General features: G+C 59.8%; 32 protein-coding genes and 1 tRNA gene. 22 read left to right on the forward strand and 11 right to left on the reverse strand.

Features of this window, described 5'->3' with window-relative positions; translation table 11 throughout:
- The 4 genes from VMN77_03585 to VMN77_03600 all read left to right on the forward strand — a co-directional run.
- A partial coding sequence (locus VMN77_03585; protein HTN42859.1) for a DNA topoisomerase VI subunit B occupies positions 1 to 1,859 on the forward strand: 1,859 nt, incomplete at its 5' end.
- On the forward strand, positions 1,822 to 2,928 hold the full coding sequence (locus VMN77_03590) for a DNA topoisomerase IV subunit A (GenBank protein HTN42860.1): 1,107 nt from the start codon (positions 1,822 to 1,824) through the stop codon (positions 2,926 to 2,928). The genes VMN77_03585 and VMN77_03590, both read left to right, overlap by 38 nt.
- A gap of 241 nt (positions 2,929 to 3,169) precedes the next feature.
- Entirely contained in the window at positions 3,170 to 3,586 is a 417-nt protein-coding gene (locus tag VMN77_03595; GenBank protein HTN42861.1) for a choice-of-anchor X domain-containing protein, read from the forward strand.
- A gap of 169 nt (positions 3,587 to 3,755) precedes the next feature.
- Positions 3,756 to 4,091: a hypothetical protein gene (locus VMN77_03600; GenBank protein HTN42862.1), complete on the forward strand. Its 336-nt coding sequence runs from the start codon at positions 3,756 to 3,758 to the stop codon at positions 4,089 to 4,091.
- Positions 4,092 to 4,104: 13 nt separating this feature from the next.
- Here the strand turns inward: VMN77_03600 and rlmD are convergent, their stop codons facing one another.
- The 7 genes from rlmD to VMN77_03635 all read right to left on the reverse strand — a co-directional run bounded on the left by rlmD (position 4,105) and on the right by VMN77_03635 (position 18,616).
- Entirely contained in the window at positions 4,105 to 5,412 is a 1,308-nt protein-coding gene (rlmD, locus tag VMN77_03605; GenBank protein ID HTN42863.1) for a 23S rRNA (uracil(1939)-C(5))-methyltransferase RlmD, read from the reverse strand.
- 135 nt (positions 5,413 to 5,547) lie between these two features.
- The gene (locus tag VMN77_03610) at positions 5,548 to 6,921 is read right to left on the reverse strand and encodes a sigma-54 dependent transcriptional regulator (GenBank protein HTN42864.1); all 1,374 of its coding nucleotides are present in this window, start codon (positions 6,919 to 6,921) and stop codon (positions 5,548 to 5,550) included.
- 30 nt (positions 6,922 to 6,951) lie between these two features.
- On the reverse strand, positions 6,952 to 9,210 hold the full coding sequence (locus tag VMN77_03615) for an ATP-binding protein (GenBank protein HTN42865.1): 2,259 nt from the start codon (positions 9,208 to 9,210) through the stop codon (positions 6,952 to 6,954).
- A gap of 292 nt (positions 9,211 to 9,502) precedes the next feature.
- Positions 9,503 to 10,117, reverse strand: a complete 615-nt coding sequence (locus VMN77_03620; protein ID HTN42866.1) for a DUF4390 domain-containing protein — start codon at positions 10,115 to 10,117, stop codon at positions 9,503 to 9,505.
- Entirely contained in the window at positions 10,114 to 11,538 is a 1,425-nt protein-coding gene (locus VMN77_03625) for a tetratricopeptide repeat protein (protein HTN42867.1), read from the reverse strand. Before VMN77_03625 ends, VMN77_03620 begins: the two co-directional genes overlap by 4 nt.
- A gap of 9 nt (positions 11,539 to 11,547) precedes the next feature.
- Complete coding sequence (gene bamA, locus VMN77_03630; GenBank protein ID HTN42868.1) at positions 11,548 to 14,385, reverse strand: outer membrane protein assembly factor BamA; 2,838 nt, start codon at positions 14,383 to 14,385, stop codon at positions 11,548 to 11,550.
- 184 nt (positions 14,386 to 14,569) lie between these two features.
- Complete coding sequence (locus tag VMN77_03635; protein ID HTN42869.1) at positions 14,570 to 18,616, reverse strand: translocation/assembly module TamB domain-containing protein; 4,047 nt, start codon at positions 18,614 to 18,616, stop codon at positions 14,570 to 14,572.
- Positions 18,617 to 18,778: 162 nt separating this feature from the next.
- On the opposite strand from VMN77_03635, the gene mazG reads away from it, so the two are divergent.
- The 8 genes from mazG to VMN77_03675 all read left to right on the forward strand — a co-directional run bounded on the left by mazG (position 18,779) and on the right by VMN77_03675 (position 28,638).
- Positions 18,779 to 19,621: a nucleoside triphosphate pyrophosphohydrolase gene (mazG, locus tag VMN77_03640; protein HTN42870.1), complete on the forward strand. Its 843-nt coding sequence runs from the start codon at positions 18,779 to 18,781 to the stop codon at positions 19,619 to 19,621.
- Entirely contained in the window at positions 19,612 to 20,115 is a 504-nt protein-coding gene (gene moaC, locus VMN77_03645; protein HTN42871.1) for a cyclic pyranopterin monophosphate synthase MoaC, read from the forward strand. Before mazG ends, moaC begins: the two co-directional genes overlap by 10 nt.
- Positions 20,116 to 20,125: 10 nt before the next feature.
- Entirely contained in the window at positions 20,126 to 20,872 is a 747-nt protein-coding gene (locus tag VMN77_03650) for a molybdenum cofactor biosynthesis protein MoaE (protein HTN42872.1), read from the forward strand.
- 104 nt (positions 20,873 to 20,976) lie between these two features.
- Positions 20,977 to 23,274: a S8 family serine peptidase gene (locus VMN77_03655; GenBank protein ID HTN42873.1), complete on the forward strand. Its 2,298-nt coding sequence runs from the start codon at positions 20,977 to 20,979 to the stop codon at positions 23,272 to 23,274.
- Between the two features lie 110 nt (positions 23,275 to 23,384).
- Entirely contained in the window at positions 23,385 to 24,218 is an 834-nt protein-coding gene (accD, locus tag VMN77_03660) for an acetyl-CoA carboxylase, carboxyltransferase subunit beta (protein HTN42874.1), read from the forward strand.
- Between the two features lie 27 nt (positions 24,219 to 24,245).
- Positions 24,246 to 25,553 carry a folylpolyglutamate synthase/dihydrofolate synthase family protein gene (locus VMN77_03665; protein HTN42875.1) on the forward strand — a complete coding sequence of 436 codons (1,308 nt, stop codon included), beginning with the start codon at positions 24,246 to 24,248 and terminating at the stop codon, positions 25,551 to 25,553.
- A 4-nt stretch (positions 25,554 to 25,557) separates the two neighbouring features.
- Positions 25,558 to 27,768: an LPS assembly protein LptD gene (gene lptD, locus VMN77_03670; GenBank protein HTN42876.1), complete on the forward strand. Its 2,211-nt coding sequence runs from the start codon at positions 25,558 to 25,560 to the stop codon at positions 27,766 to 27,768.
- A 132-nt stretch (positions 27,769 to 27,900) separates the two neighbouring features.
- Positions 27,901 to 28,638, forward strand: coding sequence for an SDR family oxidoreductase (locus VMN77_03675; GenBank protein ID HTN42877.1), 738 nt, complete (start codon positions 27,901 to 27,903; stop codon positions 28,636 to 28,638).
- Between the two features lie 144 nt (positions 28,639 to 28,782).
- On the opposite strand, the gene VMN77_03680 is transcribed toward VMN77_03675, so the two are convergent.
- Together VMN77_03680 and VMN77_03685 are read right to left on the reverse strand one after the other, a co-directional pair.
- Entirely contained in the window at positions 28,783 to 29,301 is a 519-nt protein-coding gene (locus tag VMN77_03680) for a DUF4416 family protein (protein ID HTN42878.1), read from the reverse strand.
- Positions 29,289 to 30,107, reverse strand: coding sequence for a M14 family metallocarboxypeptidase (locus tag VMN77_03685; GenBank protein HTN42879.1), 819 nt, complete (start codon positions 30,105 to 30,107; stop codon positions 29,289 to 29,291). Before VMN77_03685 ends, VMN77_03680 begins: the two co-directional genes overlap by 13 nt.
- Positions 30,108 to 30,249: 142 nt before the next feature.
- On the opposite strand from VMN77_03685, the gene ndk reads away from it, so the two are divergent.
- The 9 genes from ndk (at position 30,250) to VMN77_03730 (ending at position 38,985) form a co-directional block, all read left to right on the forward strand.
- Positions 30,250 to 30,669: a nucleoside-diphosphate kinase gene (gene ndk, locus VMN77_03690; protein ID HTN42880.1), complete on the forward strand. Its 420-nt coding sequence runs from the start codon at positions 30,250 to 30,252 to the stop codon at positions 30,667 to 30,669.
- 159 nt (positions 30,670 to 30,828) lie between these two features.
- Entirely contained in the window at positions 30,829 to 32,274 is a 1,446-nt protein-coding gene (locus tag VMN77_03695) for an FAD-dependent oxidoreductase (protein ID HTN42881.1), read from the forward strand.
- Between the two features lie 15 nt (positions 32,275 to 32,289).
- Complete coding sequence (gene bamD, locus VMN77_03700) at positions 32,290 to 33,681, forward strand: outer membrane protein assembly factor BamD (GenBank protein HTN42882.1); 1,392 nt, start codon at positions 32,290 to 32,292, stop codon at positions 33,679 to 33,681.
- A gap of 265 nt (positions 33,682 to 33,946) precedes the next feature.
- A complete protein-coding gene (gene gcvH / locus VMN77_03705; GenBank protein ID HTN42883.1) occupies positions 33,947 to 34,333 on the forward strand; it encodes a glycine cleavage system protein GcvH in 387 nt (128 codons plus the stop codon).
- A gap of 6 nt (positions 34,334 to 34,339) precedes the next feature.
- On the forward strand, positions 34,340 to 35,776 hold the full coding sequence (gene lpdA / locus VMN77_03710; GenBank protein ID HTN42884.1) for a dihydrolipoyl dehydrogenase: 1,437 nt from the start codon (positions 34,340 to 34,342) through the stop codon (positions 35,774 to 35,776).
- On the forward strand, positions 35,773 to 36,945 hold the full coding sequence (tyrS, locus tag VMN77_03715) for a tyrosine--tRNA ligase (protein ID HTN42885.1): 1,173 nt from the start codon (positions 35,773 to 35,775) through the stop codon (positions 36,943 to 36,945). The genes lpdA and tyrS overlap by 4 nt, the downstream gene beginning before the upstream one ends.
- Before the next feature lie 34 nt (positions 36,946 to 36,979).
- Positions 36,980 to 37,054: transfer RNA gene (locus VMN77_03720), tRNA-Gly, on the forward strand.
- 193 nt (positions 37,055 to 37,247) lie between these two features.
- Entirely contained in the window at positions 37,248 to 38,051 is an 804-nt protein-coding gene (locus VMN77_03725) for a hypothetical protein (GenBank protein HTN42886.1), read from the forward strand.
- A 106-nt stretch (positions 38,052 to 38,157) separates the two neighbouring features.
- Entirely contained in the window at positions 38,158 to 38,985 is an 828-nt protein-coding gene (locus VMN77_03730; protein HTN42887.1) for a transporter, read from the forward strand.
- Positions 38,986 to 39,041: 56 nt separating this feature from the next.
- Here the strand turns inward: VMN77_03730 and corA are convergent, their stop codons facing one another.
- Together corA and rpmB are read right to left on the reverse strand one after the other, a co-directional pair.
- Positions 39,042 to 40,010: a magnesium/cobalt transporter CorA gene (corA, locus tag VMN77_03735; GenBank protein ID HTN42888.1), complete on the reverse strand. Its 969-nt coding sequence runs from the start codon at positions 40,008 to 40,010 to the stop codon at positions 39,042 to 39,044.
- A gap of 145 nt (positions 40,011 to 40,155) precedes the next feature.
- Positions 40,156 to 40,347, reverse strand: a complete 192-nt coding sequence (rpmB, locus tag VMN77_03740; GenBank protein ID HTN42889.1) for a 50S ribosomal protein L28 — start codon at positions 40,345 to 40,347, stop codon at positions 40,156 to 40,158.
- 159 nt (positions 40,348 to 40,506) lie between these two features.
- On the opposite strand from rpmB, the gene VMN77_03745 reads away from it, so the two are divergent.
- Positions 40,507 to 40,748, forward strand: a 242-nt coding sequence (locus VMN77_03745; GenBank protein HTN42890.1) for a hypothetical protein, incomplete at its 3' end; no start/stop codon positions are given.

Consider the following 40,748-nt stretch of genomic DNA (forward strand, 5'->3'; position numbering starts at 1 on the left):
CGACCCCGAAGTCGAAATCGAACGCCGCCGTCCCCAAGACCGCGCCCCCGCCGGCCGTGAAAGTCCCGAAGCCGGCCCCGACCGTCTCCGCGGTCGAGATGGGCGCCCGCCAGCGGGAAATCTCCGTCTCGGAATTTTTCACAAAGAACCGCCATCTGCTGGGTTTCGACAGTCCGAGGAAGTCCCTCCTCACCTGCGTGAAGGAGGCGGTGGACAATTCGCTCGACGCCTCCGAGGAGGCCGGAATCCTTCCGGAGGTGACCGTGAAACTGGAGACGGTTCCCGTCAACGGGGAGACCCCCGCCCCGAGCCAGGCCACGCGCTTCCGCGTTACAGTGGTGGATTACGGCCCCGGGATCGTCCGCGAGCAGATCCCGCCGATCTTTGCGAAGCTGTTGTACGGCTCCAAATTCCACCGGCTCCGGATGAGCCGCGGGCAACAGGGGATCGGCATTTCCGCGGCCGGCATGTACGCGCAACTGACAACGGGCAAGCCCGTGCGGATCATCTCCAGGACGGGACCGAAGAAGCCGGCCCATTACTTCGAAGTTCAAATCGATACGAAGAAGAACGAGCCGCGCATTCTGGAGAAAAAACAGGTCGAGTGGGAACCCCACCGCGGTACGCAGGTGACGCTCGAGATCGAGGGGCGCTACCAAAAAGGGCGCGCCTCGGTGGACGAATATCTCGAGCTGACCTCGATCGCCAACCCGCACGTTCATCTGGTCTACCAGACGCCGGAAGGGGAGACGAAGGACTATCCGAGGACCTATCCCCAGCTTCCCACGCCTCCGCGCGAAATCAAACCGCATCCCTACGGCATTGAATTCGGCATGTTCCTCAAGATGCTCCACGACACACGGAGCCACTGGATGTCGGGCTTTCTGGCGGGGGATTTCAGCCGGATTTCTTCGACGCTGGCCGAGGAGATCTGCCGGAACGCGAAGATCCCCCCGCACACGCGGCCACGGGATCTGCGCGGGGATCGGGCCGAGGCCTTGTACAAGGTGCTGCAATCCACCAAGATCATGGCGCCGCCGAGCAACTGCCTTTCGCCCATCGGGGAGAAAGCGATACTGACCGGGCTCTACAGACAGATCAAGGGCGAATTCTACACCGCCGTCAGCCGTCCCACGGCGGTCTATCGCGGCAATCCCTTCGCGATCGAGGCCGGGCTGGCCTACGGCCGCGGGCCGGAAGAGGCCGCGAAGAAAACCGAGGAGGCGGAGGCCCCGCGGGCCCCCCTGGCGGAAGGCGAGGAGCGGGAAGGGGATGAGGAACTGGCCCGCGTGATCCGCTACGCCAACCGCGTCCCGCTGCTCTATCAGCAATCGGCCTGCGCGACGTTCAAGGCCGTCCTGGACACCAACTGGCGAAACTACGGCGTCGCCCAGTCCAAGGGCGCGCTGCCGGCCGGGCCGATGGCGATCTTCGTCCACATGGCCTCCGTATGGGTGCCGTTTACGAGCGAATCGAAGGAGGCCATCGCCGATTACGACGAAATCCGGAAGGAGATCCGCCTGGCCCTTCAGGAATGCGGCCGGCGGCTGGGGGTTTTTCTCCGGAGGCGGGAGCGCGCGAAGAGCGAGTTCCGCCGGCGGAATATCTTCGAACTGTATATCGAAGAGGTCGCGGAGGCCTGCGGCCGCCTCAAGGGAGGCAAGCTCCAGGTGAACAAATTAAAAGACCAGCTCCAGAACATCGCGACGAAGCGAACGGGAGGCGAGCGGACCGATCAGGCGCTGGGCAGGACGGAGAGCGGCCCGGAAGGGCTGCCCCACTCGATCATCGTGACTCCCGAGGGGGTTGAAGGAGTACCCTATGGCGAAGACCAAGCCGAAAAATCAGAGCCCGGTTGAAAAGAAATTGATCGGGGTGGCGGATGCGGTGATCACCGCCGCCGGGCGGCGACAGGACCCGACGCTGTCGATCCCCATCCGTTCCCTGTCGAACGTGAAGTTCAATCCCCGGAAGGGGATGATCGAGATGGGCCGGAAAAGGCAGGCCCGCACGTTCTTCAACGTCGGCATGGCGAAGAAATTCATGCAGACGGTCCTGGTGGCCGACGCGCTCGCGGAGCTGCAGCGCGCGAACCTCACCACCTCGTTGAGGGAGGTCTATTACCGGACCAAGCACACGATCAAGGATTCGAACGAGAATACCTTCGACGCCCAGACCGAGTCGGATCCCCTGATCGAGGATTTGGAGGTGGCGCTGGAGGCCCTTCGCGAGGAGCTTCACGTGCGCGCCGAAAACGCCGGGAGCATCGTGGGGCCGGTCGTCTTCGGGGACGACGGCGACCGGGTCGACTGCACCCGGCTGGGGAAGGGCGGTTACTCGGTGCCCTCGATCGTCGAGCCGGAATATCTTGAAATCAAAAAATGCACGGCCGATTTCGTGTTGCTGGTTGAAAAGGGGACGCAGTGGAACCGCCTGTCGGAGGACAAGTTCTGGCGGCGTTACAACTGCGTGCTTCTGACCGGCAACGGCCAGCCGCCCCGGGGGGTGAGGCGCCTGACCCGCCGGCTCCACGAAGAGAGGCGGCTGCCGGTCTACGTGCTGGTGGACAACGATCCCTGGGGCTATTACATCTACTCGGTGATCAAGCAGGGATCGATCAACCTCGCTTTCGAAAGCAACCGCATGGCGATTCCGAAGGCGAAGTTTATTGGATTGTCCAGCTCGGACCCGGATCGCTACGGACTGCCGCGAAACGTCGGGATCAAGCTCAATGATAAGGATATCGGTCGGGCCAAGGAACTCCTCGCCTATCCGTGGTTCCAGAAGGAGCCGTGGCAAAAAGAGATCAAGCGGATGCTCTCGATCGGCCTCAAGTACGAACTGGACGCGCTCGCCAACAAGGATTTTCAATTCCTGACGAAGCGGTATCTGCCACGGAAGTTGAAGGAACGGGACTGGCTGGATTAAGGGCTGGCAGGCTGCTGAAAAAGTCCATCTGCGTCGTTCTCGGTCCCTCGGAGTCCTCACGTACCTACCTTAGTACGCTCCGGGCTCCTCGGTCCCTGCGGCCCCGCGACCCACTTCCAGTCATAAAAATGCTGGAAGTCCCCGGAGGGGGCATCTGGAACTTTTTGAGCAGCCTGGATAGATTGGAGTTTTTCAACAACTTGTTAGATGGAAAATGTCGGGTTAGGGAGGAGATGAACCCTTGGGAAATTCGATCGCCCTTGCGGCATTTTCCCTGGTGATGCTTTCATTCTCTTCGGCGGCCGGGCAGGGTACCGGGCCGCTGATTTCGGACCTCCGGGTCGAACCCTCCTCCGGCGCTCCCGGTTCGTCGTACACCGTCTCGCTTCGCATCGATCGCCCGCGCGACCCGAAAGAGATCGTTCCGACCCTGAATGAGATCCGGGAAAACATGGAGAAGATCGAGGTGGCGATTCATGACGACGGTCTGGACGGCGACGCGGTGAAAGGAGACGGCCGTTATACGGGTCGAATCACCGTCCCCCAGACGGCCTCGCAGCAAACCCATCGCTTCAGGGTCTACATCCACGATGCGGCCGGTCGAACCAGCAACGTCCTGGAATACGAGTTCACCGTCCTGAAGGATGCGTCCGCTTGAACAAGGAGGCCGGGTCGGCAGGGGGGTTGACTTGGGAGGGGCATAAAAGGTAAAAAAGAGCCAATGGAGTCGGGGAAAAAACGGCATTCGAGGAGGGGCGATGGACAATCGTCGTTCCTTGGAACAGGATTCTACATTCCAAAACCGTTTCAACCATAGGAGGTTGAGAATGAAGAGAGGCGTGATGATCGCAGTGTTGTTCGCGGCATTCGTGTCGTTGTCGGGCGTGGGGCTGGCCGATATGACCGTAAAGGGGAAGGTGATCCTGATCAGCGGAATCAGCAGCGACATGTACACGGTCAAGACCGAAAACAACCAGGGGTTCGGGGGCAGCGAGGAGACGTTCTACGTCGATCCCAAGATGACCCAGAAGACCGGCGAGATCAAGGTGGGGACGGAGGTCGAGGCCGAGGTGAACCCCAACGGCACGGCGTACTGGATCAAGGCGGTCGGCGAGACGAAGAATGAATCGAAAACCGAGGCGAAGAAGCCCGGGGGGAAATGATCGCGTTAAGATCCTACCGGGGCCTGATCAGCTCCGCGACCGTTTCGAGATGCGCGGTCTGCGGGAAAAGGTCGATCGGCTGGATGCGGCCGGGGCGGTAGCCGCCGTCGGTCAGGATTTTCAAGTCACGGGCCAGGGTCGCCGGATCGCACGAGACGTAGACGATCCGCGACGGATTGAGGCGGGTCAGCGACTCCAGCGTTTCCCGGCCGACGCCCTCGCGCGGGGGATCGAGGATAATCCGCTCGAACATTTTCCCTTCCCCGATCAGATCCAGCACGGCCTGTTCAATCGGCTTGGCGATGAATAGGGCGTTCGGCAATCCCTGTTGCCGCGCGTTGTAGTTGGCGTCCTCGACCGCGATCACGTTCTCGTCAAACCCGGCCAGGGCCGAGGCCTCCCGCGCCAGAAAAATTCCAAAGGTGCCGATCCCGCAGTACAGCTCCAGGACCGATTCCCTTCCGGTCAGTGCGGCGAAGGTCTCGACCGTCTCGATCAAGGCGGGGATCTGCTCCCAATGGACCTGCGAAAAGGAACGATCGCTGATCCGAAACGGGACATCCTTAAACCGATCGATTAAGTAATCCCGGCCGCGGACCCGGCGGCGGCCCGTGCGGCTGTAATACACCTGGCTGACCACGTTCGGGGCGCCCTCTTCGAACGCCGTGAACAGCCTTTCCAGACGATCCGGAAGCTCGTCTTCCGCGAAATAACAGGCCTGCAATTCCCCGGTCCCGCCCGCGAAATGGAGATGGACGTCGGACAAAGACGAGAGACGGCCGGCCGGATCGGAGAAGACGGAACTCAAGACGGCCAGGGCCCGGTTCAGGGGCGGGGCCGCGATGCGACAGGATTCGATCGGCACGATCCGGTGCGAACGCTCTTCGTAGAACCCCAGGACGGACCGGCTTCGCGAGAAATCCGTCTTGAGCTGGATACGCGTCCGGTATTCAAACGGGCCGGGCGCGGGCCGGGGCGGGAGGATATCCGGGTCCGGGAGTTTTCCGATCCGTCGCAGATCTTCACGGAGGATCTCGACCTTGGCCCCCGCTTGGGCCGGGTAGGCGAGGTGCTGCCACTGACAGCCGCCGCATTTTCCGAACACCGGGCAGGGCGGCGGGACGCGGTCGGGGGAGGGCTTGAGGATCGTTTCCAGGCGGGCCTCGGCGTAGCCTTTCTTCACCGAGGCGATCCGGACCCGGACCGTTTCGCCGGGACAGACCCCCGGCACGAAGACCGCGCGCCCTTCCCAGCGGCCCAGTCCGGCGCCTCCGTCCACCAGCTTTTCGATCGTGAGCGTGATGAAATTGCCGGAGTTCAAGACGGATTCCTTATGGGCGGGTCCTGTCCTTCGGCAGCCCCGCCGTGCTCGCCACCCCGCCCGGTGTAAGGACCCCGGCTGCGCTCGGTGGGGCGCCCCGCCTGCGGTCACCCGCTCGGATTCCATGGAAGGCGATCAATCCCGGCCGTCTTCCTGAATGCCCAGAAGCTTGATCTTTCGATGGAGGTGGGTCCGCTCGATCTTGAGATCCTCGGCTGTCTTGGAGATGTTCCACTGGTTCTCCCGGAGCCGTTGCAGGATCAATCGCTTTTCGAAATCGGCCCGGGCCTCGCGCAGCGAACGGGGGCCGGAGTCGCCCGGCGTTTTGAGGGCGTCGACCGGAATGTGATCGGCGAGCGCATTGGCCGCCTCGTCTTCCGTAATCCGGGAATCGGGCGACAGAATCACCAGCCGTTCCACTAGATTCTTCAGCTCGCGGACGTTTCCGGGCCAGTCGTATCGCGTGAGCAGGGTCATCGCCTCGTCCGTCATGGCCTTGGGCCTCAGTCCCTGCTCGGCGGAAAGCTCCCGGAGGAAATGGTCCACCAGCAGGGGGATGTCCTCCTTCCGCTCGCGAAGCGGGGGCACGTGCAACGGGATGACGTTCAGTCGGTAATAGAGATCGTCCCGGAACGCGCCTTTTTTAATTTCCTCCTGGAGGTTTTTGTTCGAGGCCGCGATCACGCGGACGTCCACCTCGATGACCCGCGTGCCGCCCACGCGGGTGAACCGTTGCTCCTGAAGCACGCGAAGCAGCTTGGCCTGCGTGGGCAGGCCCATGTCCCCGATCTCGTCCAGGAACAGCGTGGCGCCGTGGGCCAGCTCGAAGCGGCCCTGTTTCATCGCCAAAGCCCCGGTGAAGGCGCCCTTCTCGTGGCCGAAAAGCTCGGATTCGATCAGCGGTTCGGGGATGGCGGCGCAATTAATCTCGACGAACGGCTGGTTGGCCCGGCTGCTGTGGAAATGGATCGCACGGGCCACCAGCTCCTTTCCGGTGCCGTTCTCCCCGGAGATCAGGACGCGGCTGTTCGAGGCGCCGGCCACTTTGATCGTCTCCCGGAGCTTCCGGATCGACGGGCTCTCGCCCACCATCACAAAGCGCCGTTCGACGGTCCGTTTGAGATTGAGGTTCTCGGCCTCCAGGTGCTGCTGGTAGAGGGCGTGATGAACCAGCAGGGTGACCTTGTCCAGCGAAAGGGGCTTTTCGATAAAGTCGTAGGCCCCCAGCTTGGTGGCCTTCACCGCCGTCTCGATCGAGCCGTGGCCGGACATGATCACGACCAGGATAAGGGGGGAAACCTTTTTAATCTGGGTGAGCGTCTCGATCCCGTCCATGTCCGGCATCCAGATGTCCAAAAGGACCAGCGACGGGGGATCGTCCTTGATCAGCCTCAGGGCCTCCGTTCCGCTCTGCGCCGTCAGGACCCGATAGCCCTCGTCCTTCAAGACCCCCGCGAGGGTGGTCAGGATGCTCGTTTCATCGTCGACGATCAGGATGGTTTTGGCCATGGGGTTGTTTTCGCGAGGCGCGCTCGACATCTAAGCCGCCGCCGGTTCGCCGGTGGGAAGTTCGATGACAACGCTGGTCCCCTTCGGCTCGCGGGGGGCGACCCGGATCTGGCCGTTGTGGTCGTTGATGATCCGGTGAACGATGGCCAGTCCCAGTCCGCTTCCGGTTTTCTTCCGCGAGAAGTGAGGGAGAAACAGTTTGTCGATGTCCTCCGCCTGGATGCCGACCCCCTCGTCCTCGATGATCACGGAGGCCTTGCGGCGGGGACGGTCGAAGTGGGTCGTGATCCAGATCCGTCCGCGGTTGGACATCGCCTCCACCGCGTTTTCGAAAAGGTTGACGAAGACCCGTTTGAGCTGTTCCCGGTCGATGTTCAAGACGGGCAGCGCGGAGTCGTAGGAAACCACGAATTCCAGATCCCGGTGCGCGGAACGGTATAGGAGGATCACCTCCTGGAGAATCGAATGGAGGTCGTTCGGCGAGGGCATCGGGGCCGGCAGCCTCGCGAAGTTGGAGAATTCATCGACCAGATGTTTGAGACCGGCCACCTCGTTGATGATCGTGGCGGTCGATTCGTCCACGATGGCCTTGAAATCGGGGGACTGCTCGAAATATTTTTTGCGCAGCCGCTGGGCCGAAAGCTGGATCGGGGTGAGGGGGTTCTTGATCTCGTGGGCGATTCGCTGGGCCACCTCTTGCCAGGCCGCCGCTTTCTGCCCCTTGATCAGCTCGGAAAGATCTTCCGTCACGATCACAAGACCGACGTTCAGGTCCTGATCGTCTTTCATTCGGGCCATGCTCACGCCGAGCGTGAGCGGTTTTCCCGCCACCACGATGTGCAGTTCCCGTTCGATCCCGTCCATCTGTCGGTTTTCCAACTCCTCCAACAGGTGAAGGAGCGGGGTCAGATTCAGGGCCTGGAAGGCATCGCGCGCCAGTTTCCCGGTGATCTCTTGTCCGCCGGTTAGGAAGATCTTTTGGGCGGCAGGGTTGATCGTGGTGATCCGACCGTTCCGGTCGAGAGAGATCACGCCCGTCGAGATGTTTTCGAGGACGGTTTCGATGTAGGCCCGGCGCCGGTCCAGCTCGGTGTTGGATTGACGCAGGGATTGATTGGCCTCCTCCAACTGTGTCTTGCTGATCCGGAGGTCTTTCGTCATCTTGTTGAACGATTGAACGACGAGGCCCAGCTCGTCCCGCGCGCGGACGTTGATTTTGAAATCGAGGTTCCCCTTGGCGATGGCCTCGGTTCCCTCGGCCAGCTTTTGCAGGGGGACGGTAATGCTTTTGGCCAGGTAGAACCCGAACCAGGTGGCCGAGAACAGGATGACAAGGGCGATCACGGCGAAGGAAAGGATGTAACTCTCCTTGATCGGGTTCTTGAAGGCCTTGAGCTGTTTATAGTCCTCGAATGATTTTGTGATCTCGTCCATCTTGGTGGCCATACCCCGCGGGATCAGGGTGTCGACCACCAGAACGCCGGCGATCTCGTCCGGGTCCGGGGAGTTCGGGGAGGCCCGGAGGGGAACCATCGCCCGGATCAGGTTGCCGAGGTCGGTGGTCGGTTTTTCGATCGTCTCCTCGCCTCCCATCGCTTTCCTGAGCACGTCTTTCGAGGGCGGAAGGAAAATCCTCTCCGGTATCGTGGAATCAAAGATCCGTAGGGGTCGGACGTCGGACCGGGCGGGGTAGAACTCCACGCCCTGAAGCCGATATTCCGACCGGCGGGTCTTGAGCATCTCCATGAGTGCGGAATGCCTTTCCGGATCCAGAAACGATCCCTCTTCGATCTGCCGGCCGATGATTCGGGAATAGTATCGTGCCGTTTCCTCCTGCTCCTGGTAATAAAGCCGCGCGGTTTGAAGGGCGCTGTCCAGGGGCCGCTCGACCTGGATCGAAAACCAGTTCTCGACGGTGCTGAACACCTGTCCGATGGAGACGATCAGAAAAAGTATCGTCGGAATCAGCGCAAATCCGACGAAGGCGGCGATGAGCTTCCCCCGAAAGCCCGCACCGAGAGTTTTCCGACGGCGTTCAAAATAATGTTTGATCAGGTTCCGCGACGACAACAGTCCCAGCAGGACGAGGAGGATCAGGTTCAGCTCGAGCAGGGTCAGGACCAGCACGTTGCCCGGAAAGAAGGACGGTGTCTCGATCTCGCGGAAGTAGAGCACCGTCAGGGTCACGGTCAGACTCAAAAACCCGAGAGTGATCCAAACCGGTCGCGCATGACTGCGCTTTCGCTGTTCGTCCGAGGACGTGTCTGAAGCCTGTGATTCGGGTGTCACAAAGTTTTCCTTTGACTATTGCGAGGGGCTTGCGTCGCCCCCTCCCCCGGCCAAGCCGGATGGAGCCTCCCCCTCTCTCTCGCCTTGCTCGCTAAGAAAACATCTAAATGCGAGGGGCTTGCGTCGCCGCCATTATCAGTGGGGGCCCGTGCGGGCTTTGCTCCTCCGATGCCCCCACACCCCGCGCTCGGACAGGCGAAGCCTGATCCTCGCTTTCGCCGGCCGAGCCGGATAAAGCCCCCCTTCTCGCTCGCCGTGCTCGCCGGAAATCTTCCCCATAGATCCGGTACGGCTACGGCGTTCTCCCCAGCGAGTAGAAGGGCGCCGAGTCCGCCCACGGAGTATCCAGTTCCAACGCTGGGATGAAAAAGAGGATGTATTCGAGGTAGAACGGGACATTCGTCGCGCGCATCTCGGCTTTGACGCTGACGTAGTAGGTATGTCGCGTTTTCAGTTGTCCGGGCGTTATAATTTTAACATGATCGATCCGGGAGATCAATGGGGCCATTTCCTCAAAGGATTGGACGGTTTTCTGGGTGATTTCCCCGTCCGTCCGGGTCGTGATCGAATACTGCTTTTTTAGAACATCGTATTTGATGGTGTGCTTGATCGTCTTGGAGAAGACTTCCTCGTCAAACCAGCCAGGCTGGCGCTTTTTCAGGAGGATGTAGTAATACAGATCCTTCGGAATTCCGTTGTTGAGGTCCTCCTGAAGGTTTCGGTTGTACCAACGGATCAGATCGGCCGTCACGGTCAAGGTTCCGTTGTCGATCACGGAGGCGGTCAACCCGGCGATGCGCTCCTCGCCGGCGACGGCAGGGCGGGGGGTCCCGGCCAGGGTAATAAGGACGACGGCCAGGACGCCGGCGCAATAATGAAGCGCCTTTCGATTCCGACCGCCGGTCATGGGGTCGCTCCCGCGACGGTTTCCTGCCAGTCCGACTGAAACGCTTCATAGGAAATCATGAACCGGTCCGAAAAGGCCTCCGCGAAATTTTTCTGCCGTCCGAGGTCTTCCAAAAGCTGTCCGACACGGAACAGGCCGTATCGGTCCACCAGCGCCTTGACGGCCGCGTAGCTTTCGGCGTAGGCAAGCGAGGCCTGGGCGTCGGTCAGCCTCTGGAAGCTCCCGTGCAGGGCCGAGAGCGGAACGAGCGGCGTTCCGGACCGGACTTGCCGGGCCAGGAGCTGCTCGCGGGGGGAAGCGCCCCCGCTCTCGAAATAAACCGCCAGGCCCTCGTTGAGCCATGTCGGAATGTCCAGGCCGCGGCTGATTCCGTGGACGACGGCATGCGTATACTCATGATACAGGACCTTCCTGAGCAAATCCGGATTTTGCTCGGCGCCGTCCATCGGGACGCGGATCTTTCCATCGTAGATCCCTTTGGTCCAGGAAGCGCTGCGGGTCACATCCTGAAACTGCTGGTCGGTATAGAGGATCACCGTGATGGGCTCCTCGGGATAATACGACAAGGCCTGTCCGAGATCGCGATAGGCTCCTTCCAGATCGCTGAGAACCTGCCGGGCCGCCTCCTCCCTCTCCCGTCCCTCGAATTTGACCGTAAAGGCCAGGGAGGCCTGTTGTTGGAAACTGCCCTGAACCCTGGCTTCCCGGCGGACCTGGGACAGGTGCTGACGGAGGGCCTGATCGGACGGGTCCAGATCGAGCCCCTTTTCATAATAGCCGATCGCCATTTCGATTTCATCCCGTTGATCGTAGATGTCACCGATGATCTTATACGCATTGGGCACCTTCGGATCCAAGCGGATCGCTTGTTTCAAGGTTTCCACGGCCCGATCGGGATCGTTCAGTCGGTAATAGGCCAGCCCCTCGCCCACGAAGAAGTCCGGCTCATCGGCGTCGAGCCGGATGGCGGCCTGGAAATTCTGCAGGGCGTCCGGATACCGCCGGCCGTCGAGCTGCTTCCAGGCCATGTTCCCTTTGGCTAGGGCGAGATTCCGCTGGATCGCCCGGTTTTCGGGCGCCCGTTCGTAAGCCTTGGCGAAAAGGTCGGCGGCCTCGGAATATTCCTCGCGGTTGTAATGGGCCAGACCTTCGTTGTTGAGCTGGACGGTCAGGATATCGGGATCCGAGATCGCCCCCGCTTTCGGGGATTCCGGTTTGGTCGAGGCGTAAAGCGGCGGTTCGTCCCCCGGGGGAAGGGGCCCGGGGTTCGAAAGAGCCCCCTTTCGAAGGGATCCGGTTGATCGGGCCTCCGGAGTCGGGAAGAGGAGCGACCAGGCAATCATCCCCGTAAAAAGGACGACGGCCAGCCCGAGTGCCGCGATCAGAAGGAGGCCGGTCCTGTTGGCTGCAGGTTCGCTCATGCGCGCAGACTAAAATGCGAATCCCAGTGTAAAGTGAAACTCACCCGGGCTCTCCTTGACCACGACGGGGCAGGCCGGGCAGAGGTTTTTTTCACGGTTCAGTTTATATCCGTAATCGAGCCGCAAGGGCCCCGCCGGGGTCCCGTACCATAGGCCCGCCCCGATGGTCGACTTGATCAGGTTGATGTCGACCTGGCTCGACAGACGGAAGACATTCCCCCGGTCGTTGAAGATCACGAGGCCCAAGTTGCCCGGCAAAAAAATCCGGATTTCGCCGTTGAACAGCAGCATGGCGTTTCCGCCGCTGAAGTCGACCCCGGAATTGGTGTCGTTGGGAATGATCGTCGCGCAGTTTTCTCCGTTGTGACACCGTGTCGGAATGATGCCCAGCTCGTCTTGTTGATAGCCGCGAACGCTGGTCCGTCCGCCGAGGAAAAACCGTTCGTTGGGGGGCAGCAGACCGGTGGACTGGGAATCCCCCGATGTGGACTCCGTTTTTGTCACCCCGAAACGATTCGAGACCCCCGCGCGGGCCGAAACCGCGACCACCATCCAACGCATGAGGGGATAGTACCAGCTGGACTGGACGGTCGCTTTGATAAACTGGACCTCGGACCCCAGACTCGTGGCGGCGTCCTGAAAAGCCACCCCGTTGATGAATCCCGTGGTCGGACTGAAGGGGTTGTCGCGGGTATCCCAGTACAAGGCCGGGGTCAGACTGCCGATGGTGGTATGCTGATCCTCCGGTAGTAATTCAACGCCATTCGTGTAAGTATCGACATCAAATTGGTATTGAAGGCTGCCTTTGACCGTGGGAGTCAGATTTTTTCCCAGCCCTGCGGTCGCTCCGGTCGTCGTCAGGGTGTAAGAGAGGCGTTCCTGGGTCTGTTCATAGCCGACCAGACGACCCTCCAGCTGATATCCGAGAAGCCAGGGCTCCAGATAGGTGGCGGAAGCCGAGCGAGAGATGGAACTGCCCTCGGCCCGTAGACTGAGTGATTGGCCCGTGCCCCAAAGGTTCCGGTGGGTCCACTGGGCAAACCCTCGAAGATGTTCCACATCGGCATAGCCCACTCCAAGATCCAGCGTCCTCGTGGGATTTTCCCGGACGGTCAGCCGCATGTCCTTCACCGTATCCTTGGTTTCGGGATTGAGGGGCGTGACGGGTTCGAAACGAACGTTGCCGAGGTAGCCCAGTTGTATAATCCGCCGGCGAGTAATCTGGATGCGGCTTTCGTCATACGGGTCGCCCGGTTTCACATCGAGTTCCCGGAGGATAACCTTGTCTTTGGTATAGGTGTTTCCGCTCAAAAATATCCGCCCGATCCGAACCTGCGGATTTTCCGAAATCCGGAACCGGATCCCGACCTGCGTGCGATCCTTGGAAAAATCCAGTTCGGGATCCACACGGGCATAGACGTAGCCGCTTTTGTGATAGAGCGCCAGAATTTCTTCCAGATCTTTCCGGACCGGAATCTCATTGTAGGGCTGCCCCGGACGAAGGTGGATCGTTTTCCGCAGTTGGGCCGGGGCCAAGGCTTGTTGGCCCTCGAATTGGATGTCGGTGATGAGCGTTCGCGGACCCTCGGCGATGGCGAAAATGAGATAGGCGACTGTCCTGGCCTCGTTATATTCCACCCGGGGTTCGACCTTAATTTCCTGGAAACCCTGTTCGTGATACCCCGCCAGGAGGATTTTGGCGTCGGAGTCCAGGCGGTCGGGAACCACGGTTCCGCAAAAGAGGGTGTTGCCGGGGCGTGTCTGGATGAGGTTCTGGAGCTGAAGGGGCGTAAAAAAGGTGTTTCCGAAGAAAAGGACGGTTCGGAGGCAGGCGAAATTTCCCGGGTCGATTTCAAAGACCGCCTCGATCGTTCCTTCGTTCGGAAGCTCCCGTTGCGTGTAGTCCACCTTGACAAAGGGAAAACCCTTGGATCGATAAAAATCCTCCAGGCGGTCCGCGCTCGCGCGAAAGACCTGATCGTCGTAACTGTGTTCCTCTTCGAAAAGCAGCAGGGGCGTCAGCTGGTTATCCGGGAAGGGACCGTTTCCCTCGAACCGCACCCTCAGTCTTGTTCCGGCTTCGATAGGGACCGTGATGGTCACCTCGTCGGTGGCCTCCTTGTATTGGATTTCGGGGGGACCGACGGAGGATTTTAAATAGCCGTTGGCATGATAGAAGCTCTGCAAACGCGCCAAATCTTCTTCCAGAATATCGGCCTGGTAAAATTCACCGCCGGTGGATCGGATGGTCTTTAACCAGAGTTGGAAATTGGAATACGCGGTGTCGCCGACGAATTTTGTCTCGCGAATTTTCGCGCGGGTTCCCTCGTTGACCCGCACCGTCACCTGGGCCTTGTTCGTTCCCGGTGTCTGAGAAACGTCGCTGTCGATTTTGGCCCGAAAATATCCCTTGCGCTGGAGAAAATTCAGGAGATTGGCGATGGCGGCCCGCCATCGTTCTTGCGTGAATTCCTCGCCGATTTGAAGGCCCATCGCCTCCTTGAGGGTTCGGGTCCAAAAGACACGATTTCCCTTGATTTGAAGATCGGACAGGAAGGTCTTCTCCGTGAACTGATATACGACGGCCACGCCCCCCTCGATGGGGTTGACTTCCACCGCGACATCGGTGAACAGCCCGGTTGAGTACAGGGAATTCAAACTCTGTCGGATCATCCGGCTGGAGTAGGGAATCCCGGTATGGATTCCCGTCAGCCGGCTGAGGGCCTCAAGCGTCATGCCCACTCTGGAATTGACCTCCAGGGATAGAATCGTCTGGCCCTCGAAGGATTGGGCGGTGGCGGGCGCGGGGCGGACGACCGAAAGCCATGCTCCGACGGCCCCGATCAAAAGACACCAATGCCAAAATCTAAAGCCATCTCGTTGTCCCCGCCCGGTTTGTCCCGTCCGTGTCCGCAATCGTCCTCGAATCATAGGGGCTCAGGTCGCCCCCTCCACCCGTCAAGCGGCTCGATCGAAGTCGCCGAAGTCCGGATGGACCCTCCCCCTCTTTCGAGCATTTCTTGTTGAGGATTTACCGGAACTCGAAATGTAATTTTAAATCTCCTCCCGTATGGCCGAGTTCGTCCCGTTGACCGAGAATCGAGACCGTCTTACTCAGGGTATATTCCAACTGAATGATCTGTCCCTGGGAGGGGTCCATCGGGATGGCGTACGTCATAATCAGTTTGTCCTCCAGCAATTGTTGGGAGACCGAGACCATGGGCACGCTTCCCGATTTATTCGAAGAGTAATACGGGTTTACCACGATGCGATCGATTCCCGTCAACGATTCGACCTGCTCCGAGATGATACTTTCGATCGCGGCCGTGGCTGCGATCGAGGATGCCTCGGAAGGGCCCTTCCCTTTTGAAGCGGCCTCGACGTCCCTGCAAAGCCGACGGTAAGATAACAAACAGAGGATGTCGTTTTGATCCGATACCGATGGGTTGGAGGTTAGCGTGAGGTCGAGTTTGTCGGCCGGCCCGACCAGGCTCAGCTCGATGTCGTAGGTCGTCACCCGTGTGGTGGCCCGCACGTCCACAACGGGTCGGATCTGTTCCGGGTTGATGAAATCGACCGTGCCTGAAACGATCTTGAATTCATTTTGTTGGAACGAAAACGATCCGCCCTTGGCCTCCACTCGACCCAGAAGGCTCGGGCGGTCGACGGTACCCTTGAGCACCAGATCGATCTCCAGCGGCAGGTTGGCCAGATTGTTCTTGACCCAAATATTGTTCTTCCCCTGGATTTGAATGTTCAGGGCCGTCTCTTTGAGCCACCACGGCAGCGGCGTGGATTCCTTCGTATTGGGCCTGACCAGGGCCAGGACCCAGGTCTGCCAGTCCAAGCGCCTTTCGTAATTGGCCCGGCGGATTTCAACCTCTCCGGAAAGCGACTGGACCCTTGTGTCGCTTTGGAAGAACACGGATGCGTCGACCACCGACGAGAATCCCTTGAAGGGACTGATCTGGCTGCCCGTCATCTCCAGGTTCAGGGAGTAGCGCGAGGGAACGAAACGGACCAGATCAATCCGGCCGGCTGCCTGAAGTTTTCCGCCGCCAAACTCCGCATCAAATGATTCGAGGAGCACCTGGCGCTCGTTGAATGCAAAATTCACGGAGGTCATGTCGAGGGCCTGCCCCAGCGAGGCGCTCTTCACCACCCCGTCATGGATGGTCAACCCGCCCCGGATTTTGGGATCCTCCCACTGATCGGTGATCTGAAGCGCCAGATAGGCGAATCCTTTCGCATAGGTGATTTCCTTCGTGAAAATCCGGAACAGATCCAGGTCGGCTTCCCCGTTGATAAAAAAGTTGTAGCTTTTGAACAGCGCCAGATCGCCGGATACCGCCAAGGAGGTCCCGGGGCCTTTGAGCTTGAACGATTGGATCGATACGTTCCCCTGGCGGAGTTCGAGCTGGATGTCGCCCTCGTTTGTGACGACGTAATTCGACACATCGACCGTCAGCGCGGTCAAATGGATTGTAGCCTCCGCCGCGTTCAACGTTTCCGGTCCCGCGCCTCCGGGCGGATCGATCTGGCCGCTGGCCATCAGGGTTCCGCTGGTCGTGAAACGGTTCAAGGCCGTCAGATTGGGAACGTCGGATCCGAACCACGGCTTCAGGTCCGCATCGTCGAGGGAAATATTGATCCGGTAGGGATGGCCGGGCGCCCATTCCATTTCCGCGGAACCCTTGACCCCCCTGGACAATTGAAAGTCGGCCGATAACCGATGGTCCTTTATTTCGGCCGAAAGATTTCCGGGGCCCAGGGACTGATTCTGATAGACGACGTCCAAAAAAGAAATTTGGGTTTCAATCCGGGGATTGAGGAAGGGACCGGAGCCGGCGATCCGGCCGGTCAGCGGCCCCCGGAAAACCGCGAGGGTTTTCACCTCCGGCTGGAAATCCTCCAGTCGGGCGTGCGCGGTTTCGGCCGAAAATTCAAATTCGCCATTAAATCCGATCGAACCGTTTCCGGTCAGCTCGGTTTCGCCCCGACGGGCGCGGACCTCCTTGAAGACGATCCGGTCGCGGTTGAGAATCAGCGTGACGGTTCCATTGTCAATCGGCCGACCGTAGATCGAGCCGGAACCGGCCTGAAACCGGGCCTCGAGCCGGAATTGCGACGGGGTCCCCTTGACGGTGAGATCGCCCGTCGCGGGAACATCGATCGGCATTTCCTTTGTAAAAAGGGAGACGACTTCGCGAGGATTGCCTTGACGAATTTTAGCCGACAGGTCGAAGAAGGGGTGCGACGGGCCCTCCGCCGGCCGGTCCAATGAAACGAGCCCCTTGATCTCGTAGCGGGCCTGATTCTCTTGAACGACGGCGCGTTTGAATCGGATCGTCCGGTTCCGATAGATCAGATCCGAATCGGCCGCTTCAAAATGCCGTCCTCGTAAGCGCACGTTGCGCAGGTGGCCGTCCCCTTTGAAGACAGGATCTTTCAGTGTTCCCGTCAAACTTCCGGAAAGTTTGAGGCTTCCTTCTATCATAGGGGCTTGCGTCGCCCCCTCCGCCGGCAAAGCCGGATGGGGTCCTTCCCTTTCCCTCGCCTGGCCCGCGGCGACGGTGGTAGGGGAGGCGGCCAGGATGGCCAGCTCGGACAGGTCGGCGCTTTCCAACGTCGCCTCAAGCGCGATCGACCCATCGGCGCGAATCGATCCTTCGACCGTCAGGGAGGACCGACCCGTGCGAAGGGTCGTTTTATCGAGAGACAGGTCCCCGGAACCGATCCGAAATTCGGTCGAAGCTTCGCGGAGCTGGGCCAGCAGTCCCATCATTCCGGTCTCCCGGCCGGACGGGGTTGTTCCCGGAGGCGGGACGGACGGGCCTTCTTCCGATTTGGTCAGGCGGAGCCGGCCCTTTCCGGAAATGTCTTTCGGATCGAAATGCATCTCTTTGATCCGTCCCTCCAGATCGACGGCCCCTTCAAGCCGTTGCGCGGCCGGATAGGATTCGAGGCCCAGAATGGGAAGAAATCCGGATGGAGTTAACCCGGTGAATTGAAGCGACACCCTGTACGGGAGGGGACCGCCGTCCCCCGAGAGCCCGGCCACGGACAAGCGGGCCTCCCCGGATATATTTCCGCCGAAGACGTCGGCCGAGAGATCGGACAATGTGAAGACGCGATCCTGATAAAGGATGACGGTTTTCGCGTTGCCAACGGATCTTGAAGAAACGGCCCAGTTTGAGATCGAGATGTTGCCCCGGACCGCGGGATCGGATCCGGGCCCGACCAGATGCCCGGTGAATCGAGCCGCGCCGGTCATCGGGAAGCGCCCGGGAAGAAGGGGATTGAGGTCGCTCAACGGGAAGGCGGCATCCACGGAGAGCGCGAGCCGCGGTTGGGCCGGATTTTGGACCGTTCCGCTGACGGTGTAGTGGGACGTGGGGTCGGCCAGCTCCAGGGTTTGGATATCCAAAGAATTCGACCGGATGTTGAGTCGGGCCGACATGGAATCCAGTTTCTTATGGAAGGTGTTGCGGTCCACCGACACGCCCTTTGCGGAAAGGATCACCTGAAAGTTTTCCATCAGGAGGTCCGGGGTGACGGTCCCTTCCCATTGTGCCAGTTTCAGAAACGGTTCGCCGGAGGGCCCTTGCAATTCAAGGCGGCCGTCCTGAACTTCAATCTGGCGGATGACGAGGGTTAATTTTTGGGACCCGCCTCCGGGAGAATCCGGGGATCCCTTCGGAAGATTGGGATGGATCGGAAGGACGGAATCGCGTCCGACTCGGAGGACGATTTCCGGGCCGATCAGGCGGATTTTTTTAATAAAGGTCACTTGAGTCAAAAGAGACCAGGGAGAAATCCAAACCCGGATTCGCTGGACGGCGATGGGGGGACGGCCCGTTTCAGGAGCGGGCAGCACGACCCCGTCTAAAACCACGGCGACGGGGAGGAGGCCCAGTGTGACGCGGCGCACCGTGACGGGCGTTCCGGTCAGACGCTGAATCTGCGACTCCGCAAAACGCGTCAGCGGCTCCGAGAATAATCCGCCGCGCAAAAGAAGATGGAGCGACAGGACCAGCAGGATGACGACCACCAGGGCGGCGATGGACTTTTTATACAATCCACTACTCCTTTACGGCCAGAAAAAGCGTAAATTCCGACGAGAATACCGTAACATAAAGCCGGTTTGTTTGCAAGGCGCGGACGCGAAAACAACGGGTTTGCATCTGTACGAAAAGCCGGTATAATGAACCCTGGATTCGGTGGGGGGGAAGGGTTTAAAGTGTCGAAGCGGTTCTACGAGTTGGTCGCCGTGATGGAAAGGCTCCGGGGGAAGAAAGGCTGCCCGTGGGACCGGGAGCAGACGAGGGACAGCCTAAAGCCCTTTCTTCTCGAGGAGGCCTACGAAGTCCTGGAGGCGATCGACGAAGAGAATCCTGAATTGTTGAAGGAGGAATTGGGGGATCTCCTGTTTCAGATCCTGTTTCATTCCGAGATCGCCAGGGAACGGGGCGAGTTTGGGATCGAGGATGTCCTCTCTTACACGATCGACAAGATGACCCGGCGTCATCCGCACGTCTTCGGCTCGGCCCCTTCCGACCGTCGAGGAAGTCGGCGGGTGACCGCCAAGGATGTGCTGGCCCGATGGGAGGAGCTCAAACAGAAGGAAAAGCGGCACCGCAAAAGAAAGTCGGTATTGGACGGGGTTCCAAAGCCCCTGCCGGCGCTGATGAGGGCCTATCAGCTTCAGACACGCGCCTCCCGGGTCGGGTTTGATTGGAAGGAGTTGAGACCGGTCTGGAATAAAGTGCGCGAGGAGTTGAAGGAACTGGAACAGGCCGTTGAAGAGGGACAGGTCCGGCCGATTCGACACGAATTCGGAGACCTCTTCTTTGCCCTGGTGAATCTGGCCCGTTTTTTAAAGCTCGACCCGGAAGAATCGTTGCGCAAGGCCAACCGTCGGTTTATGAATCGATTCCGTTATATCGAAAGGAAGGCCGGGATATCCCGGACGCCGTTATCCGAAATGCCGTTGGCCGAGATGGACCGGCTCTGGGAGGAGGCCAAGGCGGCCGAGAAAAAATCCGGGAAGAAAACCGCGAAAGGAAGGGCCGGATGGCTTTGAGTCATTTGGACGAGAGCGGCCGCGCCCGGATGGTGGACGTCGGGGGCAAGCCCCGGACCGCGCGGACCGCCACGGCGGTCGGCAAGGTTTATTTAAAACCGGAAACCTTGAGACTGGTTCGGAAGGGAGGCATCGCCAAGGGCGACGTCCTGGCCGTTGCCCAGGTGGCCGGCGTGATGGCGGCCAAGCAGGTTCCGAGCCTTATCCCGCTTTGTCATCCCTTGCTTCTTTCCGGCGTGGAGATGCGTTTCAAGGAAGAACCGAATCCGGATTCCGAAAATCGCTGCAGCATCGGAATCGAGGCCGTCGTGAAGGCCTTCGGTCCCACCGGGGTGGAGATGGAAGCGATGACGGCGGTGTGCGCGGCGGCCCTGACGATCTACGACATGTGCAAGGCGGTCGACCGGGAAATGAGTTTCGGACAGATCATGCTGGTTGAAAAAGCCGGGGGGAAATCGGGAACCTACCGACGGCCATCGCAGGGCGGAAAGTAGGGGGTCGGGGATGGTGAGGATCCGTTTGTTTGCGAAACTCAAAGACCTGGCGGGTCGTCCGGAAATCGAATTGACGCTGAGCCGCCCGGTGTCCTTGAAGGGGCTGCGGAGTCTTTTGGAGTCCGAAATTCCCGGATTGAAGGAATGGATCGGGCGGGAAAAGGTGCTCGTGGCCGTGAACCGGGAGATGGCGACCGAGGAAACCGTGATCCGGGACGGAGACGAGGTCGGCCTGATGCCGCCCTTCTCCGGCGGAAGCCCGGTCAAGGCGGGTCATCGGGGTCTCGTTAAAAAAAAAGCGCCGGCGATCGTCAAGGCCGCGGACACCGACGAAAATCGTTGGACGCGGATCCAGCCGGGGGATTTTTCCTTGGACGAGGAACTGCGCCGACTCAAGGCCGTCTCGACAAGAATCGGGGGGGTTGCGGTATTCGTCGGCACGGCCCGTGATTTTTCCAAGGGCCGCCCGGTCACCCGCTTGAGCTATGAGCATTATGCCGGTCTGGCCGAGAAAACGTTGGCCGAGATCCGGGGGCGGGCCTTGAAAAAATTTGCGATCATCGAGGTCTGCATGATCCACCGGACCGGGGAAATTCCCATCGGCGGAAATATCGTTTTAATCATGACGGCCGCTGAGCACCGGGCCGAGGCCTTCCGGGCCTGCCGGTGGTGCATCGATGAGTTGAAGGCGATCGTCCCCCTCTGGAAAAAAGAGACCACTCCCCGGGGGGAGATCTGGGTCGAACCCCGGCCCTGAAGGGAAGCGGCTTGCGATCGCGTCCATCTTGTCGCGCCGCAGGGTGGACGTTTTTTTTCGCAAGGAAGGCGGATGTCCATCGGCGGGAGGAGGAGCGCAATACCTTGCGAGCGTTGATTGTGTGGGTCGTTTTGATTTTCTCGGCCGCTTCCGCGGCCGCTTCGCCCGCGTATACCCCGGGCGAGATCCTTGTGAAATTCAAACCCGGAACCCCGCCGGAGACGATCGAGAGCGTCGGCGCCCGGTTGAAGACCTTTGTGAAAAGAAAATCGGAGCTCACGGGGGTCCGGCTCCTTTCCCTCCCGTCCGGCCTCTCGGTGGAAGAGGCCCTCAAGGCCTACCGCGGCCAGCCGGACGTGCTCTACGCCGAACCGAACTACATCCGGCGGGCCTCGGACACCCTTCCCAACGATGTCCAGTTGGATGAGCAGTGGGGTCTTCATAACACCGGCCAGGCCATCCATGCCACCCCCAATTTCCACGGCAGCCCGGGCGCCGACATCGATGCGCCGTTGGCCTGGGACATCACCACCGGCTCCCCTTCGATGGTGATCGCGGTGATCGACAGCGGGGTGGATTATACCCATACGGATTTCAGGACCAGTACCGCGTCCAATATCTGGGCCAATGCCGGGGATACCTGGACAAACCCCATCACCCCATCCACCGGAAACGGAAAGGACGACGACGGGAACGGCTATACGGATGATTTCCACGGTTGGAATTTCGTCGGAAATCAGACCTGTACAGTGGATGCGAGCGGCGCCTGCAACTGCACGCAGGACGACCCGGTCGGGAACAACGATCCGATGGATGATTTCGGACACGGTACCCATGTGGCCGGGATTATTGCAGCCCGGGGGAACAATGGCACGGGAATTACGGGTGTTCTGTGGAACGCGCAGATCATGCCGTTGAAGATTCTCGATGCGAACGGCTGCGGTTCGGTGGGGGATGAAATTCAGGCCATCGATTACGCGATCAACAACGGCGCGAGCATCATCAATGCCAGTTTCGGAGGTCCCGGTTTGTCCTCGACCGAAGAGGACGCGATCCGCGCCGCCGGCACCGCCGGGATCCTTTTCGTGGCCGCGGCCGGGAACGACGGAACGAACAACGACGACTTTCCGATCTACCCGGCCAGCTTCAATCTCCCCAACGTGATCTCGGTGGCGGCCACCGACGCCAATGATCGCCTGTCCCCCATTTCCAATTACGGCAAAAACCGTGTCGATATCGGCGCGCCCGGGGAATGCGTATATTCCACCACGCCGGTGACCGTCGTTAAACTGACGAACGTCATCAGCTGTTTAAATACGCCGATCACGACGGTCCACGCCTACATGACCGGAACCTCCATGGCCGCGCCGCACGTCGCGGGCGCGGCCGGGCTGCTCCTGTCCCAGGATCCATCGCTCACGCCGGAGGAGGTTCGGGCCGCGATCCTCCTGACCGCCGATCCCCTCGACGGCCTGAAGGGCCGCGTGGCCTCGTCCGGAAGGCTGAACGCCTCCAGCGCGTTGCGCCGGGTGAAGGGATCGGGTCTCATCGGGGGACACGGAGGATGCGGCTCTCCGATCGGTGCCATCCGCGCATCCGATTCCGATACGGTATCGCCCGTTCAGGGTCTCCTGTTTCTTCTTGTCCTGTTCTGGCCGCTCGTCCTTCCGATTCTGAGGAGGAAACTCGGAAAACATCCGGCCTTGGGCCGGACGATCATCGGACGCGGTTCCGGAATGACCTCTGCGACGGGACTGCTGGCCCTGATCGTTCTGTGGCCCCAAACGGCGGCGGCCGCCGGGGTGGACGCCCCGTTCCAGCCGGTGCATTCCTTGGCCTTAAAGGTGGGTTACCATCGGTATAATTCAAGCGACTATTTCGACAGCAATTCCGGCCTTGTCTCCCCCGGCGACCTGGCCGGCTTGAGCGGGGAATTGGAATACGATTGGCGATGGGAAAGAGAAAAAAGTCTGACCGTCACGGCCGGCCAGTACCGAAGCGAAACGGATTTCAAGAATGTTTGTTGCGGCAGCCTCCAATTTTCAACGCAATACCTCCTCCTGACCCCGAAATACCATTTCGCAATCCGCCTCCGACCCCAAAAAAATCCGGCCGAGGAACCCTTGGAGGGGTACCTGGGGGGCGGAATCGGTTTTTACCATTTTACCCGCGAGGTCAGCGGGACCGTTCAAGATCATCTTTCCTCGAACGTGTTGGGTCTGCACGCCCTCGCCGGCATCGAGGCGCCCTTGATTAAACGGTTTTCGGTGTTCCTGGAGGCCCGGTATGCCGTGGCCAAGGTGAAAAGCGCCGATCCCTTCGACGATTCGCTGGATGTGGGCGGCATGAACTATTCCCTGGGCATCCGTTGGCAGTTCCTGCCGGCCCATAAACCGTCCTAAAGCTTCGCGGAATCCTCGGATCGATGAAGCGGCGCGTCCTTCCGGGTTCGGACCTTTCTTGATCGTCTTTTAAGAATATGCTATTCTGGCGTCGGTTTTGAGGAGGGGCGATGGCCTGGTTTAAAAAAGACAAGTCGGCCGAAGGGAAACGGTTGAAGATTCCGGAAGGGCTTTGGCTCAAGTGCGACAGTTGCAAAGAGGTGGTCTACCGGAAGGAAATCGAGAAGAACGCCAAGGTCTGTCCGAAATGCAATTATCATTTTCCCATTTCCATCGGCGAGCGGATCTCCCTGATGCTGGACGAGGGGAGTTTCAAGGAATGGGACACCGGCCTTTCGCCGCTGGATCCCCTGAATTTCAAGGATTCGGTTCGCTACCGGGAGCGGATTAAAACGGCCCAGGACAAGACGCGTCAACGGGATGCGATGGTGATCGGCGAGGGGACGATCAATCATCTGCCGGTGGTTCTGGGGCTGTTCAACTTTTCCTACATGGGCGGCAGCATGGGCTCGGTTGTGGGGGAAAAAATTCTGCGCGCGGCGGAAAAAGCGGTCTCCCGCCGCTGGCCGCTGATCATCGTCAGTTCTTCCGGCGGCGCGCGGATGCAGGAAGGCATTCTATCGCTCATGCAGATGGCCAAGACCTCCGCCGCGGTGGCCCGACTGGCTGAAGCCAGGGTTCCCTTTTTTTCCATTCTGGCCGACCCGACCTTCGGCGGCGTCACGGCCAGCTTCGCGATGCTGGGCGACATTATCATCGCGGAGCCCAAGGCCCTGATCGGATTTGCCGGCGCCCGCGTGATCGAACAGACGATCAAACAACAGCTGCCCGAGGGATTCCAGCGATCCGAATTTCTACTGGATCACGGGATGATCGATCTGATTCTGGAACGGAAAAAGCTGAAGCAAACTCTGGCCAAGCTTCTGACCTTTTACAGTGCGTGACAGCGACGCCCGGATCGACCACAGGCCATGACGCTTTCCTATCCAAAGGCCATCGAATATCTCTACAGTCTTCAATGGCACGGCATCAAATTGGGGCTTGATAATATTCGGCGCCTGATGACCGCGCTGGGGGAGCCCCACGAGCGTTTTCGGTCCGTCCATGTCGCCGGGACCAACGGTAAGGGATCGACCGCGGCCGCGATCGCGACCGTCCTTCAGACGGCCGGTTACCGGACGGGGCTCTACACGTCGCCCCATCTTATCGATTTCACGGAGCGGATACGGGTCAACGGCGAGCCGATCTCCCCGGAACGGGTGGCCCGGTTGACGGAACGGGTTCGCGCCGCGGCGGGGGATATCCCGGCGACCTTCTTTGAATTCACGACGGCCATGGCGTTTCTCTATTTTGCGGAGTCCTCGGTCGATCTGGTGGCGGCGGAGGTCGGAATGGGGGGGCGGTATGATGCCACCAATGTGTTGAGCCCGCTGGTTACCGTCATCACCAATGTCGACTTCGATCATCAGGCGTTTTTGGGAAACACGCTTGAACAGATCGCGTTCGAGAAGGCCGGAATCGTCAAGCCCGGCGTTCCGGTGGTGACCGCGGCGGATCGTCCGGAAGCCTTGGAGGTCATCCGCACCGTTTCCCGGGAACAGGGGGCTCCGCTTTATCGGGTGGGCCATGAGATCCGCACGGAGGGATCATCGCCGCGGCGGTTTCTGTATCGGGGCCTCCGGGGGTCGTATCCCGATCTGAGCTTTGGGCTGATGGGGAAGCATCAATTATCGAACGCCGCCTGCGCCTTGGGCGCCCTGGAATTGCTGGAGTCCCACGGCCTCTCGGCGGGTGAAGCCGCGATTCGCCGGGGTCTTTCGACGGTTCGTTGGGACGGGCGCTTGGAAATGATTCGCCCGAGTCCCTCCGGCGCGCCCGTGCTTCTGGACGGGGCGCACAATCCCGCCGGGGCGCGGGTCCTTCGGGTGTTCTTGGAAGAGACCCGTCCCCCGCGGCCGGGGCGGTTGGTCCTGGTAGTGGGGATCATGCGCGATAAGGATATCGACGGCATCCTGGCCGAACTGGTGCCGTTGGCCGATGAGGTGGTGTTGACCCGGCCCGGTTATGATCGGGCCGAACCAACGGCCGATCTGAAGCGGCGGGTCGATTCCTTTTCGGTCCGTTCGACGGCCCGGGAGCCCGTGGAGGAGGCCTTGCGATATGCGCAGTCCGTGGCCACGCCGGCCGATCTGATCTGCGTCACCGGGTCTCTTTATACGATGGGCGAGGCGCGATCGTATCTGAAGGGGTTGCCGCAACCGACGGCACTGAGGGGGTAGATTGTTGGGGCCTCGGCCTTGCGACCCGCATCGGTATTTTCAAAGGATCGGCGCGGCCTCCGCGCTGTGGATTGCCCTCCTGATAGCCTCCTCAACCTTTGGGGAATCCCCCCAGACGGTTCCCCCTTCCTCCGATCCTATCCTAAAGAGCAAGGAACCGATCGAGATCACGGCCGACCAGATCCAGTATTTGAAGGATTCCGATTTCTACATCGCGGACGGCTCGGTCAACGTGGTACGGGGGGGCGTCCATCTTCAAGCCGATCATGTCACGCTGGACCACGGAACCGGGCAGGTCAAGGCCGCCGGACATGCCGTCCTGCGCGACGGGGATGACGTCGTTTCCGGGGAGGAGCTCGATTACAATTTCAATACCAAAAAGGGCACGGTCCTTCCCGGGAAATTGTTTATCGAGAAGGATAATTATCATGTCGATGCCGACCAAATGGATAAAACGGGAGAGAATCATTATGATTTGAAGGCCTGGTCCCTGACCTCCTGCGACACGCAAGACCGAGAGGCCCCTCTCTGGCGATTCCGCGGACAGACCGCCCGTCTGGATGTGGGGCATACGCTGGTGGCTCATAATGTGATCCTCTACGTCAAAGACGTCCCGGTCCTGTACACGCCCTATCTGATGTTTCCGGCCGGCACGGAGCGGCAGAGCGGTTTCCTTCCGACACGGTTCGGCTACAACACCACGGACGGATTGATCGTCGATCAGGATCTCTACTGGGCGATCAGTCCCAGCCAGGATATGACACTTACGCTGGACTACCGAAGCATCCGGGGAACCGGGTTGGGCCTGGAGTATCGTTATCGGCTCAGCCGGACTTCCGAGGGAGAGTTGCACTACGCCGTGTTTAACGATCATATCACCGGCGACCTCCGGACCGAGACGGAATTTCAGCACACCCAGCGGTTCACCCCCGATTTCCAGGCCCGGTTGAATGTTCACCTGGTCAGCGACATCAATCAATTTCGGGACCTCAGCACTTCGACATCGGAACGGACCCAGCCAACCATTCAGTCGAACTTTGTAATCTTTAGGCGGTGGGACAATCAAGAGCTTTATCTCAAGGCCCTGGTGACGAAGGACCTCGTCACGGAAAGCAATACCACCCTCCAGGTTCTTCCCGAACTGGGTTATTCATTACAGGAATACAGGCTGGGGGATTCGCCCTTGTATCTGGGCTTGGATGCGAAGGCCGACAATTTCTGGCGGGAACATGAAGATCCTGCGGCCGGATTGATTCGGGCCCAACGCCTCGACGTTTTTCCGCGTGTATGGACGCGGCTCGATCTCGGCGGCCTGGTCCTGACCCCGCGCGCCGGTTACCGGGAAACCTGGTACAGCCGCGACCTCGTATCGGATTCCCCGACGCAGCGGGGGGTCGAGGTCCTCGATCTGGGAGCCAACACCCGGGTCTACAAGGCTTTTGAGTCCTCGGGGCCCCGTCAGCTCGTTCATTACATCGAGCCGGCCGCCGTCTACGACTACGTCCCCTTTGTGGATCAAACCCGCTTGCCCCACTTCGATGATATCGATCAGTTGCCCCGAAAAAACGATGTGACCTATTCCCTGACGAACCGGTTGGTCTTGGAGGACCATTCCGATCCCGGAAAAACCTCCGCGCGCGAACTGATTTTCTGGAAGCTCACGCAGACCTACGATATCCACGCCCGACGGCTTGAGAATGATCCCGGCCCGTCGCGGCCGCTGTCCAATTTGAGATCGGAGTCCATTATCCGGCCGTGGACCGGAGCGAGTCTGGACGTGGACACCTTTTATGACCTCTATCAGCGGAAAACGGTCTCATTCAACACCGATCTCCAACTCAAGGGTCTTCATCCCTGGACGATCGACCTCGGACAGCGTTATACGCGCGAGGGCGCGGTCGCGCCCAACGGGGACCCTTTCAATGCCCTGGCTCCCGGGGATCCGGCCTTCTGGTACAGCCAGGCGTCCCCGCTCATCCGTTATCTCACAGGGGAAATCCGGATCGATCTGCCCGGGAAAGTCATCCTGTCCGCCAAGACGTACTACGACATCCAGGACCGGGTCTTCGCGGAAAACGATTACGGGATGGAATATGTCGGCCAATGTCTGGGTATCGGGGTTTCTTATCAGCGTCTGCCCGATCGAACGCAGTTCAATTGGATGATTACGCTCCGCCCGTCCGAGATGTCGCGTGCGAAGTCCTTTATCTTTTAGGGTCGGGATGTCGTTCCCCCGACCGGGGACAGTCGGATTGCGGCCCATTCGTTCCTTGACACGTTGGGGCGCGGTTGAGTATCGTTGCAATGCTGGAAGGCATAGGGATCGTTCTAGGGGAGGACATCTTAGGTGGATCCGGAAGGTAAAGCCGCATTGATCACAGGGGGGGCGAGGATCGGTCAGGCCGTCGCCATCGCGCTGGCCCGCCGCGGGGCCGATGTGGCCATGACCTTTCGTTCCTCGAAGTCCAGCGCCGAGGAGACCGCGAAGAAAGTTCAGGCCCTGGGGGTCCGCGGGGTGACGGTGCGGGCCGATCTGACGAAGGCGGCCGATCTCGCCGCTGCGGTCAAAAGGGTGGCCGCGACGTTCGGCCGGCTGGATATCCTGGTCAACCTGGCCTCGATCTATGAAAGGGCGGCGCTTGCGTCGCTCGATGCCAACGTCTTGGAAAAGAACATGGCGGCGAACCTGGAAAGCGCCTATCTTCTTTCACTTCAGTGCGCGCCGTGGATGAAGCGGCGGGGTCAGGGGCGCATCATTCATTTTTCGGATTGGATCGCGGCCAGCGGCCGGCCTCGGTATAAGGCGTATCTTCCGTACTACGTTTCGAAAGCGGGCGTCATCGGTCTGACTCAGGCGCTGGCCCTGGAATTGGCGCCGGAGATCCTGGTCAATGCGGTCGCGCCGGGACCGATCCTGCCGCCCCCTGATCTGTCGGCCCGGGAGAGCCGTGCGGTCAAACGGGCCACCCCCTTGGGTCGGTGGGGAGGGCCCGAAGAGATCGCGAAGGCGGTTGTCTTTTTGATCGAGACCGACTTCGTCACGGGCGAGTGCATCCGCGTGGACGGGGGACGGCATCTATTGTAGGGGCTCACGTCGCCCCCTCCACACGTCGGCTGCAAACCGCCGAGTGCAGGCCGGCCGAGCGGCTCGACTGAGCTCGCCGAAGTCCTCCCCCTCTCGCTCGCGTGGCACGCTGGCAGTATCATTCTTTAAGGGCTTGAATCGCCGTCAGGGACGTTTACGGGCCTCGTTGAAGAACGAGATGTACTCGTCCGACCGGAAGTCCGGATAGGTGTGGGGGAGGGGTGTGAAACTCTTTCCCTGAAAGACGAGCGTGACTTCTGCGTAAATCCCGTCCCGGAGATAGATCCGGTGGGCATAATCTTTGGTCGTCGCCAGGACGATCTTCGACGGGGCGAGATACCCCGGATCGAGATTGATCCGCCGGAAGCTTCCTTCGGACGTTGTCCGGAGCCACCGTTGCTCGAGCTCGTTTGTAAACCGTTTGATGTCCGGAAGCGTATCGGGCGGGATGGACGGCTTGAAAAAAAAGAATTGGCGTTTCAGGTTCTCCCCCAACTCTTTTTCGTAATAGGCCGTATGGGTCCAGGGATAAACGGGGCTTTCCAGATCGACCGGTCCGAAACGGGCTGTAAGAAAGGGGCGGACTTCTTCAAACAAGGTCGGCCTTCCGGCGATCATTCCGACCAGCAGCTTGACCGGCTCGGCCGGCCTCAGGATTCCCATAATTTTTGGAGGGCCGAATCGAGCGCCGTGAGATGGATCTCGGCGCGCTCCCCGGGCGTCAGATGGACCGGCGTCTCGGTGGTGTAGCAGCGCCGGGTGCTGTTGGCGAAATGGTAGAAGGCCTGGGGCCAGTCCGGCCGCCGCTCCAGCATCGTCCGGAAATCGTCATCCGCAAGCTCCCGGTGGATCAGACCTTCGTCGGCCGGCAGTCCCTCGATCTCTTCGCCGCGGTTGATCGGGAAATTCGAGCCGATCCGTGCGATCATCTCCCGACCCCACGAGGGGTGGCCGTCCTGCGTCAATTCGTAGAGATAGAACCCCGGCGTATCGACGTCTTCGTGGAATTCCATGGCGAGAAGGAAGGGTCGGTCGCCGACCGCATTTTTCACATACCGAACTTCCGACGGGGGGGAAGGATTCTTGAACTGCCGGTTCAGATCGATCCCCGCGGCGTTTTCCCGGGTGCCGTGTTCATACCCGAACGGGTTCGTACACGGCAGGACGGTGAACTCGAAACGTTGGTACAGGACCGGAAGGGATTTGTAACGTTTCAGAAATTCCAGAACGGCCCAGACGCCTCCGGGCTCATCCCCGTGAATCCCTCCCCCGATATAGACCGGCCGCGACGTGGGATTGCCCGTCTTTGCGCCTTTCAGCGAGAGATGATAAACAGGGTATTGTTCCGTTCCCGCCCGTACCGAGCCCAAGGCGACCGCACGCAGCGTCGGGATCTCACGAATCGCCCGGTCGACGGCCTGAACCACTTCCCGGTAGTCCCGGATTTTCTTGGTGACGGTCCGTTTCATGTTTTAAAATTATCACAGCCTTCGGCTCAAATCAACTGCCGGGTCCGGACGGCAATAGCCGTTGCAATTCCGTGGCCGTTTTATTACAATAGGGCGGTTTTTAGTCATCGTTGAAACGGTATCGGCGGAGAGGGGAAAAGGCGTGCTTGAGCGAACATTGGCCATTATCAAGCCGGATGCGGTTTCGCGCCGGCTGACCGGGGAAATCATAAAACGGTACGAGGCCCAGGGATTCCAGATCGTGGCGATGAAAAAGATCCGCATCGCGAAGTCCCAGGCGGAAGGTTTTTATTACGTCCACCGGAAGCGTCCGTTCTTCGATAGTCTGGCGACCTTCATGGCCGGCGGACCGATGGTGGTTCTGGTCCTCGAAGGGGAGGACGTCATTAAACGCCATCGCGACCTCATGGGCGCGACCGATCCGAAGGAGGCGGGCCAGGGAACGATTCGCGGGGAATTCGGCACCGACATCGAGCATAATGTGGTTCACGGCTCGGATTCCCGCGAGTCGGCGCAATTCGAGATCGGATATTTCTTCCCCGGCCTCGAACTTCAATTATAGGGGCTCGCGTCGCCCCCTCCGCCTGGGGAGCGGCTCGACTGAGCTCGCCGAAATCCTCCCCCTCTCGCTCGCTTCACCGGCTGGGGAGATCTGCACAGGAGCGTGAGCGAGAGGACCACGCCAAAAAAAGTGATGAATGCATCCGCGACCTGAAGGATCATGCTGAACACCTCCAGACGCTACGACGTGATCGTCATCGGCGCTGGCCTGGAAGGGCTCCTCTGCGCCGCCCTGCTGGCGAAACGGGGCAAGCAGGTCATTGTCCTTGAGGAAGCGCCGACGGCCGGCGGGGCCTCCTTTCGACTCTCCAAAGACGGATACACCTTTGTCAAGGGACCGACTCTATTCCTGGGATTTGAGCGGGACGGCCTGTATGACCGTCTCCTGACCGAATTGGGTCTCTCGCTCTCCTTGCTCAAGCGCGAGAACGATCTGTTTCGCAAGACCCAGCCGCAACTGCAGATCGTCCTACCGGATCACCGTATCGATTGCTACACGGAGCCGGGCGAGATGGCCGGGGAACTCCGCCGGGAGTTCCCGGACCAGGGCCAGGAACTCAAGTCGCTCTGGTCCGAGATGGAACGATGCGAGGAGATCATCCGTCCGAGGATGCACCAGGCCCAACGGACGAATCCGTCCATGGGAAGGGACTGGATCAACGAATTCCGGGAACGGATGCGGTACACCTCCACGGTCCGGACCCTCCGCCGGCAGCGCGCCGATGATTTTCTGCGTCCGCACCGTCTGGCGCCGGAAATCCGGCGCGGACTGGAGCTGCTCCTTCTCATTTTTAACGGGAGGACGGTGGAGGAGGCCAGCGGCCTGGATCTGGTCCACCTGCTGGGTCTTCTCCAACGCGATATGATCACGATCAGCGGCGGAATTCCCCGTTTGGCCGAACAGCTCGTCAAGGTGATTCAGGAACATCACGGGGACGTCGTCTATCGGAAGCAGGCCGCCGAAATCGTTCTTCGCCATCGGGCCACGGATGGAATTCGGACCGTCGACGGCCAGACCGTTCAAGGAAGCTGCGTGATCCTGAACCTTCCTTGGCCGTCGGCTTCCGATCCGTCGGCCTTTCAGAGGGAATTTAAACTGTACTTCGGTTTGGCCGGAAAGGCCGTCCCCTTGCCCATGAAGGAACATCTTCTCTTCCTTCGATCGTACCAGCGGCCTTCACTGTCCGATAATTTTTTATACCTTCAATTGAATTCGCCTCAGGAAGATTGGGCCGCGCCCAAGGGTCAGCGGGCGCTTCAGGTCGTCGGGTATCTTCCGGAGACCGATCGACCGCGGCAGGAGGTTCTGCAGACCCTGGTGTCTGCAGTCACCGCTCATTTGACCTGGCTGATGCCGTTTTCCGAGGGGGTCCTGTCCTTTTTGGGGGACGACCTCGGCGAGACGGAGGCCGTAACCCGGATTCCCCTCAAGCTGGCGGAGCAAATCCGAACCCCCCGGAAGGTGTCGCGGGATGGGGCTTGCTACTACCTGACCTCACTCAAAAACTTCTATTTGATTCCGGACTTGGGGCGTCGCCCCGTCGCCGCCCTGGAATCGGCCCGCTCGGTGGTGGAGTTGGCCAATCGGGTGGAAAAAAATACCTGATCGGTGAAGAAATTCGTGGCGAGAATTGGTCTCGTTCGGATGGGCTTCTGTCTTACCGTTTGTCTGGCCGTCGCGGACTGCGCGGCGCCACGGCCGCCGGCCGTTATCCCGCCCCCCATCCCGTCCGTTCAGCTCGAGGCGTTCGAGGAGGGAATGAAGGCCTACGAGCAGGAGGACTATGGTAAAGCTGTCCGACAGTTTCAGGCCGTGATCCTCCGCTTTCCAGGATCCCCGTTGCTGGCGGAAGCTCAGTGGATGATCGGGAAGTCCTACGAATCCGCCAATGAGTTTGAACGCGCGGCCAGGGAGTACCGGGCCTTCATCGACAATTTCCCAAAATCCGCCCACCGGTACGAAGCCGGGTTGCGCCTCGACTTTCTGGATGAGGTTCTGCAACGGCAAAGGGGGAAAAAACCCTTCCGACGGTATGTGGGCGTGGCCCTGCCCGGCGATCCGGAAAAGACGGGCGGCCGATGGGAAAAAGTCCTTGCCGACGTCCCGATCGAAGGGGCCCGCGTGGTTGTGATTCAGGGGTTTGGGGCCGGCGGGGTGTATTTCAAAACGAATCAAGCCGCCGTGGTCCGTGAGACGGTGGCGGATGCGGTGCGGGCGGCTCATCAGCGCGGATTCAAGGTCTGGGTTCGTATTCCCGTGCGGCATCTTCCTTGGTTCAAGGTTCCGGATCAGGAACGCGACCTCCGCTATGACCCCGTCCGAAAACGGCTGACTCCGACGGATGCACTGGATTTCTTCAATCCCTCGACGCTGGAGCGTCTGGAACAATTCGATTTGGATCTGGCGGCCACGGGCATGGACGGCTTCGTGATGGATGAGGATCCGCTGATCGGCCCTTGGGAGGGTCTCAGTCCGAAGGCCCGGGCTGCTTTTGATCTGGATTTTGGCGAAGGCCTGGAGCCCGAACGGCTTATCGCGCCGGCGGGGCCGTCCGGCCGAAAAATTTCCGCGCCGGAGATATCCGGAACCCCGTTGTTCTGGAAATGGACCGGTTGGAAAAACCGCCAAATCGTCGGCCACCTGGCCGAGGTGATCAAGACGGTGCGGGACCGCTATCCCCTGGTGGATTGGGTCCGCGTTGTGCCGGTTTCGGCCCTCACGCAGCCTCAGGTGGCCTTGGCCCGATCGGGCATCGATGTTCTGGAAGAAAAAATGCACGGGATCGACTATTTCGCGATCCCGGTATCCACCGACTCCGGGACCGACAATCCGTTGCTTGTCCTGGATCGGATGGTGGACCTGATCGGCGATCCCAAGCGGGTGATCGCCCTGATTCCCATGACGCAAGCGCCATGGGCCGTGTCGCATATTGGCGAGTTCCAGGGGGCGGGGCTCCTGTTTTCCGAAGCCGCTGAAGCGCCGAAGACTCCCTTGACAAGACGGCGTCACTAATTTAGTATTTGGTTTTTTGTTGCGGGGGCCCCGGATAAGATGGGCGATGACCTCAAGGCGGGTTAACGAATTATTCACCAGCGGGCCCCGTGAGCGAGAAGGGGAGGACTTCGGCGAGCTCAGTCGAGCCGCTCCGCCGGCGGAGGAAACGAGGATCAGGCCTCGCCTGTCCGAGCGCGGGGCGTGGGAGGATCCGCCGGAGGCGGACCGCCCGGAGCCCCACGGACCATGGCGACGACGAGAGCCCCTATCAAACGGAGGACACATGATACCCGAAGAATTACGTTATCACACCGAGCATGAATGGCTTCGCCTGGAAAATCAGTCGGCGGTATTGGGGATCACGCATTTTGCACAGGACGCCTTGGGGGACGTCGTTTATCTGGAACTCCCAAAGGTCGGCGCCACGGTTCAATCCGGACAGGAAATCGGCGAGGTGGAATCCACCAAGACCACGTCTCCGATTTACACCCCGGTCAGCGGAAAGATTCTGGTCGTGAACGAGGAACTCCGGGAAAAACCCGAGTTGGTGAACAAGGATCCTTACGGCCGGGGGTGGATCGCCAAGATCCAGATGTCGGATCCGTCGGAAGCCAAGCGGCTCATGGACGCCCGGCAATACGGCGACTACCTCAAATCGAAGGCGGAATGAACCGCGATGGGAGTCAACCCACGGATTGCTGTGATCGGGGCGGGCCCGGGCGGCTATGTCGCCGCCATCCGCGCGGCCCAACTCGGGGCGCGGGTGAGTCTCGTTGAAGAACAGGAGGTGGGGGGCACCTGCCTTAACAAGGGCTGCATCCCCAGCAAGGCGTTGATCTTCAACGCCGAGGTGGTGGAACGGCTCAGGCGCGCCGAGGAATTCGGCGTGCGCGTCATCAGCGAGCCGACGTACGACGTCACGCGCATGCTGGAACGCAAACAGCGGATTGTCCAGTCCCAGGTCCGCGGGATTCATGCCCTGCTGAAGAGCTGGGGCGTGGCCCTGATCAAAGGCCGCGGTCGAATGATCGGTCCGCGGGCGATCGAGGTGATCGAGGCGGGCGGGACGGCCCGACGGATGGAAGCGGACCGCGTGATTCTGGCGACCGGTTCCAAACCCATCATGCCCCCGATCTTTCCGTTTGACGGCGAACGCGTCATCACCAGCGAGGAGGCGCTGGAGCCCCGTGTCCTTCCTTCGCACCTTCTGATCGTCGGGGCCGGCGTCGAAGGGTGCGAATTCGGATTCCTGTACCGGGCGCTGGGGGTTTCCGTGACGATGGTGGAGATGAAAAACCGGCCCCTGGCTACCGAGGACGAGGAAATTTCATCCCTCGTCCAGCGGGAGATGAACAAGCGCGGGATCAAGCTTCGTCTCGGCGTGCGGGTGGACAAGGCGGTGATCGAGTCCACGCAGGTCGTCCTGACCCTAAGCGACGGACAGACGATCGCGGGGGATCGGGCCCTGGTTTCGATCGGACGAAGGATGAACACGGAGGGCCTCGGACTGGAGGAGGCCGGGGTCGTCCTCGGAAAACGCGGGGAGATCCTCGTCGACCCGCGAATGGAAACCCGAGCGCCCGGCGTGTTCGCCATCGGCGATGCGGTCGGGAGGATCATGCTGGCCCATGTGGCGTCGGCGGAGGGGAAGGTGGCCGCGGCCAACGCCGCCGCCGAGTCGGGAAGTCATTTCATGGACTACGCCGTGGTCCCGGCGGGGATCTTCACGCTGCCCGAGATCGGGACGGTGGGTCTCAAGGAGTGGGAGGCGGTTGAACTGGGACTGGAGATCGGGGTCGGACGATATCCCTTCCGGGCTCTGGGAAGGGCCCACACCATGGATGAGATTGTCGGCGTCGTGAAGGTGATCACGGAACGGGAGACCGACCGGATCCTGGGCGTCCACATCCTGGGTCCCCATGCCTCGGACCTGGTTCACGAAGCCGCGATCGCGATGCGGCTGGGCGGCAAGGCGACGGACATCGCGGGGATGATCCACGCCCATCCCACCCTGGCGGAGGCGATGATGGAAGCGGCCGAGGATGTTCACGAAGCCGCGATCCACCTCCCCCGTCGAAAAAGCCCGCCCGCCGGCGGGCCGGCCTCCGCATGAAACCGGCCGAGCAGCAGACGAAGCTTCTTCTCCGCGGGGTCGTCGAAGTGATCCAGGAGAAAGAGCTGATAAATAAACTCGATCTCAAGCGGCCGCTGAGGGTCAAGGCCGGGTTTGATCCGACCGCCCCGGATCTGCATTTAGGCCATACGGTTCTCCTGCACAAACTCCGACAGTTTCAGGATCTCGGACACGAAGTCACTTTCCTGATCGGAGACTTTACAGGCATGATCGGCGATCCTTCCGGTGTGACCGAGACCCGAAGGCCGCTGACCGAGGAGGACGTCCGGGAGAATGCCAAAACTTACGAACGGCAGGTCTTCAAGATCCTGGATCGGGGACGAACGCGGGTGCGGTTCAACAGCGAATGGTTGGGCCGGATGAGCGCCATTGAGTTCGCGCGGCTGGGATCCAAAGTTACGGTCGCCCGAATGCTGGAGCGGGACGATTTCACCAAGCGGTTTCAGGAAAAAAAGGACATCAGCATTCTGGAATTCTACTATCCGCTCCTTCAAGGATACGACTCGGTCGAATTGCGGGCCGATGTCGAGCTCGGCGGGACGGATCAGAAATTCAATCTGTTGATGGGCCGGACCCTGCAGCGACGGTACGGGCAGGAGGAGCAGGTCGTCATGACGCTGCCCCTCCTCGAAGGAACCGACGGCGTCCGGAAGATGAGCAAGAGCTACGGGAATTACATCGCACTCGAAGACACGCCGTCCGAGATGTTCGGGAAGATTATGTCGATCAGCGATGTCCTCATGCTTCGCTATTATGAGCTGTTAACAGACCACGACCTGGACGCGATTCGGGCGATGCATCCGATGGAGGCCAAAAAGCGCTTGGCCGGAGAATTGGTGACGCGATACCACTCGCAGGACGCGGCAAAAAACGCGGCGGAAGCCTTCGAGAAAAAGCATTCAAGGGGCGAATTTCCGGAAGATGCCCCCCTTCTCGAGACGGAACTTGGCACGGTCGCCACGGCGATGGCCAGCGAGGGGCTGGCTAAGAGTCGGGGGGAGGCCCGAAGATTGATCGCGATGGGGGCAGTCGAACTGGAGGGAGAGGTTTTATCGGAAGACAGGGAATTGGTGGAGGGTCGTATTTATAAAACCCGCGTTGGAAAGACGCGTTTCGTCCGTCTTCGACGCAAGGGAAAACCGGGTTGACAGTGAGGGTGGTTTGTAGCATACTGTCGTTAATGCGGGCGTAGCGCAGCGGTAGCGTAGGAGCTTCCCAAGCTCTTGGTCGCGGGTTCAAATCCCGTCGCCCGCTCCAGTAATCATACTATAAGGTCCCCATAATCCGGGGCACGGCCTGCCGTGCCCCTACCTTATATATAGAGGAGGCGTTCCGTCTGCCGGCTATATTCCAAAACCCGTCGATAAAGACCCTTTCTCTCCTCCTTGTATCCATGCTGGTTTTTACCGTCCCCGTTTGTTCCCAGGACACCGGGCCGTCGGTTTCATCGTTGTTCGAGGAAGGGGACCGTCACTGGGACCTTCGGGGCGAGACCGCGCAGGGTTCGAAGGCGGATTCCAAGGAGGTCGATCTCGCGATTGCGGCTTATCGGCAGGCCTTGGCATCCTCCCCGGATTCCCTGGCCGTTCGGTGGCGGTTGATGCGGGCTTTTTTCTTTAAGGGGGAGTACACAACGGAAGACATCGAAGTGAAGAAGAAGATTTTTGACGAAGGCAAGGCCGTCGGGGAAAAGGCGCTCCAGCTGATCCGCACGGAAGCTTTCCGGAAAACCGGCCAGTCTCTCGACAAAGCCGGCCCGGTTGAGTTGGCGCATCATTTTGAGAAGGCCCCCGATGTCGTCGGCTGTTTTTTCTGGTCCTCCGCCAACTGGGGAATGTGGGCCCTGGCTTACGGAAAGTTTCAGGCCGTCCGACAAGGGGCCGCGGGAAAAATCCGCGACCTGGCGACGGCGGTGACGATCCTGGATCCGGAATACGCCCAGGGCGGAGGCTATCGCGTCCTGGGACGTCTTCATCATCAAACGCCCTATGTTCCTTTCATTACCGGTTGGGCCTCCACAAAAAAAGGCGTCGAGTTCCTTCGGAAGGCCTATCAGATCGAGCCTCGGAATTCCGCCAATCGGCTTTACCTGGCCGAGGCGCTCTGGGATTGGAACAAGGACTCCAGGACCGAGGCGCGGAAACTGGCCGAGGACCTTGTGCATGACACGCCCCGGGCGGAATTTCGTGTGGAGGATCTTGCCGCCCAGGAAAAAGCTTCGGAGCTTTTGGAAAAATGGCGAGGGAAAAACTGACGGTTTCGGTCCCGAGCGCCCCCAAGCTCCTTGACATTGTGACGCGGCACCCAGTAGAATGCGGCAAGTTTTTATTCGGATCGATCCGATCGACGAAAGGGGCAGGATGACCTGGCGTGTCTTTCTTTTCGGACTGATGACATTGCTGGCTCTTCTGCCATCCCGTCCGGCTTTGGCCCTTCTGCCCTACCTCGATACCGAGACCGCCGTTCCGGTGGACCGGGGTAAATCGAGGCTGGACGTCAGCCTGCAACTCGATCGCTGGAAAAGCAATCTCTCCACTTATGACCTGAAGGCGGAACTGACCTACGGACTGATCAACAACCTCGATTTCTCGGTGGATGTCCCGTATCTGATTCGCAAGGTGAAAGGCTCGGGGGATGTAGACGGCGTGGGGGACGAGGACGGCGTGGGGGATGTCACGCTCAAAGTGAAGGTTCGATTCATCAAAGGGCGGGAAGCGAATCCGGTTTCGATCGCCGGACAATTATCCGTGAAGTTTCCGAGTTGCAACAAGGACAAGGCCCTCTCTCCGGAATGCACCGGCGAGCCCGACGTCAGTCTGCGCGCGATCGCATCAAAAGAATTTTTTCCGGTGACCGTTCATGTGAACCTGGGATATATTTTCGTCGGTAACCCACCCAATACCAATCTGAACGACGTCCTGACCTACAGCCTCGCCATCGACTATTTGACGACGGCCGAATATTTTCACGTGGTGGGCGAATTGGCGGGCCAGTCCAACCCGTATCCCAAATCATCGGACCTGCCTTCACGGCTTTCGGCCAAGACCTCGGCGGATCCTTTGTCGGCTCTCATCGGTTTATTGTATGACTTGGATACCAACAAGGCACTGACTGCGGCATGGAGCATGGGGTTGACCCAGGCTAGTCCGGATTACACGCTGTCGGTGGGTTTCCGTTATTTATTTTAGGGATGCCTTTTGCCCGCTGAATAGATACCCGGGGACTCTGTCCACGATAACCTATTCTAAATCCACTTTTTCCTGCGGAAGAACCACAGCATCACGACGACAATGCCCACCATCACCCCGATCGTCGCGGGGTATCCGTAGCGCCATTCCAATTCGGGCATGTACTTAAAGTTCATGCCGTAGATGCTGGGGATGACCATGAGCGGCATAAAGACGACGGTAAGCGCGGTGAGCACCTTTATGACCTCGTTCAAACGGTTCGACACCATGGAGATGTAGGCCTCCAGGAGCCCGGTCGTAAGGTCTTTGTACGATTCAGCCAGGTCGTTAATCCGCACGAGGTGGTCATAAACATCTCGGAAATAAATGGCCGTCCGTTTGTTGACCACCGCGAACGAATCGCGGCTCAACCGGTTGAGAATTTCCCGTTGCGGACTGGTCACCCGCCGAAGGGACATCCCATCCCGTTTCAGCGAGAATATCCGGTTCAGGGTTTCCTTGCTGGGAAATCCAGTGACCTCGCGTTCGAGCTCATCCACCACTTCGTCGAAGTCATCTAAGATGGGAAAGTAATTGTCAACCGTACCGTCCAGAATCTCGTAAAGCAGGAAATCCGTTCCCCGGGACATGGAGAGAGAATTTTTCAGGCACCGTTCTTTGGTGCGGTTGATGCTGCGGGACAATTGCTGATGGTAGGTGACCAGGTAGCGTTTGCCCAGAAAAAAATTAAGCTCGACCGTTTTGAACGTTCCGGAGACGTCTCCACGACGGGCTCCGTGGAGCACGAGGAAGAGATAGTCGCCGAAATCATCCAGTTTGGGAAGGTGGGATTCCGCGATGCAATCTTCTATGGCGAGGGGATGAAAATTGAAGATGGAAGAAAGGATCTGGTTTTCTTCCTCGGTCGGGGCTTCCAGATCCACCCAGACCGATTCGGTCTCGTCCTTCAGCAGGCTGGGTAAAGACTCGGATTCCGTAATCCTCCGTAGTCCGTTTTGCTTTGACAGGGCAAAAATCTCGATCATCGTTTCACCAAAATAGATTCTTAACCTGACCGGTGCGGTCCTTTCACTCGCGTTGCCTGTGGTATCGACCCAGCGAGCAAGGCGAGCGGGAGGGGGAGGCTCCATCTGGCTTGGCCAGTGGAGGGGGCGACGCAAGCCCCTACAATCAGACGGCCTTCTTCACCCAGCCGGAACGAATGCAACGGGTGCAGACTTTGAGCCGTCGGGTCGTGTCGTTCACGACAGCCTTGACGGATTTCAGGTTCGGGTAAAAGGGGTGCTTGGTTTTATTATGGGCATGACTGACCTTAAAACCGATCGTTTTTCCTTTCCCGCAGATTGCACAAACGTACGCCACGGAGATTCTCCTTTTCCTCAATCATACTTGTTAACGATGCTTGTTCCTCGTTGTCAAGGTTGCAGAAACCAATTGGGTATGTTACCATAATGTCCGTCGTGTGACAAGGAATTTTCTGATGTTCATCCGGAGGCGCAACCGGACGCGCCTCTTCTAACCTTGACCTTCGTGTCAACCATGGACAGCGTCGAATCGCGCGAGATAATCCTCGACCGCATTCAGAAGCCCGTTCGATACGCCCTTCAAAAAAACTTCGCTCATCTCATGAAAGTCCGGGGACTGGCCGCGTTTGTGACGCAACAGGTACGGGCGGCCCTCGAACAGAACCCGCCCGAAGAGGAGGCCCCTGACTGGGTTCGCTTAAAAGATCTTTTTGCCGATTACGACGAACTTCTCGAAAG

The organism is Nitrospiria bacterium, from assembly GCA_035498035.1.
Taxonomy (GTDB): Bacteria; Nitrospirota; Nitrospiria; order JACQBZ01; family JACQBZ01; genus JACQBZ01.

Excerpts from the sequence above, each read along its gene's own strand:
- corA (HTN42888.1), bottom strand. The coding sequence starts at position 40,010 with ATGATCGAGATTTTTGCCCTGTCAAAGCAAAACGGACTACGGAGGATT.
- VMN77_03590 (HTN42860.1), top strand. The coding sequence starts at position 1,822 with ATGGCGAAGACCAAGCCGAAAAATCAGAGCCCGGTTGAAAAGAAATTG.
- VMN77_03685 (HTN42879.1), bottom strand. The coding sequence starts at position 30,107 with ATGAAACGGACCGTCACCAAGAAAATCCGGGACTACCGGGAAGTGGTT.
- VMN77_03665 (HTN42875.1), top strand. The coding sequence starts at position 24,246 with ATGACGCTTTCCTATCCAAAGGCCATCGAATATCTCTACAGTCTTCAA.
- gcvH (HTN42883.1), top strand. The coding sequence starts at position 33,947 with ATGATACCCGAAGAATTACGTTATCACACCGAGCATGAATGGCTTCGC.
- VMN77_03600 (HTN42862.1), top strand. The coding sequence starts at position 3,756 with ATGAAGAGAGGCGTGATGATCGCAGTGTTGTTCGCGGCATTCGTGTCG.
- lpdA (HTN42884.1), top strand. The coding sequence starts at position 34,340 with ATGGGAGTCAACCCACGGATTGCTGTGATCGGGGCGGGCCCGGGCGGC.
- VMN77_03610 (HTN42864.1), bottom strand. The coding sequence starts at position 6,921 with ATGGCCAAAACCATCCTGATCGTCGACGATGAAACGAGCATCCTGACC.
- VMN77_03695 (HTN42881.1), top strand. The coding sequence starts at position 30,829 with ATGCTGAACACCTCCAGACGCTACGACGTGATCGTCATCGGCGCTGGC.
- VMN77_03730 (HTN42887.1), top strand. The coding sequence starts at position 38,158 with ATGACCTGGCGTGTCTTTCTTTTCGGACTGATGACATTGCTGGCTCTT.
- VMN77_03680 (HTN42878.1), bottom strand. The coding sequence starts at position 29,301 with ATGGGAATCCTGAGGCCGGCCGAGCCGGTCAAGCTGCTGGTCGGAATG.
- tyrS (HTN42885.1), top strand. The coding sequence starts at position 35,773 with ATGAAACCGGCCGAGCAGCAGACGAAGCTTCTTCTCCGCGGGGTCGTC.
- VMN77_03620 (HTN42866.1), bottom strand. The coding sequence starts at position 10,117 with ATGACCGGCGGTCGGAATCGAAAGGCGCTTCATTATTGCGCCGGCGTC.
- accD (HTN42874.1), top strand. The coding sequence starts at position 23,385 with ATGGCCTGGTTTAAAAAAGACAAGTCGGCCGAAGGGAAACGGTTGAAG.
- moaC (HTN42871.1), top strand. The coding sequence starts at position 19,612 with ATGGCTTTGAGTCATTTGGACGAGAGCGGCCGCGCCCGGATGGTGGAC.
- VMN77_03625 (HTN42867.1), bottom strand. The coding sequence starts at position 11,538 with ATGAGCGAACCTGCAGCCAACAGGACCGGCCTCCTTCTGATCGCGGCA.
- VMN77_03650 (HTN42872.1), top strand. The coding sequence starts at position 20,126 with ATGGTGAGGATCCGTTTGTTTGCGAAACTCAAAGACCTGGCGGGTCGT.